35 protein-coding genes (1 of these 35 running past the window's edge) are annotated in these 44,999 nt (G+C 74.0%); 17 read left to right on the top strand and 18 right to left on the bottom strand.

Annotated elements, in window-relative coordinates; genetic code table 11:
- On the top strand, positions 1–5,577 hold the 3' portion of the coding sequence (locus ABT354_RS02560) for a non-ribosomal peptide synthetase/MFS transporter (protein ID WP_351487924.1). Its footprint begins 258 nt before the window's first position; 5,577 of the gene's 5,835 nt are visible here — the last part of the coding sequence; its start codon lies off the left edge, out of view; its stop codon occupies positions 5,575–5,577.
- A 123-nt stretch (positions 5,578–5,700) separates the two neighbouring features.
- Here ABT354_RS02560 and ABT354_RS02565 read toward each other — a convergent pair whose 3' ends face one another.
- The 5 genes from ABT354_RS02565 to ABT354_RS02585 all read right to left on the bottom strand — a co-directional run bounded on the left by ABT354_RS02565 (position 5,701) and on the right by ABT354_RS02585 (position 12,299).
- Entirely contained in the window at positions 5,701–6,528 is an 828-nt protein-coding gene (locus tag ABT354_RS02565) for a tyrosinase family protein (protein ID WP_351487927.1), read from the bottom strand.
- A 16-nt stretch (positions 6,529–6,544) separates the two neighbouring features.
- Entirely contained in the window at positions 6,545–6,964 is a 420-nt protein-coding gene (melC1, locus tag ABT354_RS02570; RefSeq protein WP_351487930.1) for an apotyrosinase chaperone MelC1, read from the bottom strand.
- Positions 6,965–7,270: 306 nt separating this feature from the next.
- Positions 7,271–9,925, bottom strand: a complete 2,655-nt coding sequence (locus ABT354_RS02575) for an SDR family NAD(P)-dependent oxidoreductase (protein WP_351487932.1) — start codon at positions 9,923–9,925, stop codon at positions 7,271–7,273.
- Entirely contained in the window at positions 9,922–10,635 is a 714-nt protein-coding gene (locus tag ABT354_RS02580; protein WP_351487935.1) for an O-methyltransferase, read from the bottom strand. Before ABT354_RS02580 ends, ABT354_RS02575 begins: the two co-directional genes overlap by 4 nt.
- Before the next feature lie 128 nt (positions 10,636–10,763).
- On the bottom strand, positions 10,764–12,299 hold the full coding sequence (locus ABT354_RS02585) for an HAL/PAL/TAL family ammonia-lyase (RefSeq protein WP_351487938.1): 1,536 nt from the start codon (positions 12,297–12,299) through the stop codon (positions 10,764–10,766).
- A gap of 782 nt (positions 12,300–13,081) precedes the next feature.
- On the opposite strand from ABT354_RS02585, the gene ABT354_RS02590 reads away from it, so the two are divergent.
- Complete coding sequence (locus tag ABT354_RS02590) at positions 13,082–13,297, top strand: hypothetical protein (RefSeq protein ID WP_351487941.1); 216 nt, start codon at positions 13,082–13,084, stop codon at positions 13,295–13,297.
- Positions 13,298–13,403: 106 nt separating this feature from the next.
- Here ABT354_RS02590 and ABT354_RS02595 read toward each other — a convergent pair whose 3' ends face one another.
- A complete protein-coding gene (locus tag ABT354_RS02595; protein ID WP_351487943.1) occupies positions 13,404–14,861 on the bottom strand; it encodes a WGR domain-containing protein in 1,458 nt (485 codons plus the stop codon).
- 175 nt (positions 14,862–15,036) lie between these two features.
- Positions 15,037–16,512, bottom strand: coding sequence for a cellulose binding domain-containing protein (locus ABT354_RS02600; RefSeq protein WP_351487945.1), 1,476 nt, complete (start codon positions 16,510–16,512; stop codon positions 15,037–15,039).
- A gap of 273 nt (positions 16,513–16,785) precedes the next feature.
- On the opposite strand from ABT354_RS02600, the gene ABT354_RS02605 reads away from it, so the two are divergent.
- The 5 genes from ABT354_RS02605 to ABT354_RS02625 all read left to right on the top strand — a co-directional run bounded on the left by ABT354_RS02605 (position 16,786) and on the right by ABT354_RS02625 (position 22,999).
- Positions 16,786–18,240: a glyceraldehyde-3-phosphate dehydrogenase gene (locus ABT354_RS02605; RefSeq protein ID WP_351487948.1), complete on the top strand. Its 1,455-nt coding sequence runs from the start codon at positions 16,786–16,788 to the stop codon at positions 18,238–18,240.
- 163 nt (positions 18,241–18,403) lie between these two features.
- Positions 18,404–19,309, top strand: a complete 906-nt coding sequence (locus ABT354_RS02610; RefSeq protein WP_351487950.1) for an LLM class F420-dependent oxidoreductase — start codon at positions 18,404–18,406, stop codon at positions 19,307–19,309.
- Positions 19,310–19,468: 159 nt separating this feature from the next.
- Entirely contained in the window at positions 19,469–21,511 is a 2,043-nt protein-coding gene (locus ABT354_RS02615; RefSeq protein WP_351488049.1) for an NAD-binding protein, read from the top strand.
- Positions 21,512–22,112: 601 nt separating this feature from the next.
- Positions 22,113–22,487, top strand: a complete 375-nt coding sequence (locus ABT354_RS02620) for an RNHCP domain-containing protein (protein ID WP_351487953.1) — start codon at positions 22,113–22,115, stop codon at positions 22,485–22,487.
- A gap of 62 nt (positions 22,488–22,549) precedes the next feature.
- Positions 22,550–22,999, top strand: a complete 450-nt coding sequence (locus tag ABT354_RS02625) for an RNHCP domain-containing protein (RefSeq protein ID WP_502983305.1) — start codon at positions 22,550–22,552, stop codon at positions 22,997–22,999.
- A 38-nt stretch (positions 23,000–23,037) separates the two neighbouring features.
- Here the strand turns inward: ABT354_RS02625 and ABT354_RS02630 are convergent, their stop codons facing one another.
- Entirely contained in the window at positions 23,038–24,153 is a 1,116-nt protein-coding gene (locus ABT354_RS02630; RefSeq protein ID WP_351487956.1) for a CU044_5270 family protein, read from the bottom strand.
- A complete protein-coding gene (locus ABT354_RS02635) occupies positions 24,150–24,818 on the bottom strand; it encodes an RNA polymerase sigma factor (RefSeq protein ID WP_351487959.1) in 669 nt (222 codons plus the stop codon). The genes ABT354_RS02630 and ABT354_RS02635 overlap by 4 nt, the downstream gene beginning before the upstream one ends.
- A gap of 307 nt (positions 24,819–25,125) precedes the next feature.
- Between ABT354_RS02635 and ABT354_RS02640 the strand changes: the two genes are divergently transcribed.
- Entirely contained in the window at positions 25,126–26,100 is a 975-nt protein-coding gene (locus ABT354_RS02640) for an alpha/beta hydrolase (protein WP_351487962.1), read from the top strand.
- A gap of 85 nt (positions 26,101–26,185) precedes the next feature.
- On the opposite strand, the gene ABT354_RS02645 is transcribed toward ABT354_RS02640, so the two are convergent.
- Complete coding sequence (locus ABT354_RS02645) at positions 26,186–27,595, bottom strand: SGNH/GDSL hydrolase family protein (protein WP_351487965.1); 1,410 nt, start codon at positions 27,593–27,595, stop codon at positions 26,186–26,188.
- A 223-nt stretch (positions 27,596–27,818) separates the two neighbouring features.
- Positions 27,819–28,160, bottom strand: a complete 342-nt coding sequence (locus ABT354_RS02650) for a DUF5713 family protein (RefSeq protein ID WP_351487968.1) — start codon at positions 28,158–28,160, stop codon at positions 27,819–27,821.
- Between the two features lie 278 nt (positions 28,161–28,438).
- Here ABT354_RS02650 and ABT354_RS02655 point away from each other — a divergent pair, with 278 nt between their 5' ends.
- The 4 genes from ABT354_RS02655 (at position 28,439) to ABT354_RS02670 (ending at position 31,057) form a co-directional block, all read left to right on the top strand.
- Entirely contained in the window at positions 28,439–29,065 is a 627-nt protein-coding gene (locus ABT354_RS02655; RefSeq protein ID WP_351487970.1) for a GNAT family N-acetyltransferase, read from the top strand.
- 183 nt (positions 29,066–29,248) lie between these two features.
- A complete protein-coding gene (locus tag ABT354_RS02660; protein WP_351487972.1) occupies positions 29,249–29,422 on the top strand; it encodes a hydrophobic protein in 174 nt (57 codons plus the stop codon).
- 110 nt (positions 29,423–29,532) lie between these two features.
- Positions 29,533–29,880 carry a PRC-barrel domain-containing protein gene (locus ABT354_RS02665; protein ID WP_351487975.1) on the top strand — a complete coding sequence of 116 codons (348 nt, stop codon included), beginning with the start codon at positions 29,533–29,535 and terminating at the stop codon, positions 29,878–29,880.
- A 166-nt stretch (positions 29,881–30,046) separates the two neighbouring features.
- Positions 30,047–31,057, top strand: a complete 1,011-nt coding sequence (locus ABT354_RS02670; RefSeq protein ID WP_351487977.1) for a sporulation protein — start codon at positions 30,047–30,049, stop codon at positions 31,055–31,057.
- A gap of 33 nt (positions 31,058–31,090) precedes the next feature.
- Here the strand turns inward: ABT354_RS02670 and ABT354_RS02675 are convergent, their stop codons facing one another.
- Complete coding sequence (locus ABT354_RS02675) at positions 31,091–32,023, bottom strand: M56 family metallopeptidase (RefSeq protein WP_351487980.1); 933 nt, start codon at positions 32,021–32,023, stop codon at positions 31,091–31,093.
- A gap of 7 nt (positions 32,024–32,030) precedes the next feature.
- On the bottom strand, positions 32,031–32,402 hold the full coding sequence (locus ABT354_RS02680; RefSeq protein WP_351487983.1) for a BlaI/MecI/CopY family transcriptional regulator: 372 nt from the start codon (positions 32,400–32,402) through the stop codon (positions 32,031–32,033).
- 392 nt (positions 32,403–32,794) lie between these two features.
- Here ABT354_RS02680 and ABT354_RS02685 point away from each other — a divergent pair, with 392 nt between their 5' ends.
- Positions 32,795–33,658 (top strand): hypothetical protein, encoded by an 864-nt coding sequence (locus ABT354_RS02685; RefSeq protein WP_351487985.1) that lies wholly within the window; start codon positions 32,795–32,797, stop codon positions 33,656–33,658.
- A gap of 385 nt (positions 33,659–34,043) precedes the next feature.
- Here the strand turns inward: ABT354_RS02685 and ABT354_RS02690 are convergent, their stop codons facing one another.
- Together ABT354_RS02690 and ABT354_RS02695 are read right to left on the bottom strand one after the other, a co-directional pair.
- On the bottom strand, positions 34,044–34,289 hold the full coding sequence (locus tag ABT354_RS02690) for a hypothetical protein (protein ID WP_351487988.1): 246 nt from the start codon (positions 34,287–34,289) through the stop codon (positions 34,044–34,046).
- Complete coding sequence (locus ABT354_RS02695) at positions 34,273–34,536, bottom strand: DUF6400 family protein (RefSeq protein WP_351487991.1); 264 nt, start codon at positions 34,534–34,536, stop codon at positions 34,273–34,275. Before ABT354_RS02695 ends, ABT354_RS02690 begins: the two co-directional genes overlap by 17 nt.
- Before the next feature lie 453 nt (positions 34,537–34,989).
- Here ABT354_RS02695 and ABT354_RS02700 point away from each other — a divergent pair, with 453 nt between their 5' ends.
- Positions 34,990–36,738: a VanW family protein gene (locus tag ABT354_RS02700; protein WP_502983300.1), complete on the top strand. Its 1,749-nt coding sequence runs from the start codon at positions 34,990–34,992 to the stop codon at positions 36,736–36,738.
- A 65-nt stretch (positions 36,739–36,803) separates the two neighbouring features.
- On the opposite strand, the gene ABT354_RS02705 is transcribed toward ABT354_RS02700, so the two are convergent.
- Complete coding sequence (locus ABT354_RS02705; protein ID WP_351487993.1) at positions 36,804–37,799, bottom strand: hypothetical protein; 996 nt, start codon at positions 37,797–37,799, stop codon at positions 36,804–36,806.
- 95 nt (positions 37,800–37,894) lie between these two features.
- Here ABT354_RS02705 and ABT354_RS02710 point away from each other — a divergent pair, with 95 nt between their 5' ends.
- Positions 37,895–38,929, top strand: coding sequence for an aminotransferase class V-fold PLP-dependent enzyme (locus tag ABT354_RS02710; protein ID WP_351487995.1), 1,035 nt, complete (start codon positions 37,895–37,897; stop codon positions 38,927–38,929).
- Positions 38,930–39,057: 128 nt separating this feature from the next.
- Here the strand turns inward: ABT354_RS02710 and ABT354_RS02715 are convergent, their stop codons facing one another.
- A complete protein-coding gene (locus ABT354_RS02715) occupies positions 39,058–39,873 on the bottom strand; it encodes a LysR family substrate-binding domain-containing protein (protein WP_351487997.1) in 816 nt (271 codons plus the stop codon).
- A gap of 58 nt (positions 39,874–39,931) precedes the next feature.
- Between ABT354_RS02715 and ABT354_RS02720 the strand changes: the two genes are divergently transcribed.
- Entirely contained in the window at positions 39,932–40,318 is a 387-nt protein-coding gene (locus tag ABT354_RS02720) for a DUF5997 family protein (RefSeq protein ID WP_351487999.1), read from the top strand.
- A 159-nt stretch (positions 40,319–40,477) separates the two neighbouring features.
- On the opposite strand, the gene ABT354_RS02725 is transcribed toward ABT354_RS02720, so the two are convergent.
- Positions 40,478–41,668: an amidohydrolase family protein gene (locus ABT354_RS02725; protein WP_351488002.1), complete on the bottom strand. Its 1,191-nt coding sequence runs from the start codon at positions 41,666–41,668 to the stop codon at positions 40,478–40,480.
- 384 nt (positions 41,669–42,052) lie between these two features.
- Here ABT354_RS02725 and ABT354_RS02730 point away from each other — a divergent pair, with 384 nt between their 5' ends.
- Positions 42,053–44,875: a type 1 periplasmic-binding domain-containing protein gene (locus tag ABT354_RS02730; RefSeq protein ID WP_351488005.1), complete on the top strand. Its 2,823-nt coding sequence runs from the start codon at positions 42,053–42,055 to the stop codon at positions 44,873–44,875.
- Positions 44,876–44,999 lie beyond the last annotated feature (124 nt).

A 44,999-nucleotide genomic window follows, 5' to 3' on the forward strand; every position in this document is an offset into this window, starting at 1 on the left:
CCCATCGCCGGACGGCTCACCGGAACGCTCCACCCGGAACTCCTCGCCGAGGCGCTGCGCCTGGTCGCCGTACGCCATGACACCCTGCGCTCCGCCTTCCCCGCCGACGACGACGGAGCGCCCCGGGTGAGGATCGCCCCCGCCGACGGCTTCACCGTCCCCTGGCTCACCCGCGATCTGACCGCGCTCCCCGCGGCCGCGCGCGAGACCGCCGCCAGGGCCGCCGTCGAGGCCGAGGTCGACCGCCCCTTCGATGTCACCGGCGGGCCCCTGCTCCGGGCCCTGCTGCTGCGCCTGGACACCGAGGACCATGTCCTCGCCCTCTGCCAGCACCATCTCGTCGGCGACGGCTGGTCCGCCGGGATCCTGCTGGACGAACTCCTCGCCGGCTACCAGGAACTGGCCGCCGGGCGCACCCCCGTACCGCCGCCGCTCCCCGTGGAGTACGGCGACTTCGCCCACTGGCAGCGGGCCCGGCAGGAACTCCCGCGCGCCGCCGACGATCTCGCCCACTGGCGTACGGCCATGACCGGCGTGCCCCCGCTGGAACTGCCCACCGACCGGCCCCGCCCCGCCGTGCCGGGGCCCGGGGGAGCCACCCACACCTTCCGTCTCGACCCCGCGACCCACCGGGCCGCCCGTGAACTGGCCCGCGCCCGGGGCGCCACCCTCTACATGACCCTGCTCGCCGCCTTCCAGGTGGTGCTCGGACGCTGGTCCGGACAGCGGGACTTCGCGGTCGGCACGCCCTTCGCGGGGCGTGCGACCGAGGAGACCGAGGGCCTGATCGGTCTGTTCAGCACCATGCTCCCGATCCGTGCCGACCTCGGGCCCGCCGCCGGTGACCCGGACCCCTCCCCGGATGCCCTTGCGGACGGCGGGAGCGCCGCGCCCGGCTTCGCCACCGTCCTCGCCCGGGTCCGTACCGCCGCACTCGCCGCCCAACAGCACCAGGAGACCCCGTTCGAGCGGCTGGTCGAGGCGCTGGACCTGCCGCGCGACCTCGGCAGACCACCCCTCTTCCAGGTCTCCTTCGCCCTCCAGAACCACCCCGCCCAGAGCTTCCGCTCCGGCGAACCCGACTGGCGGACCTTCCCCTTCGAGGGCAGCGGCGTCCATCTCGACCTCGGTCTCTACTGCACCGAGACGGACGACGGCCTCGACGCCTTCCTCACCTACCGCACCGACCTCTGGAACGCCGACACCATCGCCCGCCTCGCCGGACACTGGCAGCGCGCCCTCGCCGGGGCCGCCGCCGACCCCCTGGCACCGGTCGACACCCTCGAACTGCTCTCACCCGCCGAGCGCCACCGCGTCCTCCACGAGTGGAACGACACCGGCGAGGCCCGGCCCGTCGCCGCCACCCTCGCCGAGGCGATAGCCGCCCAGGCCGCCCGTACCCCCGACGCGACCGCCCTGGTCCACGGCGCCACCACCCTCACCTACCGGGCGCTCGACCGGCGCGCCAACCGGCTGGCCCAGGTGCTGCGGGCCGCCGGCGCCGGACCCGACCGGGTCGTCGGCGTCTGTCTGGACCAGGGCACCGACCAGGCCGTGGCCCTGCTCGCGGTGCTCAAGTCCGGTGCGGCGTATGTACCGCTCGACCCGGAGCAGCCCCCCGCCCGCCTCGGCCATATGCTCACCGACTCCGCCCCCGTCGCCCTGGTCACCACCGCCGCCCACCGCGCGCTGCTGACCGGCTCCGACGCACCCCTGCTGCTCCTGGAGGAGCTGGCGGAACGCCTCGCGGCGGCCCCCGCGACCCCGCCCGACAGCGGCACCGGCCCCGACCACCTCGCCTATGTGATCTACACCTCCGGCTCCACCGGCACCCCCAAGGGCGTCGCCGTACAACACCGCCAGGTGCTCACCTATCTCGCCGGGGTACGGCAGCGCTTCGCCGAGGCGGGGCTGGACGACGGCGCCCGCGCCCTGCTGCTCCAGTCGCTCTCCTTCGACTTCGGCCTCACCACCCTCTACCTCACCCTCACCACCGGTGGCACCCTCCATCTGCTGCCGCCCCGTACCCCCGGGCCCGAACTGGCCGCCTATCTCGCCGCCGAACGGATCGACTGCGTCAAGCTCACCCCCTCCCATCTGGCCGCCCTGGCCGCCCAGATGGAGGACGAGACCGCGCTGCTGCCCCGCAGACTGCTCATCCTCGGCGGTGAGGCGTCCGGCTGGGAGTGGAGCCGCGGGCTCGCCCGCGCGGGCGCCCGTACCGGCTGCCGGGTGATCAACCACTACGGGCCCACCGAGGCCACCGTCGGCGCCACCACCCTGCTCGTCGACCCCGACGGGCCCGCCGACGGACCCACCACCCCCATCGGCCGGCCCCTGCCGGGGGCCAGGGTCTATCTCCTCGACGACCGTCTCGCCCCCGTACCGCCGGGTGTCCCCGGAGAGCTGTGGATCGGCGGCGACCGGCTGGCCCGGGGGTATCTCGGCCTGCCGGAGCTGACGGCCGACCGCTTCCGCCCCGACCCCTTCGCAGCGGAGCCCGCAGCAACCGCGGCAACCGCGGCGACCGGCGACCGGCCCGGCGGACCGCCCCGTATGTACCGCACCGGGGACCTCGCCCGCCACCGGCCCGACGGCACCATCGAATTCCTCGGCCGCGGCGACGACCAGGTCAAGATCCGCGGCTACCGGGTCGAACTCGGCGAGGTCGAGACCCATCTCGCCCGGCTGCCCGGGGTCGCCCAGGCCGTCGCCGCCGCCCGCGGCCCGGCCGGCGGCGATCTCACCCTCGTCGGCTATCTCGTCCCCGAACCGGACACCACCCCGCCGCCCACCGCCGAACTGCGCCGGCTGCTCGCCGAGACCCTGCCCGACTATCTCGTCCCCTCCCGCTTCGTCGTCCTGCCCGACCTGCCCCGGCAGGCCCATGGCAAGGTCGACCGGCGCGCCCTGCCCGAACCCGGCGCCCCCACCCCCGGTGACGGGGCCGCCCATGTCGCCCCGGCCACCGACACCGAACGGGCCGTCGCCGCGCTCTGGGCCGACCTCCTCGGCCTCGATTGCGTCGGTGCCCACGACGACTTCTTCGACCTCGGCGGACACTCCCTGCTGGCCATGCGGATGGTGGCGGCACTGCGCAAGCAGCTCGGCAGCGACGCCGGGATCACCCTGATGGACATCTTCCAGGCCCGCACCGTCGCGGGCATCGCTGCCCTGGCGGACACCTCGGCCCAGGACCGGGGCCCCCGCCGGCTGCTCCATGAACTCACCCCGCGCCAGGCGGCCGAAGAGGTCACCCTCTCCCTGGTCTGTCTGCCCTACGGCGGCGGCAGCGCCGTGGTCTACCAGCCGCTCGCCGACGCGCTGCCCCCCGGTGTCGCCCTGCACGCCGTCGCCGTCCCCGGCCATGACCTCGGCATGTCCGAGGAGTCCCTGCCCCTGGAGGAGGTCGCCCGCCGCTGCGCCGACGAGATCCTCGACGGTGTCACCGGACCGGTCGCGGTCTACGGGCACTGCGGGGTGGGCGCCGCGCTCGCCGTCGAGCTGTCCCGCCGGCTCGCCGCCGCCGGACGCGAGCCCACCGCCGTCTACCTCGGCGGGATCTTCCCCTTCGCCCGGCCCACCGAGGGAGTCCTCGGACTCCTCGCCCGCTTTTCTGTCCTGGACCGGCGGCGCAGCGGACGGCTCCACCTCAACTGGCTCCGCTCCATGGGCGCCGATCTGGAGGGGCTGGAGCCCGATCAGCTCGCCACCATCGTGCGCAATGTGCGCGAGGACTCCCGCGCCGCCGAGGCGTACTTCACCGAGCGGCTGGCCGAACCCGCCCTCGGCCTCGCGTCGCCGGTGGTCTCCGTGATCGGCTCCGCCGACCCCGGGACCGAGTTCCACCGGGAGCGCTTCCGCGAGTGGGGTTTCGTCGGCACCACCACCGCCGTCGCGGTCCTGGACGAGGGCGGTCACTACTTCCTCAAGCACCGGGCCGCCGAACTGGCCGAGATCGTCACCACCGTCCATCCCGCCGTCACCGACGGGGACCCGGCCCCGCTCGCCCGCGAGCGGCGGCCCGAGGGCGCCACCTGGTGGCTCGACGGCACCCAGCGCCCCGCCGCCGCCACCGGGTCCACCGAGTCCGCCGGGTCCACCGGGGAGAAGAGCGCCGAGGCCCCCCGTACCCGCCGGGACACCCGGCGGTTCGTCGCGGTCGCCGCCTCCCAGATGATCTCCCAGACCGGCTCGGCGCTCACCGAGTTCGCGCTGCCCCTGTGGATCTATCTGGCCACCGACTCGGTCGCCTGGTTCGGTCTCTTCGCTGTTCTCGGGATCGTCCCCGGACTGCTGGCCGCACCGGTCCTCGGCGGCCTTGTCGACCGTATCGACCGCCGCCGGACCATGCTGATCTGCACCGCGGTCTGCGGCACCACCGAGGCCGCCCTCGCCCTGCTCCACTTCACCGGCGGACTGAGACCCTGGCATGTCGGTGTGCTGATGGCCGTGCTCTCCGTCGCCCTCACCGGACAGCGGCTCGCCTTCCAGTCGGCGATCCCGCAGCTCGTGCCCAAGCGCTATCTCGGCCACGCCAACGGTGTCGTCCAGATCTCCGGCGGTATCGCCCAGGTGGTCGCCCCGCTGGCGGCGGTCGGCATGCTCGCCGCGATCGGACTCGGCGGGGTGCTGCTCCTGGATGTGATCAGTTACGCGGTGGCCGCCTCGGTCCTGCTGATCGTGCGCTTCCCGCGCACCCTGCCCGCCCACCGCAGGGAGACCCTCCGCCAGGAGATCACGGCCGGCTTCCGGCTGGTCACCCGGGAACGCGGATTCCGGGCGATGCTGATCTTCTTCGCCGTCCTCAACCTCTTCCTGCCGGTCCTCTTCCAGCTGGTCTCCCCGCTGGTCCTCGGCTTCTCCTCGCTCGCCTCGGTGGCCACGGTCTCGCTCGCGGGCGGCATCGGCGCCGTCGTCGGCGGTCTGGCGATGGGGATCTGGGGAGGCCCCCAGCGGCGGCGGATGCGGGGCATGCTGCTGGTGGTGCCGGTCCTGGCGCTCTGCTGCGTCCTCACCGGACTCCGTCCCGATCTGCTGGTGGTCGGCGCGGGGGTGTTCGGGATGTCGGCGTCGCTCTCCCTGCTCAACGGCATCTATCTGACGATCGTCCAGGTGAAGGTTCCGCAGCGGTTCCACGGCCGGGTGATGGCCATCAACCAGCTGGTCGCGTGGTCCACCCTGCCGGTCGGCTATCTGCTGATCGCCCCGCTCGGCAGCGGCTATCTGGAGCCGCTGATGGCGTCGGACGGCGCCCTCGCCAGCACCCTGGGCGCGCTCCTCGGCACCGGTGAGGGCCGGGGGATCGGGCTGCTCTATCTGCTGCTCGGGGCCGCCATCCTGGTACTCGGCGTGGTGTCGCTGCGGGTGCGCACGCTCGCCCGGTTCGACACCGAGGTGCCCGACGCGCAGGCGGACGACCTGGTGGGCCTGGAGGCCCTCGGCAGCGGCCGAACCGCCCAGCGGACCCCGGGGGAGCCCCCGGCGGCCGGTGCCGGAGCGCGGCTGGCCGAGGGTACGGCCCCGGCGGAGGAACGGACCCTGGAGATGTCCTCGGCCGGACCGTCCACCGGCTGACGAGATGCCGCCGGGGCGGGGAGCACACGCTCCCCGCCCCGGCGCTGTTCGGACTGTTCGGACTGATCGGACGGGTCCGGGCCGCTTGGACGGTTCCGGGCCGGTCGCAGGTGTCCGGGCCGGTCAGACGTAGGTGTAGTAGCGGGTGTGGTCCAGCACCTGTGCCGGGGTCACCCCGTTCACCCCGGTCCAGGGGGCCATGGTCTCGTTGAGGTCCACCGCGTCGGGGGTGTTGCCGGTCGGGAGATAGCCGCTGTTCGGGTAGCGCCGCTGCCAGTCCGCCCAGAGCTTGTCGACGAAGGCGTGGTGCAGCCAGAACACCGGGTCGTTCGGCGAGACGGGCTGCCCCATCTGCCCGCCGACCCAGATGTGCACCTGGTTGTGGAGCCAGACGCCCTGATTGCCCTCCAGGGTGTTGCGGAAACCGGGCGCGTTCTCGTTCCATGGCGGCGCGTCGTACGTGGGCAGCGCCAGGGCGGCGTCGACATCGCTCTGGGACGGCAGCGGATAGGTGCCGCCGAGCGTCCGTCTCAGGAACGGATGCGTGTCGACCTGGACGGTGATCGGCCAGTCCCCCGTGGAGTGGGCGAACGGGCCGTCCATCACCTGCTGGTCGCCGTCGCGCCCGGCGCCGCCCAGCAAGTCGGCCACCCAGGGGGAGCCCGTCCGGCTGCGGGCGGTGGTCCAGTCCCAGTAGGGGATCGACACCGACCAGTTGACCTTCTGGAGCTCCCGCTCGAAGGCGATCAGATACTGGCGGTGCCAGGGCAGGAACGAGGGGGTGTTGTGCCCCGTGCGTATGTGCGCGGGGTCCATGTCCTGGATGAAGCGGGTGCGGTGCAGGGTGACGAACTCGTCGTAGACCCCGCGCCGCTTCACCTCGATCACGGCGTCGACGAAGTTCTTCCGCTCCGTCGCCGTCAGGTTCGCCTGGTTCTTCCGTACGGTCATGGGTGGCTGCTCCTGCTCAGACGGCGGTGGGAAGGGGGACCATGTCGGCGCCCTGGAGGGTGGTGACGGCGGTGCGCGCCGCGTCGAGGGGGGTGCGGAAGGTCTGGTAGTGATTGATCGCGCTGGTCCAGGTGTTGTCCGCGCGGTACATCAGATGCAGTGCGCGGCCGTCGATGAGGACCCGGAAGTTGCCGTTGCCGTGGTGGGCGTGGGCCGCCCGGGAGCCCTTGACGGGGATGCCCTGGATCCGGCGGCCCTCGAAGACCTCGTCGAAGGGGGCGTGCGCGGGGGCGGCCGGGTGCTGGTGGCCCCCGGCCTTCTTCCGGGTGGGCGGGGTGTCGGCGGTCGCGGCGGTGGTGGCGACACCCGCGAGGGTCAGACCGGCGGCGGCGCCGGCGAGGACACCCATGGCCTGACGGCGGCTGGTGGTGAACATGGCAGATAACCCCTCAGATGGTGAGCAAGGCGGTGTCCAGGGATGTTTCGCACCGCCGCACCATGACTACGGAGAGGAGGAGGGCCAGGGGAACCAGGACGATTCCGGTTGGCTGTCAAAGAGCCAATTTCGATCAGGTGGACCGGTGAGCGGGTTGGCTCGGGAATGTTCCGTTCCGGCGCTCTGCCGGCCCGGGGGCAGGGAGATGGCCGGTGGGGGCCCGGTTCGGGGAGAACTTCCCGGGCCCCGTGATGGCCATGGGAGGGCCCAGGTCATCGAGAATATGTCCGGAACTCGAACACTCACTTACCGGCTCGACCCGCGATCGGACGGCCTTCCCTCCTCGGGCCCTTCCCCCTCGGGTACTCCTACCTCAGGCACTTTTCCCTCGGGCGCTCCTCCCTCGGGCGGGCCCGGTTCTCCGGCCGGATCCGTCCCGGCGCCGGGAGGGGCGAGGAGCGCGTCGGTGGTCAGATAGCGGCCGGAGAGCGCGTCGGCCTCCCCCCGGGCCAGCCGGAGCAGCGCCGCCGCCGCCCGGTCCGGCGGGGTGAACGCGTCCTTGCCGCGCTGGTCGAGCAGCCAGGCGCCCACCCGGTCCGTCCAGGGGTTCCCGGTCGGATGGCGCTCCATGTGCTCCCGGGTGACCCCGATGTCGATCAGACCGGGGTGGAAGGAGAAGGCGCCGATCCCCTGCGGCCTCAGCTCGCCCGCCAGGGTCTCGGTGAGCATGATGACCGCCGCCTTGGAGACCGAGTACGCCGAGGCCAGCGGCCAGGCGACCCGTCCCGCACGGCTGACGACATTGATGATCCGGCCGCCCTTCCCCGCCGCGACCATCGCGGGGACGACGGCCCGGCAGGCGCGCGCGGTGCCCCGCAGATTGGTCTCCATGGCCTGCCACCACTCGCCCTCGGCCACCTCCCAGAGCGGCCCGTGCGGACCGGTGATCCCGGCGTTGTTCACCAGCAGGTCCAGACCGCCGAAGGTGTCCAGGGCGCGGGCGGTGGCATCGGTCAGCGCCCCCGGGTCGCGGACATCGGCGGGGACCGCGAGCACCTGGGCGCCCCGGGCGCCCAGCCGCTCCGCCGCCTCCTCCAGGGTCGCCGGGTCCCGGCCGGTGATCACCACCCGGGCGCCCGCGTCGGCGAGCGCCCCGGCGAAGAGCAGACCCAGACCGCGCCCGCCTCCGGTGACCAGCGCCGTACGGCCCTCCAACGGGCCCTCCACCCCCGGACCCACCACCACCCGGGACGTCGCGGAGGCCGCAGGGGCTCTCAAGGTCACCGGGGCCGTAGAGGTCACCGGGGTCATCGGGGTCACCGGGGCCACGGCGTGCGCGGGGTGCGTGGGGTACGTGGCGGACTCGGGGCCTTTGGCCGTCGTCGCCGGGACGCCGCGCGCGATCAGCTCCGCCCGCAGCACCTTCCCCGTGGCGTTGCGCGGCAGCGCGCTCAGCGTCTCGACGGCCCGGATCCGGCGCTGCGGGGCGACCCGCCGGCCGACATGGTCCAGCAGAACGGCGGGATCGATCGTCCGCCGCAGCACCACAAAGGCCGTGGGCAGCTCCCCGCAGACCGGGTCCGGCACCCCGACCACCGCCGCGTCGGCGACATCGGGATGGGCGAGCAGGACCGCCTCCAGCTCGGACGGGGAGATCTGGTGCCCGTTGTACTTGATCAGCTCCTTGAGCCGCCCGGTCACCGTGCAGAAGCCCGCCGCGTCCACCCGGGCCAGATCCCCGGTGCGCAGCCACCCCTCGGCGTCGGTGAGCGCGGCCGGCTCCTCCCCGGGCCCGGCGAACACCCCCGGGCTGATCTGCGGGCCCCGTACCCACAACTCCCCCTCGGCACCGGCCGGGACCTCGTCGCCGGTGGCGGGATCCGTCACCCGTACCCCGGTACCGGGGAGCGGCAGCCCCACCGACCCCGCCGGGGCACGCACCCCGTCGGGTACGAGATGGGTGCACCCCGCCTCGGTCATGCCGAACCCCTGGTACACCTCGGCGCCGACCCGGCGGGAGCACGCCCGCGCCGCCTCCGGGGCCAGCGGGGCGCCCCCGGAGAACACCCGGCGCAGCGAGGACAGGTCGTAGCGGTCGACGGCCGGGTCCGTCGCCAGCCGCACCACGATCGGCGGCGCCAGATAGGCGATGGTGATCCGGTGCTCCTGGACCGCCCGCAGAAAGTCCTCCAGATCGAAACGGGTGGTGGTGAAGGCGAGCGTGCCACCGGTCCGCAGGGTGTGGTTGAGCGCCATCTGCATCCCGAAGATATGCCGCCAGGGGGTCACCGCCAGGACGACGTCCTCGGGGCCGAGATGGTGCCGGGCATGGATCTGGGTGAGGTTGGCGGCCAGGTTGCCATGGGTGAGACGGACCAGCTTGGGCGGGCCGCCGGTGCCACTGGAGGAGGCGAGCACGGCGGTCGCCCCGGGGTCCGGCGGCCGGACCGGAAGCGCGTCACCGTCCTCCGGGACCGCCCCCCGGAGGCCCGCCACCGGCTCGTCGGCGTCGACCAGGATCGGTCGCGGAGCGGGCCGCCCGAGCGGGGAGAGGGCGCCGGGCAGCTCCTCCAGGGCCCGCCAGGCGGCCCGGGTCGTCACCAGCCGCCGGGCGCCGGTGGTGAGCAGCGCGCGTCTCCACTCGGCGGGCGGCGCGAGCGGATCCAGCGGCAGGACGGTCCCGCCGGCCCACAGCGTGCCGTAGTAGGCGGCGGCGAACGGCGCCCCGTTGCCGAGGAGCAGGGCCACGGTCTCCCCGGCGGCGCTCCCGTCCCGGGTGAGCAGCCCCGTCACCCCATGGGTGAGTGCGGTCAGGGCCGCGTACGAGGTGCGCTCCCCGGTGCCGCAGTCCAGCAGGGCGGTGGCCCGGCCCGGGGCGTCGGGGGCGATATCGGGGGTGAGCCCGCCGGGCGGACCGGGTGACGCGGCGGCGGCGTCGGCGGATCCGGGCGGCGGGGTCACAGCAGGACCCCAGCGCCGGGGGCCGTGTCCGCCGGGTCGGTGCGCCGGGCGAGGGTGAGCCCGTCCGCGATGGGCAGCATGACCGACTCGACCCGGGTGTCCGCGCGGACCCGTTCGTTGAACCGCCGGATGGCGGCGCCGTTCCCGGTGGCCCCGGGGTCCGCCGCCTCCCCGGCGTAGAGGACATTGTCGGCCAGGATCAGCCCGCCCGGCCGGACCCGGGGGACCAGCAGTTCCCAGTAGGTCTCGTACCCCGCCTTGTCGGCGTCGAGGAAGACCAGGTCGATCACCGGCTCCTCGGGCAGTTCCCGCAGGGTCTCCCCGGCGGGCCCCAGCCGGGTCTCGATCCGGTCCGCGACCCCCGCCTCCCGCCAGGCGGTTCGGGCGATCCCGGTCCACTCGGCGGACACATCGAAGGTGAGCACCCGCCCGCCGGGGGCCAGGCCCCGGGCGAGGGCGAGGGTGGAGTAGCCGGTGAAGGTGCCGACCTCGACCACGAGCCGGGCGGCGGTCAGCCGGCCGAGCAGCGTCAGCAGGACGGCCTGCTCGTGCGGGACCCGCATCTCCGCCACCTGGCCGAGCGCACGGGTCCGCTCGATCAGCCGGCACTGCGGGCCGGTGGGCGGTTCGGCCTGGGCGAGGAGATAGCGGTACTGGTCGGGCGGGAGGGCGAGGGTCTTGAGGTCGTCGTCGGGCGGGGTGCCGTTCATGGGCTGCTCCTTGTGCTGCTCGGCTCGGAGAGGGGTCGTCGGCCGGTACGGGGGTACGGGGGAGGGCGCGGCGGCGGTGTTCCGGCGGCTGTCCGGCGGGCCGCCCGCACCCCCGGTGCCGGTGGTGGTCACTCCCGCGCGGCGGGCCCCGGCGACCCGGCCCCGGGGCGCCGGGCCAGGGAGTCGAGGAGATCCGCGGCGCGCCGTACCTCCTCGTCCAGCGGGCGGTCCCGCTCGACGGGCGCGCTCACCTCGGCGATCCGGCCGATCACCTCGGCGCAGCCGGGGGAGAGCCGGCGGTTCCCCAGATGCGCGGCCTGCCGCAGGGCGAGGGCGAGAGAGCCGTGCAGCAGCCGCAGCAGCCGGGCCGTCTCCCAGGCGTTGAGCGCGGCCTGGGTGCCGAACGGGATCACATCCTGGTTGTGGAGATTGGTCGGCAGGCTCTGCGCGGACGCCGGGTGGACGCTCCGGCGCATCGCCGCGACCATCGCGGTGGCGACGAGCTGGACCCCCTGGAAGGCGTGCTGGCGGCCGGGGTCGACGGAGAGCATCGGCGGCAGTCCGCCGTTGCGGTGCGGATCGATGAGCAGATCGAGCTGGCGCTCGGCCAGATTGCCGAGCTGGACGGCGATGACCGTCAGCTGATCGCAGGCGAAGGCGGCGGGCTGGCCGAAGAAGTTGCCCCCGTGTGTGACCAGATCGCTCTCGGGGAAGAACAGGGGGTTGTCGCTGACCGCGCCGAGGTCGGTCGCCACCACCTCGCGGGCGTAGTCGAGGCCCGCCGCCGCCGCGCCGAGGAGCTGGGGCACGCACCGTACGCTGTAGGGCTCCTGGAGCGGCCGGGTGCCGCTGGGCACCTGGCCCGCCAGCAGCGCACGCAGCTCCGCACCGGCCCGGACGGTCCCCCGGTGCCCGAAGGCCGCCAGCAACTCGGGGGCGAGGAAGGCGGGTTCCGCCCCGAGGGCATCGGTGAGGACACCGGAGAGCAGGGTGGCGACGGTACGCGAGCGCAGCAGCGAGGCGACGGCGAGCGCGGCCACGGCGGTGGTCAGGGAGGTGCCGTTCACCAGGGCCAGCGCGTCCCGGCCGCCCAGTTCGACGGGGGTGAGCCCGGTGAGCGCGAGGGCCTCCCGGGCGGGGAGGCGCCGTCCGCCGGTGTGGGCGGCGCCCTCGCCGCGCAGCGCCTGGGCGACATAGGCCAGCGGGACCAGATCGCCGCTGGCGCCGAGGGAGCCCAGCCGGGGCACGGCCGGGGCGAAGTCGGTGGCGAGCGCGGCCGTCAGGGCGTCCACCACGGTGGGCGAGGCGCCCGAGTGCCCCTGGCAGAGGGAGGCGAGCCGGACCAGCATGGTGGCGCGGGCCAGGGCGGGTTCGAGGTCCGGCCCCTGCCCCGCGGTGAGATGGGACAGGGTGTTGTCGCACTGGTCGGCGGCGTCCGCCCGGCCGGGGAAGCCGACCAGCGGGCCGAATCCGGTGGTCGCGCCGTAGACGGGGTGGCCGTCCGTCATCCGGCGCAGGGCGAAGGTGTGGCAGTCGCCGACCCGTTCGCGGACGCCGGGGCCCAGCCGGATCTCCAGCGGTCCGGCCGCCGCCCGTTCGACGTCCGCCGGGGTGAGCGGGGGACCGGCGCCGATGGTCAGCGGTGCGGGCAGGGTGAGGGACAAGGTCGGCCTCCTGGGGTGTGGGCGGTGGACCGGTCGTCCCCGGTGCGCGCCCGGGGCCCCGAGGGCGGTCCGGGCGCCCGGCGGGTGACGACCACGCCGGGGCGTGCGGCGTGCGGGGGTCGCCGTGCCCGGGGACGGCGCCGGGGCGCCGCGGGCTCCGTGGCCCGCGCGCCGTGCGGGGCGTACACGGATCGGATACGGGGGTGCGCGGCCCCGTCGCCCCGCTTCCGGTCGCCCCGGCCGGGCGGCGGGCCCGTCCGCCCGGCCCGGGGTGCGGGCGCGTGGTGCCGTCGCCGCCGGTCCGCCGGGGGTGCGCGGCGACCGGGGGAGGGGTTCCGGAAGGGGGGTACGACGGGGCGGAGCCAGGGAGATCAGTCCGGCGGCTTCATGGTGCCGAGCGTAGCGGGAGCGCCGGGGCCGTACGGGAGGTACGGAGCGGGCGCACTCCTTCTCGGCCAGATATGGGCGCGGTGATCGCGCGGTGTCCGTCCGTCCACGGCGGTACGGGGTGCGGGCGGCCGGTGGGGGGCCGGGCGGGGCGGGCCCGCGCGCCCCTCTCCCGTACAGCACTCTCCCGTAGGGCACCGTCCGGCGCGGTGCCGGGGCGCTCGGGCTGCCGGAACACCGGTGCGGCACCAGAATGGAACCGGGCCCTCGCCCCGGGCGGGGGATCCCGGGGGCGGCCGGGTGCGCCGGCGGTGAGCGGCGCGGTGCGCCCTGTCGCACGGCCGTCTCCGGCGCCGTCGGGGCGGACCCCGGGGCCCGGCACCGAGGAGGGCGCCATGGTGGACGACACCGTCACACGATTTCTGAAGTCCCTGAGCCCCACGGACCGGGACGCGGTACGGCTGCTCCCCCGCGACCAGCGGGAGAGGCTGGCCGACGCCTGGGAGGAGGAGCTGGTGGAGGACCACGATCTCGATACGCTCAGTGAACTGTCGCCGCCCGCCGCCGAGAGCGAGGCGGCCCGCCGGGTGATCGCCAAGGAGTCCGGCTGAGCGGTGCGGGGCCGAGCGGTGGGTGGGGGCTTGGGTCGATCCGTGGTGCGGGGGCCTCCGGCCGGTGCCCCGCCGCCCGGGGCGCCGGCCGGAGGAGCGCGACGGCTCAGAGCAGCCGGCGGATCTCCCCGCGGACACGGTAGAACCCGCCCGCCGAGGGGTGGAGAGCGTCGACCACATAGCGCGCGCCCGGCTCGCGGATGCCCCGGGGGAACTGGACGTTCCATGCGGTGTCATAGCCATGGCCGCCCCCGGCGACGACATGGACCCGGACCCGTGAGCCCTGCTGGACGCACTCCACCACGATCCCGTCGGCGGGCGCGGCGGGTGCCGCCGCCACGGTCGCCAGGGCGGACGCCGAGCGGGCGGGCGTATAGGTGGGCAGCGCCTCGGCGGACTTGATGTCCCGGGCGACGGGGACCGTGCCCTGCTGGGCGGCGGCGATGGCGGCGTCGGTGGCGTCGACACAGACCAGGGAGCCGTCCGTGGTGACCATGTACAGCCGCTCGTCCAGATACTGCATGGAGAGGGCGGAGCCGCTGCCCGTACCCAGCTTCCACAGCCGGTTGCCCGCCGCGTCGAAGCAGTAGACGGACGACGAGGAGTCCCCCGCGAAGACATAGGCGCCGCCGGGGGCGGTGGCGCACGAGTACACCGTGGTGTCGCAGTCGTAGGTGGCGAGCACGGCGCCGTTCCCCTTCGCCAGCCGCTGCACCGCGTTCCGTGTGGTGGCCGCGTAGACCGCGTCGGCCTCCTGCCAGCCGAAGAGGACACCGCCCCGGGTGGGGGTGTGCCACAGCTCGCCGGTGCCGTTCGGGGCGTAGGCGGTGACACCCCGCTGATGGCCGTGGTAGACCGCGCGCCCGTCGGCGCGGACCATCCAGCCGTGCGGGCCCGCCGACTTGCGGGACCACTGGTGCTCGTCCTCGTGGTCGATGACGGTCAGCCCGCCCTGGGCGTCGGAGACCTGGAGCACGCCCTCATGGATGTCCAGCCAGAAGATGTCCACATCGGCGGCGATGGTGTAGGCGCCGTAGGGCAGCTTGGACGACAGGTCGTACACGGTGCCGTCGTCGCATCCGGCGTAGATCCAGAATTCGTCCGCGACCAGGCACTTCACCCCTTCGGGGAGGGAGTAGCGGGCCAGCACCTCGCCGCTGTGGCTGAGGGTGTGGACATCGCCCGCCTGGTTGCCGACCCAGCAGCGGTCCTCGGAGACATGGATGCCGAACGCCGCCGAGCCGGTGCGGAACCGCCACAGGACCGGTGCCGTCGAGCGGGCCGTCGAGGGGGCGGAGGACACCTGGCGGCGGGTCACCGCGCGGGCCGCGCGGGCGCCCTGGACGGCCGGGGCGTATCCCTTGCGGACCTTCTCGGCGGCCTTCTTGGCGGCGGCGGCCCGTGCCTTCTCCTCGGTGGCGAAGGACGACACCTGGGTCTGCCCCGGGGTGCCGATGCGGCCGTAGCGCACGGAGACCACGGTGCCGGAGACGATCACCTCATAGAACTTGTGGGCCCCGCCGCCCTCCTGCGACAGCTCCAGATACGTGGTCGAATCCGACATGGCACACCCCTCCCCAGAGACGGAACGGGCGTTCTTCGGCCGCGCGTTCCCAACTGAGGGGAACAGTAGGGGGAGGCACTGACAGCGGGCATCGACAGCGGGCATTGGCATCGTGCCCTGACGGTGGCCCCGGCCACGGCGGCCCCCGCACGGACCGCCGCGGCCGGGTCCGCTGTCAGACCCCCGGCACGGTGTCCTCGAAGCTCTTCCCCGCCGCCCTCAGGCCCGCGACCCGCTCGGCCACCTGGGCCGGGGTGAGCACCTGGTCCTTGACATGGAGGACATAGTCCACGCCCTGGTCATAGGCGCGCGGCGCGGTCCCGGTCTGCCCGGTGAGATCGGTCAGCCAGTGGTTGAAGCTGAGCAGCATGGGGCGCTCGGGCAGATAGCCGGCGCCATGGGTGGCGAAGAGCCGTCCGTCGACGTAGTAGCGGATCCCGGTGGAGTCGATGGTGAACACCAGATCGCGCCAGCCCCCGTACCCGGCCCGGTCCACGGTGTGCTCCCGGAGCGGCGGCCAGGAGGCGGGGTCGTAGGTCTCCCAAGAGGTGGCGAAGAAGGCGTTCCCCGTCTCGCCCCAGCCGCCGTTGGGCAGATACTCGAAGTCGTACTCCGCGTAGTCGTCGGCCATCGGTGCCCGGAGGTCGTTGAGGGCGAAGAACGTCTGGACCACATGGTCGCCGTCGGGCCCGTGGACGGGGGTGTCGCCGAACCGCACCCGGGCCGCGTAGGTGCCGTCGCGGAACTTCATCGAGGTGGTGGCGATCTCGGCCTGCCGGGTACTGGCGGCGCTGCCCGAGGTCTCCGCCCGGAGGGTCATCACCGAGGCGCCGGCCTCGGTCCCGAAGGAGATGTTCCGCGGTGACCAGGTGGCTCCGGGCACCCCCGGGCCGCCACCCCAGCTCCGCAGCGCCCAGCCGCGGGCGGCGAGCGCGGGATCGTCATGGGCGCGGTAGGAGAAGTCGTCGAAGAGGAGCTGTCCCGGCGGCGGGTCGACGGGCCCGCCGCCCGGCGCGGTGCCCCATACCGGGGTACCGGAGAGATCGGCGGTGACCTTGGGCCAGGGGGCGTAGGCGGTGGTGCCGGGGCCGAAGGAGTGGTCGTCGCTCTGGTCGAGCGGTTGCCAGTCGGCGCGGTGCACGCGCAGCCGGATCTCCCCGGTGGTCGCGCCGGGGGCCAGTGAGCCGGCCCCGGCGGTGAAGCCGATCTCCAGCCGGCGGCCCGTGCCGGCCGGGGCGGGGTGGGTGGCTATCGCACCGGTGACGGCGGAGCAGCCCCGTACCGCCCAGTCGCAGGCGTACCGGTAGGAGGCGGTGGCCGAGTCGGCGGTGAAGTAGTAGCGGAGCCGTACATCGGCCAGTCGTACGGGGGCGTCGCCGGTGTTGCGCACGATGAGCCAGGGGGTGGCCTGGGTGGCGGTGGCGCCCGGGGCGCCGGTGCGGTACTCGACGGTGAGCGCCGGGGCGGCGGCCCCGGCCCCGGCGGTGCCGGCGGCCCCGGCGGTGGCAGTGGTGGCGACCGTACCGGTGGTGGCGGTGGTGCCGGCCGCCCCGGCGCTCGTGGGCACACCCGCGAGGCCGAGCGCGGCGAGCACCGTCGCGAGTGCCGGGGCCAGGGCGGTGCGCAGCCGCCGGGTGGGGGATCTTCGCATGGCGCGGTCTCTCCTGCTCTCCTGGAACGGTCCGATGATCACGGTGGTACGGGAGTGAGCAGCCGTGCCGCACGGGCACGGTGGTACGCGAGGGTCGCGCCGAACCTATCGATCACCGGGCCGCCGCGACAGAGGGCGGGCCCGCGGAGCGCCCTGCCCCCGGACCGTGAGGCGCTCATCCTCGGGGTCCCCCGCTCGCATGAGACCCCCCTCTGGAGACCGGATGACCATGGGGTTAGCATATGAGCGCCGCCTAGCTCGAAAGAGAAGCCTGTGACTGTCAACGAGGACTCGTTCACCAACTGGAAGAACCGTGAGGAGATCGCGGAGTCGATGATCCCGGTCATCGGGAAGCTGCACCGGGAGCGGGATGTCACGATCCTGCTGCACAGCCGCTCCCTGGTGAACAAGTCGGTGGTCAGCATCCTCAAGACCCACCGGTTCGCCCGGCAGATCGCCGGCGAGGAGCTGTCGGTCACCGAGACGATGCCGTTCCTCCAGGCGCTCACCGCGCTGGACCTCGGCCCCTCGCAGATCGACATCGGCATGCTCGCCGCCACCTACCGGGCCGACACCCGGGGCCTGTCCGTCGCCGACTTCACCGCCGACGCGGTCGCCGGTGCCACCGGCGCCAACAAGATCGAGCGCGGTGAGGGACGCGATGTCGTCCTCTACGGCTTCGGCCGCATCGGCCGCCTCGTCGCCCGCCTCCTCATCGAGAAGGCCGGCTCCGGCAACGGCCTGCGCCTGCGCGCCATCGTCGTCCGAGGCAGTGGCGCCCCCGCCGCCGACGACCTCGTCAAGCGCGCCTCGCTGCTGCGCCGCGACTCCATCCACGGCCAGTTCCAGGGCACCATCACCGTGGACGAGGCGGCCGGCACCATCGTCGCCAACGGCAACACGATCAAGGTGATCCACGCCAACGACCCCTCCGAGGTCGACTACACGGCGTACGGGATCAAGGACGCCATCCTCATCGACAACACCGGCAAGTGGCGCGACCGCGAGGGTCTGTCGAACCATCTGCGCCCCGGCATCGACAAGGTCGTCCTGACCGCCCCCGGCAAGGGCGACGTCCCCAACATCGTGCACGGCGTCAACCACGACACGATCAAGCCGGACGAGCAGATCCTCTCCTGCGCCTCCTGCACCACCAACGCGATCGTCCCGCCGCTGAAGGCGATGGCGGACGAGTTCGGGGTGCTGCGCGGACATGTGGAGACCGTCCACTCGTTCACCAATGACCAGAACCTCCTGGACAACTACCACAAGTCCGACCGCCGGGGCCGCTCCGCGCCGCTCAATATGGTGATCACCGAGACCGGCGCCGCCTCCGCCGTCGCCAAGGCGCTGCCCGACCTCAACGCGCGGATCACCGGCAGCTCCATCCGTGTGCCCGTGCCGGATGTCTCCATCGCCATCCTCAGCCTGCGACTCGGCCGGGAGACCACCCGCGAGGAGGTCCTCGACCACCTCCGCGAGGTCTCGCTGACCTCGCCGCTCAAGCGCCAGATCGACTTCGTCACCGCCCCCGACGCGGTCTCCAGCGACTTCATCGGCTCGCGCCACGCCTCGATCATCGACGCGGGCGCCACCAAGGTCGAGGGCGACGACGCGATCCTCTACCTCTGGTACGACAACGAGTTCGGCTACTCCTGCCAGGTCATCCGCGTGGTCCAGCATGTCTCCGGGGTGGAGTACCCGACCTACCCCGCACCGGCGGTCTGAGCCGGCGGACCGGGCCCCGCGCGGGGCGGCGGCCGGCCCTCACCGGCCACCGCCCCGCGCGGCCGTCCAGAACACCGACGGGGCGGGAGCGCGCCGACCACCGTACGGACCGGGGATATCCAAAAACCCACCGGTCACAGCGGCCACAGAATTAGGCTGCGGCATGACCTTCACCCATGATCGTGCCCGGCTCGGCCGGATCGGCGTCTGGAGCGCCCCGCTGCGGGCCATACCCGGCGGGGAACTCCCGGCATCGACCGCCGAGGCCCTCGCCGAACTCGACGAACTGGGGTACGGGACCCTCTGGGTCGGCGGCAGCCCCGGACCGGCCGAGGTCGAGCCCCTGCTCGCCGCCGCCCCGCGGATCCGGATCGCCACCGGCATCCTCAGCATCTGGCAGCACCCCGCCGACGAGGTCGCCGCCGCGACGGCCCGGATGGAGCGGGCCGCGCCCGGACGGTTCCTCCTCGGCCTCGGGGTCGGCCACGCGGCCCTCGCCCCCCGCTACGCCAAGCCGTACACCGCGATGGTGGAGTACCTGGACGCCCTCGACACCGCCCCCGACCCCGTACCGCCCGCCCGGCGGATCCTCGCCGCGCTCGGCCCGAGGATGCTGGCCCTGTCGGCGGAGCGGGCCGCCGGAGCCCACCCCTATCTGGTCACCCCGGAGCACACCGCCGAGGCCCGTGCGACGCTCGGCCCCGACGCCCTGCTCGCCCCCGACCTCAAGGTGGTCCTCGACCCCGACCCGGAGCGGGCCCGCGCCACCGCCCGCACGGCCCTCGCCCCCTACCTCGGCCTCACCAACTACCTCCGCAGCATCGCCCGGCTCGGATTCGGTGAGACCGATGTCGCCGACGGCGGAAGCGACCGGCTCATCGACGCCCTCTTCGCCCATGGCGACCCGGACCGGATCCGCGCCCGGGTCACCGAGTACCTGGACGCGGGCGCCGACCACATCGCCCTCAACGTCATCACCGGCGGCCCCCAGGGCGAACTGCCCCGGCGGCAGTGGCGCGAGCTGGCCTCGGCCCTGGAACCCGGCAAGGACCGAGCGGACCTGACCTGACCTGACCTGACCGGGTCGGGCCGGGTCGGGTCGGGTCGGGTCGGGTCGGACCGCCGGGCCCGGCCCGGGGCAACCGCCCCCCGCCTGGACCAATGACATGCTGTCCGCGTGCCTGCCACCCATCCGATACCCCGTCACCACCCGTCCCTGGGCCCCAGGATGGTCGTCTGCGGCGACGACGGACTCGCCCGCCGGCTCGCCGACGAACTGCGCGAGGTCTACCAGCGGCCGGTGACCCTGGTGATCCCCGCCGACGACCCGCCCGACGCGACAGCACGATGGGCGGGGCGCCGGCGGGGATACGCCCGCGTCGGACAGCGCCTCCTCGGACGCGGCCCCGCCACCGCCGAACCCCCGCGCCCCGCCGCCCGGACCGGCACCGGGGAGCTGCGGCTGGTCGAGGCCGCCGAACCCACCGAGGAGACCCTGTCCCACGCGGGCGTCACCGGGGCCACCGCCCTCGCCCTGGTCTACGAGGACGACGAGACCAATGTCCGCGCCGCCCTCGCCGCCCGCCGGCTCAACCCGCGCCTGCGGCTGGTGATCCGCCTCTACAACCGCAAACTCGGCCAGCACCTGGAGGAACTGCTCGACCAGGCGGCGGCGGTCGCCGTCCCCGGGATCGACCTCGCGGAACTGGACTCCTCCACCACCGTCCTCTCCGACGCGGACACCGTCGCCCCCGCCCTCGTCGCCACCGCCATCGCCGGAACCAGCAAGGTGATCCAGGCCGACGGTCTGCTGCTGCGCGCCGCCGAACGCCCACCCCCGGCACGCGGCGAGAGCCCCGACCCCGGACTCTGCACCCTCGCCCTGCTCTCCGCCACCGCCGGAGACCCGGCGGGCACCGAGGGATCGGACAGCAGCGGGGCGAACGGACCGCAACTCCTCCCCGACGACCGGGAGGTGACCCTCGCCACCGGCCGGGCCACCGTGGTGCTGGAAGCCGTCACCCACGACGGACCGGGCCACACCGCCCCCTGGCTGCGGACCGCCGCCCTCCCCGTCGGCTCCCTCTTCTCCCAGCGGCTGCGCTGGACCCTCGCCGTGCTGCTCACCGCCCTCGCCGGCCTCACCCTCGTCTCCTGGCTCACCACGGGCGGCCATCCGCTGCACGCCGCGTACGCGACCCTGCTGGACCTCTTCGCCATCAACGAACCCGCGCTGGAGGGCCCCGCCGAACGCCAGGTGCTCCAACTCCTGGCGGCGCTGGTCGGACTGCTGCTGCTGCCGGTCCTGGTCGCGGCCTTCCTGGAGGCGTTCGGCGCCTTCCGGACCGCGAGCGCGCTGCGCCGCCCGCCCCGGGGCCTGACCGGTCATGTGGTCCTGCTCGGCCTCGGCAAGATCGGCACCAGGGTCCTGGCCCAGCTGCGGGAACTCGACATCCCCGTGGTGTGCGTGGAGAGCGACCCGGAGGCGCGCGGCATCCCGCTCGCGCGCAGGCTCCGTATCCCCGTCACCCTCGGCGATGTCACCGAGGAGGGTGTCCTGGAAGCCGCCCGGATCCACCGCGCCCGCGCCCTGCTCGCCCTCACCAGCTCGGACACCACCAATCTGGAGGCCACCCTCTACGCCCGGTCGGTGCATTCCGGGGTACGGGTGGCGCTGCGCCTGTACGACGACGACTTCGCCACGGCGGTCCACCGCACCCTGCGCGCCGCCCACCCCGACGCCCTCACCCGCAGCCGCAGTGTGACCCATCTGGCCGCGCCGGCCTTCGCGGGCGCCATGATGGGACGGCGGATCCTGGGCGCGATACCGGTCGAGCGCCGGGTGCTGCTCTTCGCGCTGGTGGAGGTGGCCGGACACCCGAGGCTGGAGGGGCGTACCGTCGCGCAGTCGTTCCGGCCCGGCGCCTGGCGGGTCATCGCCCTCGACGCCGCCGACACCTCCGCGCCCGCCGGCCCCGGGGGCCGCCGCCCCGGCCCGGCGACGGCCTCCGACGGCTCCCCGGGAGCGGGGCTGGTCTGGGAGCTGAGCCCCGGGCATGTCCTGCGCGCCGGGGAGCGGGTGGTGGTCGCCGCCACCCGCCAGGGCCTCGCCGGTCTCCTCGGCGACTCCGCGGGCCCGGTGGACCCGGACGGGGGCCACCCGGACCGCCGCACCCGCGACAGCCGCGTCCGGAGCGCCCGCAACCGCGCCCCCCGCCGGGCCCCGCGCCCACCCGGCGGCCACGGCGGCAGACCCCTGCCGGGCCGATGACCACCACCACCGCAAGCCCCTGCCGGCCGGGGGCAAGGGTGTCCGACGGTCGGTGGTCCCGGGCGGAAGGCCCGCCGCCGGGCGAAGGCGCCGGGGGCCGTACGGCGGGCGCCCGTTAATACGGTGGCAGCCGTCCGGGCCGCCCTGTTAGCGTCGTAGCGCGCCCTCATCGGGTGCCGTCCGCCACCGGTGCCCTCCCGGCACCCCCGCTGGGCCCCGCGCCCTGGAAAGCAGTGTTGTATGCCCCGGCCCGAGCCGAGCGTGCCTCGTCACACCGTGAGCACGTCCGGCAGCTGAACCCCCGGCGCCTCACCGCGCGCCCGCCGTGACCCAGGTGTCCCGGCCGCCGCGCGGTGCCGTGCGGTACCTTGCGGTGCCGTGCGGTGCTCTACCGGGGGTCCTCTCGCCGCACGCTCCGGTACGCCGGTTCGTCCGACCCGTACCCGTCCGTGCCCGGCGGCAGCCGGGGTGCCCTCGCGCACCCCTGCCCCGCCGTACCCATGGCCCGGGTGCCCGCCGGTCATCGCCTCCCCGAGTGCCGCTCGGCCTCCTGACGCTGTCATCGTCATGCCTTCAGCCAGGAGAGACCAGAGTGTCCGCCATGCCGCACCACCCTGACCCGGCCACCTCCCGCCCGACCCCGCCGCCGGTCCCCTTCGACTGTGTCCGCTGCGGAGCGACCACCGCCCCCGAACCCGGCGGGGCCCCGCGCGACCACTGCCCGAGATGTCTGCACTCCCGGCATCTGACCACCCCGCCGAACGGCGGCCCCACCGCGTGCGGCGCGCCGATGAGCCCCATCTCGATCGCCGTCGCGCACGCCGGGGAGCTGACGGTGATCCACCGGTGCGACGACTGCTCCGCGCTGACCTCCGCGCCCGTCCGCCCCGACGACAACCATCTCGTCGTCATGCGGGTGGCGGTACGACCCCTGGCCGCGCCGCCGTTCCCGCTGGAAGCCCTCGCCGGCTTCTGAGGCACCCACCCAGCACACCGACCACCGAAGGGAGACGACCCGTGCCACGCCGGGTGAGACGCATCGAGGAACCGGCCCGCCGCGAAGGCGGCTTCGGACCGCACCGGGGAGGACGGCGCGGGCGGACCCGTCCGCAGCGCCGCAAGGATGTCCTGCACGGGCGGGACGGCGAGCGCGGTGACGCGTTCCGCTGTGTGGGCTGCCGCCTCGACATACCGGTCGCGGCGCCCGGGACCGCGCACCGCAACCACTGCCCGCACTGTCTGGCCAGCCTGCATCTCGACGCGCGGGTGCCCGGCGACCGGGCCGCCGGCTGCCGGGGCCGGATGACCCCGCTCGGGCTGTCGGCCCGTCCGGACGGCGAATGGCTGATCATCCATCGCTGTCTGTCCTGCGACGGGTTGAGCGCCAACCGGATCGCAGGGGACGACAACCCGCTGTCCCTGATCCGGCTGGCGACCCGCCCGCTGACCGGCACCGATCTGCCGGTACGGACGCTGCTCGGCCTGTGACCCGGGGCCGGGGCGGCGGCCGTGCGCCGCCCCGGCCCTCATCGGCGCGGCCCGGCCGCCCGCCCCCGGGCCGCCGCCGGGATCTCTCCCGCGCGGTCGACCGCCGCCCTGGTGAGGACCGCCGAGGAGCCGGTCACCGCCCCGGCCGTCCCCGCCGCGCCCGTCCGGGTGCGTACGGTCCGCTCGCCGAGGAAGGCGTAGTCGCTCCGGTCGAAGATCCACTGTCGCTGTTCCCCGTGGGCGGTACGGGCGACGGCGATCCCCTCGCGCCCGGCGGCGTCGGTGGCCCGCTCGACCACCGTGACACCGGGGATCCTCGCGGCCGTACGGTAGAGCGCGGCGCTGACCTCCGGCGGCGCCCAGCTCTCGGCCAGCAGATCGCCGATGGTGGCGAACGCCTGCTGATCCGGGTCCTGGCCCCGGCCCCGGGTCCCGTGCCGGATCAGCCGCAGCAGGGCGTCCGGGTCGGTGGGGAGCGCGGCGACCAGCGCATGGGTCGGATCGTTCAGCGTCGCGCCCCGCGCCCCGGGCAGCGGCCGGCGCGCCCCGGTGGGGCTTTGGCCCCCGTACCGCGAGGGACTCCGTTCCAGCCGCTGGTCCGGCAGACCCTCCTCGCGCAGCAGCCCGGGGCGGCTGCCGTCCGCCGAGAGCCACACCCGCCGGGTCCGGGCGGGCGGTACGGTCACCGGTCCGCCCGCCGCGTCCCGTACGGAGTGGGCGACTTGGCTCTCGATGTACACGAACTGCCCCGCACGGACCACGGATGGTTCGCGGCCGGCGGCGGCGAGCGCGATCCGGTCGAGCAGCCCGCGCGCCCCGCCGCCGGGGACGGGACCTGCCGCCCACCCGCCTTCCCTGCCGGTGCCGGTGACCGGGCCGTCGGCGCTCGGTACGGCGAGTGCACCGAACGCCAGTGCGCAGGCCATGGCGGGCAGCAGCAGGCGCGGGGCCCGGCGGCCCGGACGGGGGACGCGCCGGGTGCGCGCGGCACGGGGCGCCGGGTCGGTGGCCCCGCGCAGTACCGCCTCCTTGAGCAGCCGTTCCCGTTCCGGCCGCAGCGCGGGTACGGGCGGCGGGGGCAGCGGTGGCTCCCCGGCCGGATCGGCGTCCCGCTCGGGCCGGGGGGACGAGCGGTATCCCGGGGTGATGTTCATCCGTGGTTCTCCTGGGGCGGCGGCGACCAGAGGACGGGGAGCCGCCCGGACACCGCTGTGTCCGGGCGCGGCTTGCTCGACGGGGCGGTTGCCCGGCTCCGGCCCGCCCCGGCCCGGGCGGCCCGGGACTCGGCGTCGGCGAGCCCCCGCAGCCGGGCACGGGCCCGGGACAGTCGTGAGCGCACGGTCCCCACCGGGACCCCCAGCGCCTGTGCCGCCGCCGCGTAGTCCAGACCCGCCCACACCACGAGGGTGAAGACCTCGCGGTCACGGCGGCGCAGCCGGGCCAGCGCGGTGTGTGCCGCCCGCAGTTGCTCGGCGTCGGCGAGATGGGTCACCAGATCGTCCGCGAAGTCGGGGACCGCGCCGCGCTCCGGGACCCGGGCGAGCGCGATCTCCCGCCGCCGCCGGGCGCGCGCGTTGCCCCGCATGACATTGGTGGCGATCCCGAGCAGCCAGGGGCGCAGGCTGCCCCCGTCGGCGCGGAGCCCGTCCCGGGCCCGCCAGGCCTCCAGAAAGGTCGCCGAGACCACGTCCTCGGCCTCCGCCCAGTCGCCCGTCACCCGCAGGGCATAGCGGTACAGCGACCGGGCATGGGCGTCGTACACCTCGCCCAGGGCGTCCCGGTCACCGTCGCGGAATCGATTCCTGATACATGGATCCACACCCGGTACTGTCCGCCGGGCGGCCCGGGTTCCGGTGATCCGCGCCACAGCACCGTCCCCCTGGGGTGTCACCCCGTACACGGCCCGGGTTCCGCCGCCGGACCGGCCGCCGTCCGGGGGAGAAGGGCCGGTGGGACGGCCGGGCCGCGTCCGTTCCCGGCCCGGCCCCTCCAGACTCGGCACACGGCGTCCCGTGCGGCACGACGCTCACCGCACGACCCCCACCGCATGACCCCGACCCCACGACCCCCACCGCACGACCCCACCGCATGACCCTCGCGAGTGAACCCGAAAGGCGGACCGGAACATGGGCTCCGACGAGCAGGACACCACCGGGCCGGTACTGGAACCGGAGGCGGCCGCGTTCGCCGCCGCCACGGCGAAACCGCCCTATCTGTACGAGCTTCCCGTCGAGGAGGGCCGTGCCGCCGTCGCCGAGGTGCAGTCCGGGACGATCGCCAAACCCGCCGTGGACGAGAACTGGGTGACCGTCGAGGGCGGCCCCACCGGCTCCGTCCGGGCCCGTGTCGTCCGGCCGGCGGGGGAGGACGGCCCCCTCCCCGTCATCCTCTACCTCCATGGCGCCGGCTGGGTCTTCGGCGACGCCCACACCCATGACCGTCTCGTCCGGGAACTCGCCGTCGGCGCCCGTGCCGCCGTCGTCTTCCCCGAGTACAGCCTCTCGCCCGAGGCCCGCTTCCCGGTCGCCCTCGAAGAGAACTACACCGTCGCCCGGTGGATCGTGCGCGAGGGCGCCGTCCGCAATCTGGACGCCTCCCGGCTCGCGGTCGCCGGTGACTCCGTCGGCGGCAACATGACCGCCGCCCTCACCCTGATGGCCAAGGAGCGCGGCGATGTCGCCCTCGCCCTCCAGGTGCTCTTCTACCCGGTGACGGACGCCTCCTTCGACACCCCTTCGTACCACCGTTTCGCCGAGGGCCACTTCCTCCGCCGGGACGCCATGAAGTGGTTCTGGGACCAGTACACGACCGACCCGGCCGAGCGGGCCCTCGTCACCGCCTCCCCACTGCGCGCCACCGGGGAGCAGCTGGCCGGGCTGCCCCCGGCTGTGGTCATCACCGCCGAGGCCGATGTCCTGCGCGACGAGGGCGAGGCCTACGCCAACAAGCTGCGCGCGGCGGGCGTCCCCGTCACCTCGGTCCGGGTGCAGGGCGTCATCCATGACTTCGTGATGCTCAACGCCCTGCGCACCACCCAGGGCGCACAGGCGGCGATCACCCTCGCCGTCACCGCGCTGCACCGCGCCCTCCACGACGGCTGACCCCGGTCGCGGATGGGCCGGGCCGACCGGGCGCCGCCCCCGTGCCCAGGTGGCACGGGGGCGGGGCGCGGGAGTCCGGGGAGGGTCAGCTCTTCAACAGGGTGTCGATGTGCTTGCGGACCTTGGCCTCGATCGCCTTCTGGCCCTTCTCCAGCGGGTGCGCCCGCTGCTGTCCGCCGGTGAGGCCGACCGGCCAGAACCATGATTCGTTGACGGTGCACAGCTCATGCCCGGACATCGTCTCCTGGACGGACACGTACTCCACCCCGGCCTGCTTCGCCCGGGCGGCGAGAACGAAGTCGAGCTTGGTGCCGAGCGCGTTCAGTGCGATCCGCTCCTTGTTCGACAGCCAGGAGCAGTCCTCCTCCTCGTCGGTGGCGGGGAAGAGACGGGGGTAGCCCACCACGACGACCGTGGCGTTCGGGGCCTTCTTCTGGATGCTCTCGTAGTGGCCCTTGAGTGTTCCGCTGAGCCTGAGCAGCTCCTTCTCGCCGTTCTCCACGGCGCCGCCCTTGCCGAGGCACGTGCCGCCGGGGACGAAGCACGACTCCAGGATGGTGGAGAAGCCCACGTCATTGCCGCCGAGGGAGAGCGTGACCACCCGCGGCTCCTTCGCGCCGGTGAGTCTGCCCAGGGCGGTCAGCTGGGGGATCTCCTTCTTGAACTCCTGTGTCAGCGCGGTGGTGAGCGCACCGGAGCAGGCGAAGTGCTCGACCGAGTCGACCGCCTTGTTGTTCTTGCCCAGCGTCACCGGCCAGGCCTTCAGGCTGCGGTGACAGCCCTTGCCGTCGATGTCGGTGCCCGCCACATAGGGCGGGTTGGCCTCACCCGAGGAGAAGGAGTCCCCGAGCGCCGCCAGTACCGTGGGGCGCGGGAAACGGACATTGTCGACGGCGAAGCCGCTCCCTTCGGGCGAGGTCTGCTGGACCCGGAAGGAGGCGATGCCCTTGCCGGTGACGGCGATCCGTACGATGCCGTTCCGGTCCGCGGGCTTCCGGGTCAGCTCCTTGCCCTTGAGGTCGTGGACGATGACGGAGACCGACCCGGGATTGTCGATGTAGCCGACATCCAGCGAGAAGCGGGTGACCGTCCGGCCGGTGCCGTCCATCTTCACAAACCGGCCCTCGACGGCGCCCTGGAACCGGGGGCTGCCGGAGAGTACGGGGGTGGTCGGGCTGGCGGTGTCGGTGGTGATGGAGGGAGTTCCACCGCCCCCGCCGGAGAAGACGATCCCGCGCTGCTTGTACTGCCGGGTGACCGCCGTGTCCTCCGGGAACTCCGAGAAGGTGATGACCTCCTCGGCCTCGGCGGCGGCCCGGGGCTCCGGCACCGGTGCGGCGGTCCGGCCGCCGACCGCCGTCGAGTCGCCGGCCACCGTCCGCGCCCCGGGTCCCGGAGCCGGTCCGTCCGTCGCCAGCGCGCTCTGAGCGGGCAGCCCCAGCGCCCCGATGAGCAGCGCGGTCCCCAGCCACACCGTTCCCTGATGGTTCCTCACGAAGGTGCTCCCCCCTGGCTCCGCCGTGATCAGGACGGAGCCCTGAACGGTCAGAAACGTGAGCAGCCTGGCACAGGGTGTCTCTGGGCGCAGGGTCGGAACGCGAATCCCTCCGGGGAATTTCGCCCCGGAGGGGGAGCCGGTGCTACAGCAATCGCCGGTAGGTACATACGACGAACGGGATGGGGCCGGAGATGCGGCGGTGGCGCCTTTCCGTCGTCGCTCACCACTCCCGGGTGGCGATCAGCTCCTCGGCGTCCGCGTCGGTGAACCCATAGGCCATCGCCACGGCCCAGAAGGACTCGCCTATCTCCTCGCGTGCGACGGTCTCGATCTCGCTGCCCGCCGCCTCGAACTCGGCCTCCAGCGCGTTGAACTCCTCCGTCGCCGCATGCGTCAGGACATACAGCGCCGTCAGATCGGCGGGGTGCTCGGCCTCGATCCGCTCGCACAGCCGCAGCAGGATCCCCCGGCCCCGGTCGAGGACCTCGTCGGGGAAGTACGGGTCCTCGTACAACAGCCCCAGAAAAGGGTACTCCGCCACGTCCCGGTGGGAGATCGCCACAGTCGCTCCTTGCCCCGGTGGGCCGCCGCCCCTGGTGTGCGGCGCGCTCCTTCCCGATGTCCCCGATGGTGCACCACCCCACTGACAGTGCCCCCGCCGGCCGCCCGGTCCGCTCCGGTCCCCTCCGGCCCGGTCCGCTCCGGCTCCTTCCGGGGGAACCCGGCCCGGCGCGCCGGAAAAGCCGGTTGCGGAACTCCGGTGGTTTCCTTGATCGTTCTCTTGGGGGTGCTCCCCGTGAGCGCCCCGCCCCTGCCCCCTGTCGAGAGGAACGACACCGTATGACGAGCCCCGGCCCCGCCCCGCACACCTCCGGCCACCAGGTGCGGCCGGCCACCCCCGAGGACATCCCCGCCGCCGTCCGGACCCTGGGGAGGGCGTTCGCCGACTACCCCTACACCCGGCATGTGATCGCCGCCGACGACCACGAGGAGCGGGTGCGCAAGCTCCAGGAGCTGTTCCTCACCCGCGTCGGGATGCCCTACGGCCGGGTCTGGGTGGCGGGTGAGGGCCGCGCCGTCGCCGTGTGGACCACCCCCGAGCGGGACCCGTCGCCGGGCTTCCTCGAAGCGGTTCCGCTCGTCGCTGAGCTGGCGGGGGACCGTGCCACCGCCTACGAGGAGATGGAGAAGGCCGCCGAGGCCCACCGTCCCCAGGAGCCCGTGTGGTTTCTCGCGACGGTGGCGGTGGACCCCGAGGCGCAGGGCCGGGGACTGGGCGGCGCGGTGATCCGGCCCGGTCTGGAGGAGGCCGACCGCACCGGGTACCCCGCCTTCCTGGAGACCGCGACCGAGGCCAATGTCCGTCTCTACCGGCGGCTCGGCTTCACGGTCACGGCGGAGCTGCCCGGCATCGACGGCGGGCCCCGCACCTGGTGCATGCGCCGCGAGCCCGGCGCCACCGGCTGACCGTCCCCTCGGGCCGCGCCGACGGCCCCTGGACCTCCTGAACCGACGCGCCCGGGGCGCGGGACCGGCGGCGCCGCCGCACCGGTCCCGCGCCCCGCTTTTTGTTTCCTTTCCGGGAACCGCCGTCGCCGGGAGGTGTACGGCGAGCCATGCGGGGAAGCCGCCGTAACGGAGGCGATAAACATGGTTCCGCTGCTTGTGGTTCTTCTGCTGGCACTTCTTCTCTTCGGTGCGGGATTCGCCATGGAGGCCCTGTGGTGGGTCGCCGTGATCGTGCTCGCCGTCTGGCTGCTCGGCTTTGTCATGCGCTCCGGCGCCAACGCCGGTGGCCCGCGAAGCCGCTGGTACCGCTGGTAGACCGGCGGTATCGACATCCTTGCCGGACCCTGTGCGAACCGGGCGCGAGGCGCGTTTCCGCGCCCGGTTCGCAGGGTCCCGCGCGCTCAATGAGAAAGGATCTCCTCATCATGGAACGGAATTCCTGGAATTACCCCGACACCGCCGGTCATCTGGCCGGTTCCGATCTGATCGGATTCTCCGTCGAGGCCGTGGACGGCGGTATCGGAAAGGTCGACAAGCACTCCGACGAGGTGGACTCCGCCTGTCTGGTGGTGGACACCGGCCCCTGGATCTTCGGCAAGCAGGTCATCATCCCCGCCGGTGCCGTCGTCCGTGTCGACCCCGACGACAGGAAGGTCCAGGTGGACCTGACGAAGGACCAGATCAAGGGCGCGCCCGAGTTCCACGGGGACGGCCACTACGGGGACGCGGACTACCACCACCGGCTGGGCGCCTACTACTGGCCGCCGCTCTGAGGGCCGGGGCGGTCCGTGGGGGTGTGCGCCGCGCCGTACTTCTACAGTCGTGTAGAAATAAGTGGGCGGTTGCGGTACGTTCCTGAACCGCCGCCGGTCCGACGCTCCCGGGCAGGGCCACGGCGTCCCACCGCACCGCCTGAATCCTGAAGGAGTGGACGCCACCATGGTGTTCAAACGACTGCTCGGCTCGCTCGGCGTGGGCGCGCCCACGGTGGACACGGTCCTGGACCCCGGACCCGTACTCCCCGGCTCCGACCTCACCGGACAGCTCCGGCTCACCGGGGGCGGCACCGCCTTCGACATCGAGCACATCACCCTGGAACTGGTCGCCGGGGTCGAGGCGGAGCACGAGGAGGGGGAGGTCGAGGGCATCGTCGCCTTCGAACGCCGCACCGTCGCCGAGGCGTTCCGCCTCGCCGAGGGGGAGCGGCGGACGCTGCCCTTCGCCCTCGCCCTGCCCTGGGAGACCCCCGTCACCGAGCTGTACGGGCAGCCCCTGGGCATCGTCCTCGGTGTACGCACCGAGATGGCCGTGGCGGGCTCCAGGGACCGGGGCGACCTCGACCCCCTCGCCGTCGGCCCGCTCCCGGCACAGGAGGCGATCCTGGACGCCTTCGGCCGGCTGGGCTTCGGCTTCCGCTCCGCCGACCTGGAGTACGGCCGCATCGGCGGCACCGGCCAGCGGCTCCCCTTCTATCAGGAGATCGAACTGGCGCCCGCCCCGCGGTACTCGGGGGTGATGAACGAGCTGGAGCTGACCTTCCTCGCCGGCCCGGACGGTCTGGAGGTCGTCCTGGAGGCCGACCGGGGCGGCGCGCTGCCCGGTTTCGGCGGCGATACGGTCCAGCGCTTCACCGTCGGCCAGGAGGGGATCCCCGGCGAGGAGTGGAACACCGTGGTCGAGGGCTGGCTGCGGCGGCTGACCGAGGGCCACTCCGACCCGTACGGCCACTCCGACCCGCACTCCGACCCGTACGGGCACGGCACCCCGTATCCCGGCCACCACGACGGCTCCCACGGGCACCACCGCTCCGGACCGGGTACGGGCACCATGGTCGCGGCGGGCGCGGCGGGGCTGGCCGTCGGTGTCGCGGCCGGTCTGGTCGCCGCCGAGGTCGTGGACGAGATCGGGGACGCCCTGGAGGAGGGCGACGAGGGCGGCGACGAGGGCTGAGCGCCCCTGTAGAAGGCCGCCGGGCGGCTCCGCTCACAGCGGGGTGGCGGCCTTCAGCACGAAGAAGAGGGTCACGGCGGCGTTCGCCGACGACAGCGCCGACACCGTCGCCCCGGCGGCGGCGGTCCACGCCGCCAGCCCCACCGCCGTCCTGACCGATGGCCAGCCCCGGGCGGCCGGGGCCGGACCCAGCAGCGCCGCCACCCTGCGCGGTACCGGCCCCGGTGCCGCCAGCCCGGCCAGGGTCGGCGAAGGGGTCCCCCGCGACACCAGGGCCGCCCTGCCGACCGCCCGCGCCATCACGGCCCGGCTGCCGATCCGGCCCGCCGCCTCCTCGTCCGCCCAGCGCTCCACGGTGTACGCCACCGCCGTGCGCAGCGGCAGCAGAAAGGGATTCGCCCGTGCCGCCAACAGCGCGACCAGGAGGAAGCGATGGTGACGGCGGGCCAGATGGGCCCGCTCATGGGCGAAGAGCGCCCTGCGCTCCGGCCCCGTCAGCGCGTTCAGCATCCCGGTGGACACCACCACCCGGCCCCGGGCGCCCCCGGGCAGCGCATAGGCGTACGGCACCCCGTCGGGGAGCACCGCCACCGGGGACACCGGCAGCCCGGCCAGTGCCCGCCAGGCCCGCCGCCGTACCCGATGGTGGTGCCACCAGCCCCGGCAGCCCGCGACGACCACGGCGAGCAGCAGCGGGATCGCGGCCGGCCCGGCGACCTCGTCGTACGGAACGGCCGCCCGTACCTCCGGGTCCGACCAGCCGTCCGGCAGCGGATTCCCCGGCAGTTGCGCCGTGCCCACCACCATCAGCAGGGCCAGACAGAGCGTGCTGCACACCGCCAGGACCCCCGCCGCGACCGTCAGCAGCCAGGTCGCCGCCCGCGGCTGCGGATGCTGCTCGGCCAGCCGGGCCACCGGCCACGCCGTCAGCGGCAGTACCAGCGGCAGTAGGACGAACACCCCCATGACGTGCTCAGCCCTCCGGCTCCTGTGCCCGCTCCAGCAGATCCCGCAGCAGACGCTCGTCGCCCGGCGGCAGCCCCGTGACAAACCGGGCCAGGACCGCCTCGCGGTCGCTCTCCCCGTCCAGGACCTTCCGCATCCGCAGGGCCGCCAGGCCCGCCGCGTCCGCGACCGGGGTCCAGACGAACGACCGTCCCGCGCGCTCGCGGGTCACCACTTCCTTGGCGAGCAGCCGCGTCAGAATGGTGATCACCGTGGTGTAGGCGAGAGACCCGCCGAGCCGGGCCCTGACCCACTCCGTGTCCACCGGTCCGGGCGCCGCCCGCAGCGCCGCCAGGACTTCGGCCTCCAGCTCGCCCTGGCCGCGTCGTCGCTCACGCATCCGTTCTCTCACCCCGTCTCCGCTCCTGTGCCCGCTTCCGTGGCCCGCTCCTGTGTGCGCCGCCGTCCCGACCGGCGGGGCGGTCCATCGTAGCCAGTCGGCCGTGTCCCCTCCCGCCCTGCGGCCTCCGCCCTGACGGCGGGGACGGGGGCGGCGCGGCGTCCGTCCGCCGGGCGGCAAGGGGTGCGGGTGCGCCGAACGGGTGAAGGGCCGCCGGGGTGTCAGGACGGTGACGGACCCCCTCCGGGCCCCTTCCGCCCTGCCCGGCAGGGGTCCCGTGCGGGGTCTCCCTCCAGCGCGGATCCGTCCGAGGTAAGGGAATTGCCAGGTTGCTCGCGTACTCTTCGATCCTTCCCCGGGTACACGGCCGGAGAGGGCCGCGTGATGAGTGGATGCGCGGCGGGCACATCGGATACATCTACATCGCGTACATCTCGTACGGCGAATTCGACGGAGAGCGAGCGATGATGACCAGCGAAGCGGGCGAGTCCACCCCCGGCAGCGGAAGCCTGAGAGAGCAGTACCAGGCCAGGTTCGCGGAGGAGTTGGAGCGGAACAAGTCCGAGCAGGAAGGCGTCCGGGACGAATTGGACCGGCTGGCCGGGCGGTTGCAGGAACTGGAGAAGGACCACGACTGGCTGGCGGGTATGCGGGTGGCGGCGCGGGACGGACAGTCGTCCGGCGGCGCCGGTACGGAGGCCGCTCCCGCCGCCGGGGCGGAGACGGCCGGGGAGCCCCCGGCGGAGGAGACCGCCGCTCCGGAGCCGGTGGCCGCGAAGTCCTCGGGCGGGACCACCGCGCGGGCCGGGGCGACCCCCCGCGCCGCGGTGCCGGAGCCGCGGCGTTCACGTGAGGCCGCGAAGCCCCGGAAGACGGCGGCCACCGGTACCACGGCCGCGAAGCCCAAGGCCAAGGCCAAGCCGGCGGCTCCGGCGGGCGGTGCGAAGGAGACCCCGGCACCCCGTCAGGGCGAGCGGAAGGTCACCCTGCGCACCGCGGTCCTGGAACTGCTGCGCGGCCACCGTGAGCCGAGGACGGCGCGGGAGGTGGCCGACGAGATCACCCGGACCCACCCGGAGCTGAAGACCAGCGTCCCGGTGGTGCGGGACGCGCTGAACGCGCATGTCGCCAAGGGGCTGGTGGAGCGCGAGGCCCGGCAGAAGTCGGTCTGGTACACGGCTGTCGGCGCCGCGGTGTCCGGTGCGGAGGATGCCGGGGCCGTCGAGGAGTCGGCGCGCACCGCGTCCGACGCCTGACTGCCACCGGCGGTGGCCGGGTTCCCGCGCGTGACCCGCGCCGGGACCCGGCCGCCGTCCCGTTTCCCCGCTGTCCGCCCGGCCCCGGCTGTCCTGTTGCCGCCGTCTTCCTGCCTTGTTTTTGCCCTGTCCCTGCCCTGTCCCTGCCGTGTGTCTGCCCCGCGGCGTCCTGCCGTGCCGTACCGCGCCGTCCTTGGTGAGGTCGAGCAGGAACCTCACTGCCATCGCTCTTCCTTCCGGCGCACAGGTCTGCCACCGGCCGGTGGGCCGGGGCACACCTTCCATCGCCCCCCTGACGACCCTTGAAGGATCTTGGCGGGAAATGCCGGACGGACACCGCGACGATGTCCGAAAGATCCAAAACCGGAGAGGAACCCCGCCACCGTCAGCGGCAGTTGTCGCCATCCGGGGAGCGGCGCAGGCCCGGACGGGTGTCGAGCGACCACATATGGGTGCAGCCGGGGCACTGGAGATGCAGGACCGGGCCCTTGTTGGAGATCAGATAGCGCCAGTGCTCACGGCAGTTGCGCCGGTCGGCGCAGGGCGCGCAGGAGCGTGCGTCGTCGCACGAGGGGCAGGCCACCCAGGCCCGGCGGGCGTCGTCCGCCTGCGGGTCAATGGGCAGCCGCACGGCCCGGCTCCTCTCCCGGCAGCACACCGGCGGCGACCAGCAGGTCATAGGTGCGCCGCTGGTCGGCGTCGAGGCCCGAGTAGAGCAGCGCGTACGCCTCGTCCTCCCCGCGCAGGACCGCCACCGGGTCCCAGTCCGGCCCGAGCGCGGCCATCACCGAGGCCCGGCGACGGGTCTCCTCCACGGTCAGGTCGATCATGAAGTCGGTCGTGGTGGGCGGGGTGTCGGGGGCTGTGTCCTGGTCCATCGTGAAACTTCCGAAAAGTAGTGAAGTGCTGGGGATGTTCCTTCCAGCTGTACCAGAGAGGTCCGGGGCCGAGGAAGGGTGACCTCTGTCTCGCCCCTGTCGCACCGGTCTCCCACCCTTCCCGTGGGATGTGGCATATGTCATGGATGTACGGAGCAACCGATATCGCCCCGCCCCATGCCCTCGGCCGGGCCGCTGCGCTGTGTCGCCGTCCGGACGCGCCGGGTGGCCGATTCGGGGTGGGTGGGGCCGTCCCGGCGCCGGGGCGGCCCCGTGGGGTCAGTACCATTCAGTGACAGGCGATCCGCCGCGCGGCATCCGCGCGAAGGCGGTCACCGGCCCCCCGGAGCCCTTGGGCCCCGGGACGCGGCGGGTGTCCGGCCCGGGGCGGGACGCCTGATGTGCGACGGGGGACGAGCGCAGACCGGGGCAGCCAGCGACAAGGAGATTTTCGTGCTTCCTTCATCCGGACACCGGGGCGGCGACGGCGAAGGCCGTCGCCGAATACACCCCGCACTCCTGGTCGCGGGTGTGGTGGGGCTCGGATTCGGGGGTCTGTATCTGACCGGTCTCCTCGCCTTCGACGGCGAGGTGCCCGCCGGGACCCGGGTGCACGGAGTGGACATCGGCGGCCTCGGCTCAGCCGCCGCCGAGCGGAAGCTGGAGCGCGAGCTGGGCCCCCGCTGGCCCGCCCCGGTCGAGGTCGGGATCGGCGACCGCACCGGCACCGTCGACGCCCGGGAGGCCGGATTCACCCTGGACAGCCGGGAGACCGTCGAGCGGGCCGCCCGCTCCGGCTCCGACCCGTTCACCGTGATCGGCAGGCTCTTCTCCTCCGGGGACCGCGAGATCGAGCCCGTCCAGCGGGTCGACGGCGCGAAGACCGAGGCGGCGGTCGCCGCCCTCGCCAAGAAGTACGACCGCACCGCCCGTGAGGGCGCCATCTCCTTCCGTGACGGGCGTGCCGTGCCCGTCCAGGCCCGCGTCGGCGAGCGGATCGACGCCGGTCCCGCCGCCGACGCGATCCGTACCGCCATGGCCGACGGCACCACCGACACCGTCGACCTCCCGGTCCGCCGTACCGAGCCCAAGGTCGGCGCCGCCGAGGTCAACCGCGCGATGGACGCCTTTGCCCGGCCCGCGATGTCCGCCCCCGTCACCGTCACCGTGGAGGACCGCTCCGCCACGATCACCCCGGCGGTGATCGGCCGGCATCTGACCATGAAGCCCGACAAGTCCGACCGGCTGGTGCCGAAGCTCGACGGGGCCGCGCTCCGCAAGGACCCGGCCGTCGAGCGCGCCCTCGACACCGTGATCGAGGAGCCCGTGGAGGGCACCCTCGGACTCCAGGGCGACCGGGTCGTGCTCGCGAGCGACGGCCGGTCCGGCCAGAAGGTCTCCGCCGACGGCCTGGAGCGCACCGTGACGCCCCTGCTGACCGGCGAGGGCACGGCGGCCCGTACCGCCGCGCTGCGCACCACCGAGGTCCGTCCCGCGCTCGACGCGAAGAGCTTTGACTCGCTCGGGCTGAAGGAGCGGATGTCGAGCTTCACGGTCGACTTCGACCCGGCCCCGTACCGCACCAAGAACATCGGCCGCGCGGTGGAGCTGATCAACGGCTCGCTGGTCAAGCCCGGTGAGGAGTGGAGCTTCAACCGCACGGTGGGGGAGCGGACCGAGGCCAACGGCTTCGTGGACGGCATCATCATCCAGGACGACCAGTACACCAAGGCCGCCGGCGGCGGTGTCTCCGCGGTCGCCACGACCATGTTCAACGCGGTCTTCTTCGCCGGGGTCAAGCCCGTGGAGTACGGCGCGCACTCCTTCTACATCGAGCGCTACCCGGAGGGCCGCGAGGCCACCGTCGCCTGGGGCAGCCTGGACCTGCGCTTCCTCAACGACTCCGGCAACTCCCTCTACATCGCCGCCAGCTCCACCGACTCCTCCGTCACCATCAGCTTCTACGGTTCAAAAAAGTATGACTCGGTGAAGGCGGTCAAGGGCCCCCGTACCGACGTCAAGGAGCCGGGCAAGCGCAAGGGTCCCGCGGAGAACTGCCTTCCGCAGACCCCGCTGGACGGCTTCAACGTCACCGTGGAGCGGGTCCTGTCCAACGACGGCGAGGAGGTCAAGCGGGAGGCCTTCAACACCCGCTATGTCCCCCGCGACGAGGTCACCTGCGAGAAGCCGATCACTCTGTGATCCCTGAGGGGTCCTGGTCCTTGAGGGGTCCCCTGAGGGATCCACGCGACCTGGGTCCACGGGGCCTACCCAGGGCTTTTTGAAGGATGCCGCCGCCCGCCGCCGGGAACCTCCCAGCGGCGGGCCCGCGCGTCGAACCGGCCGAGCAGCCGGTTGGCCGCCCCGGTGATCCGCAGCACGGGCCGGTGCCCCGGTCCGGTGGCGTTGAGCACCCCCGTACCGGGCGCGGATACGGGTGTGTGCAGCAGGACCACGGGGAGGCCGCCGAGCGCCCTGTCGTCGTACGGGGTGAAGAACTCCACCAGCGCCAGCCGCAGCGGCGCGTACACCGGCAGCAGAAAGCCCCGGGAGAGCGGTGGCTGGCTCTCCATGCGCAGCAGGCAGTCCACCGCCAGCACCGGCAGCAGCAGGCCCGCCGCCACCGCCGCCCCGTCCCCGGGGGTGAACTCGCCCGATCCGCCCCAGGAGTGCCGCCGTACCCCGGTGAGCGCGGTGAAGGGGCCGCTCAGCAGGATCGGGCCGCCGGGCTCCCGTGCCGGGTCCCGGCTGGGCAGGGCGGGCCGCCTCGGCAGCGGCAGCGGCGCGGGGGCGGGCGGGAGCGGTCCGATGTGCACGGTCGCCTCGGCGATCAGCTCCCGGGCGGCGGTCCCGGGGAAGTCCCGGCCCGGCGGCGCGGTGCCGATGGCGACCCGTACCGCGGCGGGGCTCCGGGACCCGGGACGCGCCGGGGGCCAAACGCCGACCCAGAGCGCGGGGGCCCGGTCCGGGGGCAGGGGGAGCGGACCCCGGGGGAAACGGACTCCGCTGAGGGCGACGACCGGGCCGGGCAGCAGGGCGAGCGCCGCCTCGGCGGCGCACTCCAGCCAGAGCACGGCCGGGACCGAGGGGCCGTCCCCGGTGCGGTGGCAGCCGGCCAGCGTCCGGGTCGCATCGGTCGGGACGGCGCGCCACACCTGCCGGTACGGGGTGGCTCCGGGGGTCTCGGTCAGCCGGAAGGCCCGTCCGGCGCGGTCACCGCCGGCCGGGGCCGCCTCGCGCGCGGGGGCGCCGCCACTGCCCATCCTCGGCTCCTCGCTCCATCGTATCGGGGGACCCTGCGGCGACGGGTTCCCGTCCGTCGTTGCCGAGCGATCGGTGTCTCATGCACGATTCCGCTATGGAGCCACTTCGGGATCATTTCTCGCACCGCGTCCACTACCTGGACACGGCCACCTACGGCCTGCCGACCGAGGCGGGGCACCAAGCCGCCCTCGCGGCCGAGCGGGACCGCGCCGCCGGACGGCTGGACCTCGCCGGGATGGACCGGGCCGTCGCCCGCTCACGGTCCGCCTTCGCCCGGCTGATGGGTCTGGACGAACACCGGGTCGCCATCGGCTCCCAGGTCGCCCCGGCGGTGGGCATGGTCGCCGCCGGAGTGCGGCCGGGGACCCGGGTCCTGCTGGCGGAGGGCGACTTCACCTCCCTCCTCTTCCCCTTCCTGGCGGCGGAGGAGCGGGGGGTGCGCACCGAGACCGTGCCCCTGGACCGCCTCCCCGACGCCATCGGCCCCGGTACGGGTCTGGTGGCCGTCTCCGCCGTCCAGTCCGCCGACGGGGCGCTCGCCCCGCTCGACGCGATCCTCGACGCCGCCGCGGCGCACGGCGCCCGGGTCCTGGTGGACGCGACCCAGGCGGCGGGGTGGCTGCCGCTGCCCGCCGACCGGATCGACCTGCTGGTCTGCGGCGGCTACAAGTGGCTGCTCGCGCCCCGGGGCACCGCCTTCCTCGCGGGTACGGAGGAGGCCCTGTCCGAGGTGCCCGCCGCGGGCGCCAACTGGTACGCCGGGAAGGAGCCCTGGAACAGCATCTACGGCACCCCGCTCCGGCTCGCCGACGACGCCCGCCGGCTGGATGTCTCCCCGGCCTGGTCCTCCTGGGCCGGACAGGCCCCGGCGCTGGAGTTCCTCGCCACCGTCGGGGTGTCCCGGATCCACGCCCATGACCTCGGCCTGGCCAACCGTTTCCGGGCGGGCCTCGGGCTGCCGCCGGGCGATTCCGCGATCGTCTCCCTGGACGCCCCCGCCGGAACCGCCGAACGGCTGGCCGCCCACGCGGTGGTGGCCTCGGTGCGCGGCGGCCGGCTGCGCTGTTCCTTCCATGTCTCCACGACGGAGGAGGACGTGGACCGGGCGCTCGACCTGCTCACCGGCTGACCGGCCGGCCGGGGGAGCCCGGCAGCCCGGCAGCCGCTGTCCGGGACGCCGGGGAGCGGCGGTACGGTACGCGGGCGGTCACGATGGGTTACGGGTGGTGGTGCCGGGCCCTGGCCGACGGCGCAGGGTCAGCGGCGTCCGGAGGCGCCGCGCCGGGCGCCGGACCTGGCTCCCCCGGCGGCCTTCGCACCTTTGCCGCCCTTGCCGCCCTTCGCTCCCTGGGCGCTCCTGGTGCCGCCGCTCCTGCCGCCCTGGGAGCCCTTGGCACCCTTGGTGGCGCCCGCCTTGCCCTTGGTCCTGGCCTTGGCCTCCGCGGGCTTCGGCTCATCGGGACGGCGGCCCCGGGTGCTGTTGACCGTCCGCCCCCGCACGATCCCGATGAAGTCCTCGACCAGATCCGTGGTCGCCTCCTCCGGCCAGGCGAGGGCGACCTGCGACTGGGGTGCGTCGGTGACCGGCCGGTAGGTGAGATCCCGGCGGTGGTGCAGCCGGGCGAGGGACTGCGGCACCAGGAGTACGCCCACCCCGGCCGCCACCAGCTCGATCGCGTCCGCCGTCGTCGCGGGGCGCTCGATCGCGGGCCGTCCCGGCGGGGTCTCCCAGCCGAGGGTGTCGTCCAGCGGATGGAAGACGACCTCATCGGCCAGCTCCCCGGCGGACACCTCCTCGACCGCCGTCACCGCGTGGTCCTTCGGGACCACGACCACCGTGGTCTCGGTGTACAGGGGGATCGCGCTGAAGAGCGTCCGGTCCACCGGCAGCCGGACCAGACCCGCGTCCGCGTCGCCCCGGCGCAGCAGCTCGGGGGCCTCGGCGGCGGGTACCTGGAGCAGCTCCAGCGGGATGTCCGGCCGCCGCTCCTTCCAGATCCGAACCCACTTGGCGGGGGTCACGCCCGGGGCATAGGCGAGCCGGAACGAGGAGGGGGAATCCGAGGCTTTCACAAGCTCAGATTACCGTGCGTGGTCAAAGGCGCCGTGCGTACTCGATATCCTGGACCACATGACCTCCCAGCAGAGCACCCAGTCCATGAAGCCCGCCACGGCGGCGAAGAAGCTGGGTGTGTACCTCGAAGCCACCCCCGCGGAGTTCCAGGAGGGGGTCGTCACCCGTGGCGAGCTGAACGCCCTCCAGGCCGATCCGCCCGCCTGGCTGCGCGAGCTGCGCGCCCAGGGCCCGCACCCGCGTCCGGTCGTCGCGGCGAAGCTCGGCGTCTCCATCTCCGGACTGGTCCGGGCCGGGTTCACCGAGCCCCTCACCACCGAGCAGATCGAGGCGCTGAAGCAGGAAGCGCCGGAGTGGCTCCAGAAGGAGCGCACCACCCAGGCCGAGGTCCGCAAGGAGTCGGTCCGCATCAAGGAGAAGAACAAGAAGCAGCAGGACGCCTGACCCGTCCTGCCCGGAGGGTGACCCGGACCGGGGTACGGACCCCGGCCCGGGCAACCGCCCGGGTGGCCGCCCAGGTGATGGCTTGGGCGACCGTGCCGGTGGGGCGGGCCCGACGGTCCCGGGCGTGACGGACCCGCGCGCACACGGACCGGCCCCGGATCAGACCAGCCGCCCCTCGCGGGCCACTACCCGGCCACCGCGGACCACCAGCAGGGGCAGCGGCCGGTCGACCACGGCCGCCGCCACCGATCCCGCCCGCACCAGCACGAAATCGGCCGGATCGCCGGGCGCGAGCCCGGAGACGGGCAGCCCCAGCAGCTCCGCCCCGCCCCGGGCCACCACGGCGTAGCACGCCTCCAGCTCTGCGTCGGTCCGCGCGTCCGTGCGGTAGGCCAGCAGATGGGCCCGGTTGATCATGTCCGCGTCGCCGAACGGGCTCCAGGCGTCCCGTACCCCGTCCGAGCCCGCGGCCACCCGCACCCCGTGCCGGGTGAGCGCCGCCGTCGGCAGGACCGGGTCCTTGCCCAGGGCGCAGGTGGTCAGCGCGATACCGGTCTCCGCCAGCAGCTCGGCCGTACGGTCCAGCTCCGGCCCCGCCAGCTCGGCGAGACAGAAGACATGGCTGATGGTGACCCGGCCGAAGAGCCCCGCCGCCGCCGTCCGCCGGGCGATCTCGGTGACCTGGCGCACCCCGTCGGGCCCGCCGTCGTGGAGATGGATGTCGAGCGGCACCCCATGGCGCAGCGCCGCCGCGAAGAGGAAATCCAGCTGGCCGTCGAGGTCCCGGTCGACCCCCAGCGGGTCCAGCCCGCCCAGGATGTCGGCGCCCTCGGTGAGGGACCGCTCCAGCAGCTCGGCGGTGCCGGGCCGGCTGACCAGACCGAGCTGCGGAAACGCCACGATCTGCACATCGAGCAGCCCGGCGCGCGCCTCGGCCGCCTCCCGTACCCCGTGCACCCCTGAGAGCCCGTGCACCGGGGAGACATCCACATGCGCCCGCCAGGCGCGGGTGCCCCGGGCCACCGCCTGATCCATCAGGGCGCCCGCCCGCTCGGCCACCGGTGCGGCGATCCGGGCCCGGGCCCGGACATCCCCGTCGATGAGGTCGCGCAGCGAGTGCGCGGGCTCCCTGCTCATCCAGGGGCCGCCCCAGGTGGTCTTGTCGGGGTGGATGTGCGCGTCCACGGGCGACGGCAGCGCGAGCGCGCCCGCCGCGTCCACGACCGTGGCCCCGGCGGGCGGCTCCGCCGGGTCGTACGCGGTGATACGGCCGTCCTCGACCAGCAGATCGCACTGCTGCCCGTCCGGGTTGCGAACGGCGGTGAACAGGACAGGGGGATGCTGGGCCATGGGCCGGTGGACTCCTCGGTAGTGCTCTTCCGATGGGCGTGGCCCGGCCGGACCGGGCCCATTCGATCATCGCAGACCGGTACCCGGGCCCGGTGGCCACGTCCGCCCATGCCGTCCGGGCCCCCGCCCCGGTCGGCACCACCGTGCCCGGTCGCACACCGCGCCCGTGTCGCCCGCACCGGCCGTCCACCACCCCCGGCGTCGTACACCTGTACGTTCCCTCCTCCGTCATCTTCCGTAGGACACACAGGAGTTCGGGGGCATCCAACCCCGCCCCTCTTGCGCCCCCGCCCGCTAGCGTCGTATTCCAGCTCCAGACGAACGGGGGGAAAGGTGCGTAACGAGGATCGGGAACCGCCACGGTGCCCGGGCGTGCGGCACGGCATGTCGACAGGGGCCGGTGTCGATGTCCAGCGAAGGCTGGAGGTACTGGTACGGGACTTCCGCAGCAGCCGGCCACCCATGCCGGTCGTCGTCCTCCACGCCGAGGACAGCGCCGACGAGGACCGGGTCGTCAGCCTGGTCGGGGAGTTGTACGCCGGGCACGACGCCCATGGGTCGCGCTCCGCCGTCGCCCCCCTCGAACGCGAGGGACCCACCGAGGTCCGCCGCGCCGCCGGACTCGTCCGCGACCTGGGTGACCCGGGGCGCTGGGACGGACGGCGCTCCCTCTACCGCCGCTACTCCTTCCCCCGGCTGCGCCTGGTCCGGGCCATCGAGGACGCCGTCGGCGAGCTGGGCCCCGACTGGCCCCGTACCCCCTCGGCGACCGGGGTCTCCCAGGCCCTGCCCGACCCCGCGCAGACCCTGCTCGACCAGCTCGCCCGGCAGCGCTGGCGCCCCCGGGGCGAGTCCCGGTGGAGCGCCCGGCTGAACCTCTTCGACATGGCGCACATCCTCCCCGCCAGCCTGGTGGCCGTCCTCGCCGCCCTGCTGGCCCGCACCGACTGGTCCATCGCCCTCGCCACCGGCGCCGGATTCCTGCTGCTGCTGCTCCTGCTCGACAATGTGCTGCCCGGCCGGGCCCCCATCTTCCTGTGGCTGCGCCGGGAGAGCCGGTGGTTCATGACCACGACCTTCCTCCGCGCCGCCTCGCCCGGCCGCCCGACCGATGTCTCGCTGCTGCGCCCGGTCCGCTCCTGGAACGCCATCGCCGCCCGCGCCCACGATGTCGCCGAGGCGCTGAGGACCGGCGACGACTTCCAGCTCCAGCTCTATGTCCTGGCCCTCTGCGAGGACCTGAGGGACAACCACCGCCGCTGGAGCTGGGATCTGCGGGGCTTCAAACGGCCCCGTCCGCCCGTGCTCTTCCTGCCCCGGGCCGACGCCGGGAACGGCGGCATCGAACTGATCAAGGCGGTCAGCGACGTCCGCAGCCGCCGCAGCGAACTCGACCCGCTGATGATCGTCGCCTCGGTACGGGTCGCCGATGTCGACCGGCTCCAGCGCAGCGCCATCTCCGAACCCGGCACCGCGCCCTGGAGCTGGTACCAGGAGTGGGGCCGCAGTCTGCGCGCCGGACAGTCGCCCAGCCGCGCCCTGTCGGAACTCCCCTGGGTGATCAAGGTGCCGCTGCCCAGCGGCCGCCTGGTCCCGCCCGCCGACGGCCAGCGCCACTGCGTCAAGGCCGTCTCCCGCCCCACCGCCGCCCGGGTGGTGTGGTCGCTGCACACCTTTGTCCTGGTGGTCGCCGTCCTGGTCGCCGGGGTCGGACTCCGTGCCGACGAGCTGAGGAAGGACTACTGCTCCGCCTCCCTCTTCACCGCCAACCGGGACACCGTACGGGCCCAGCGCGACTCCGCCCCCACCGAATGCATAGGGATCGCCACCGGGGATGTGCGGTTCGCCGACTGGCTGCCCGAGGGCGGCAAGGCCCCCCGCCGCGACCAGGTGCCCTGGACGGTGCGCGCGCTGGAGCAGCGCATCCGTACCGAGAACGCCAAGGTCCTCGCCGAACACCCCGGAAACTATGTCACCCTCGTCTACGCGGGCCCGCTCAGCGCCTCCAGCCGGGAACGCGCCTCGCCCGTCAAGGGCATAGAGGAACTGGCGGGGATCTCCCTGGCGCAGTCCGCCATCAACGACAACAACACCGTCCAGCTCCGGGTCCTGGTCGCCAACGGCGGCGTCGACATGCGCCACCAGGTGGCGATGGCCCATGCCATCGCCCGCTACGCCCGCGAGGACCGCACCGTCGTGGGGGTCGTCGGCGCCGGACGCGACCTCCGCTCCAGCCGGGAGACCGCCCGTATCCTCCAGGCGGCGGAGCTGCCCGTGGTCTCCGGCACCAACTCCGCCACCTATCTGCCCCGTGAGTTCGCCAACTGGTTCAGCCTGGCGGCCACCGACGAGTGGCAGGTCGAGCAGTTGGGTCTGATCGCCCGGCAGCTGCGCACGGCGAAGAAGCGCCAGTACGCCCTGGTCCTCGCCCGCGACACCGAGAAGACCGACGACCTCTACACCGACGAGCAGGCCAAGTACGGCGAGACCATGCTGCGGAAGAGGGGCTTCTCCCTGCTGCCGGAGCGTCGCTACGAGGTCAAACTCGGGCGCCCGGCGCTGGAGGTGCACACCGAGCGGTTCTGCCGGGGCGGCCGGATCCCCTCGGTGATCTACTTCGCGGGCCGGGTCGAGGACGTTCCCCCGCTGATGAGCCATCTCAATACGGAGGAGGGCTGCGCCCGCCGGCAGATCTCGATCCTCACCGGGGACGACCTCTCGAAGGCCGACTTCTCGGACGACGGGCAGGGGGTGACCGCCGGCATCACCCTCTACCACGCGGCGCTGGCCCGGCTGGCGCCGGAGCGGACCACGCTCTTCTACCGCAATGCCGCCAAGCATCTGCGGACCCTGGGCATGCGGTCCCCGGTGAACCCGGCGAACCCCGCCCTGGCGAGCGGGCAGACCGCCCTCGCCCATGACGCCGCCCAGGCGCTCTACCGCGCGGCCAGCCGGGGCGGCAAACCGCAGCGCCGGGCGGCGACCTGGGTGAATCTGCGGACCGTACGACTGTGGGGCATGGCCACGGGCACCATCGACTTCACCGGTGCCCATCCCTACCGCGACCGCCGGGGCCACAGCATCGTCCTCAACCAGGTCCGGGGGGCGGACGACGGGGCGCCGCTCACCCGGGTCCTCTGCGACCGTTCGGCCGGGGACGCCCGCCCGCTGACGGTCGGGCAGTGCCGTATCGGCGGCTCCGGCTGACCCCTCGCGGGGGGGGGGGGGCGGCGGGCCGCGGCCGGCGGGGGCGGCGCGCCCCCCCCCCCCGCCCCCGCGGCGGGCGCCGGAGGCCGCGGGCGGGGCGCGGCGGGGGGGGGGCCCCCGCCCC

The organism is Streptomyces sp. NPDC000594 (assembly GCF_040299965.1).
Lineage (GTDB): Bacteria > Actinomycetota > Actinomycetes > Streptomycetales > Streptomycetaceae > Streptomyces.

Excerpts from the sequence above, each read along its gene's own strand:
- ABT354_RS02565 (WP_351487927.1), bottom strand. The coding sequence starts at position 6,528 with ATGACCGTACGGAAGAACCAGGCGAACCTGACGGCGACGGAGCGGAAG.
- melC1 (WP_351487930.1), bottom strand. The coding sequence starts at position 6,964 with ATGTTCACCACCAGCCGCCGTCAGGCCATGGGTGTCCTCGCCGGCGCC.
- ABT354_RS02580 (WP_351487935.1), bottom strand. The coding sequence starts at position 10,635 with ATGAACGGCACCCCGCCCGACGACGACCTCAAGACCCTCGCCCTCCCG.
- ABT354_RS02590 (WP_351487941.1), top strand. The coding sequence starts at position 13,082 with ATGGTGGACGACACCGTCACACGATTTCTGAAGTCCCTGAGCCCCACG.
- ABT354_RS02595 (WP_351487943.1), bottom strand. The coding sequence starts at position 14,861 with ATGTCGGATTCGACCACGTATCTGGAGCTGTCGCAGGAGGGCGGCGGG.
- ABT354_RS02600 (WP_351487945.1), bottom strand. The coding sequence starts at position 16,512 with ATGCGAAGATCCCCCACCCGGCGGCTGCGCACCGCCCTGGCCCCGGCA.
- ABT354_RS02610 (WP_351487950.1), top strand. The coding sequence starts at position 18,404 with ATGACCTTCACCCATGATCGTGCCCGGCTCGGCCGGATCGGCGTCTGG.
- ABT354_RS02615 (WP_351488049.1), top strand. The coding sequence starts at position 19,469 with ATGGTCGTCTGCGGCGACGACGGACTCGCCCGCCGGCTCGCCGACGAA.
- ABT354_RS02620 (WP_351487953.1), top strand. The coding sequence starts at position 22,113 with ATGCCGCACCACCCTGACCCGGCCACCTCCCGCCCGACCCCGCCGCCG.
- ABT354_RS02630 (WP_351487956.1), bottom strand. The coding sequence starts at position 24,153 with ATGAACATCACCCCGGGATACCGCTCGTCCCCCCGGCCCGAGCGGGAC.
- ABT354_RS02640 (WP_351487962.1), top strand. The coding sequence starts at position 25,126 with ATGGGCTCCGACGAGCAGGACACCACCGGGCCGGTACTGGAACCGGAG.
- ABT354_RS02655 (WP_351487970.1), top strand. The coding sequence starts at position 28,439 with ATGACGAGCCCCGGCCCCGCCCCGCACACCTCCGGCCACCAGGTGCGG.
- ABT354_RS02660 (WP_351487972.1), top strand. The coding sequence starts at position 29,249 with ATGGTTCCGCTGCTTGTGGTTCTTCTGCTGGCACTTCTTCTCTTCGGT.
- ABT354_RS02665 (WP_351487975.1), top strand. The coding sequence starts at position 29,533 with ATGGAACGGAATTCCTGGAATTACCCCGACACCGCCGGTCATCTGGCC.
- ABT354_RS02670 (WP_351487977.1), top strand. The coding sequence starts at position 30,047 with ATGGTGTTCAAACGACTGCTCGGCTCGCTCGGCGTGGGCGCGCCCACG.
- ABT354_RS02675 (WP_351487980.1), bottom strand. The coding sequence starts at position 32,023 with ATGGGGGTGTTCGTCCTACTGCCGCTGGTACTGCCGCTGACGGCGTGG.
- ABT354_RS02680 (WP_351487983.1), bottom strand. The coding sequence starts at position 32,402 with ATGCGTGAGCGACGACGCGGCCAGGGCGAGCTGGAGGCCGAAGTCCTG.
- ABT354_RS02685 (WP_351487985.1), top strand. The coding sequence starts at position 32,795 with ATGCGCGGCGGGCACATCGGATACATCTACATCGCGTACATCTCGTAC.
- ABT354_RS02695 (WP_351487991.1), bottom strand. The coding sequence starts at position 34,536 with ATGGACCAGGACACAGCCCCCGACACCCCGCCCACCACGACCGACTTC.
- ABT354_RS02705 (WP_351487993.1), bottom strand. The coding sequence starts at position 37,799 with ATGGGCAGTGGCGGCGCCCCCGCGCGCGAGGCGGCCCCGGCCGGCGGT.
- ABT354_RS02710 (WP_351487995.1), top strand. The coding sequence starts at position 37,895 with ATGGAGCCACTTCGGGATCATTTCTCGCACCGCGTCCACTACCTGGAC.
- ABT354_RS02720 (WP_351487999.1), top strand. The coding sequence starts at position 39,932 with ATGACCTCCCAGCAGAGCACCCAGTCCATGAAGCCCGCCACGGCGGCG.
- ABT354_RS02725 (WP_351488002.1), bottom strand. The coding sequence starts at position 41,668 with ATGGCCCAGCATCCCCCTGTCCTGTTCACCGCCGTTCGCAACCCGGAC.
- ABT354_RS02730 (WP_351488005.1), top strand. The coding sequence starts at position 42,053 with ATGTCGACAGGGGCCGGTGTCGATGTCCAGCGAAGGCTGGAGGTACTG.